General features: G+C 34.1%; 41 protein-coding genes and 1 pseudogene (2 of these 42 cut by a window edge). 29 read left to right on the forward strand and 13 right to left on the reverse strand.

Annotation, left to right across the window (positions count from 1 at the left end; genetic code table 11):
• From BW936_RS11310 to BW936_RS11330, 5 genes are all read right to left on the reverse strand, one after another.
• A protein-coding gene (locus BW936_RS11310) for a sulfatase family protein (protein ID WP_076548512.1) crosses the window boundary here: on the reverse strand, nt 1-616 show its 5' end (the start). It extends 932 nt beyond the left edge of the window; only the first 616 of its 1548 coding nucleotides appear in the window; the start codon lies at nt 614-616; its stop codon lies beyond the left edge, outside the window.
• A gap of 26 nt (nt 617-642) precedes the next feature.
• Nucleotides 643-2328 (reverse strand): FAD-dependent oxidoreductase, encoded by a 1686-nt coding sequence (locus tag BW936_RS11315; RefSeq protein ID WP_076548513.1) that lies wholly within the window; start codon nt 2326-2328, stop codon nt 643-645.
• Between the two features lie 247 nt (nt 2329-2575).
• On the reverse strand, nt 2576-4027 hold the full coding sequence (locus tag BW936_RS11320; protein WP_076548514.1) for a RagB/SusD family nutrient uptake outer membrane protein: 1452 nt from the start codon (nt 4025-4027) through the stop codon (nt 2576-2578).
• A gap of 19 nt (nt 4028-4046) precedes the next feature.
• Complete coding sequence (locus BW936_RS11325) at nt 4047-7334, reverse strand: TonB-dependent receptor (protein ID WP_159439017.1); 3288 nt, start codon at nt 7332-7334, stop codon at nt 4047-4049.
• A 214-nt stretch (nt 7335-7548) separates the two neighbouring features.
• Entirely contained in the window at nt 7549-8703 is a 1155-nt protein-coding gene (locus BW936_RS11330) for a FecR family protein (RefSeq protein WP_084182052.1), read from the reverse strand.
• Nucleotides 8704-8817: 114 nt separating this feature from the next.
• Here BW936_RS11330 and BW936_RS11335 point away from each other — a divergent pair, with 114 nt between their 5' ends.
• Nucleotides 8818-9399 carry an RNA polymerase sigma factor gene (locus BW936_RS11335; RefSeq protein WP_076548515.1) on the forward strand — a complete coding sequence of 194 codons (582 nt, stop codon included), beginning with the start codon at nt 8818-8820 and terminating at the stop codon, nt 9397-9399.
• A gap of 4 nt (nt 9400-9403) precedes the next feature.
• Here the strand turns inward: BW936_RS11335 and BW936_RS11340 are convergent, their stop codons facing one another.
• On the reverse strand, nt 9404-10159 hold the full coding sequence (locus BW936_RS11340) for a DeoR/GlpR family DNA-binding transcription regulator (RefSeq protein ID WP_076548516.1): 756 nt from the start codon (nt 10157-10159) through the stop codon (nt 9404-9406).
• 201 nt (nt 10160-10360) lie between these two features.
• Between BW936_RS11340 and BW936_RS11345 the strand changes: the two genes are divergently transcribed.
• Genes BW936_RS11345 through murQ form a run of 4 tightly spaced genes read left to right on the forward strand, consistent with a single transcriptional unit; the run spans nt 10361 to nt 17108 of the window.
• Entirely contained in the window at nt 10361-13450 is a 3090-nt protein-coding gene (locus BW936_RS11345) for a SusC/RagA family TonB-linked outer membrane protein (protein WP_076548517.1), read from the forward strand.
• Nucleotides 13451-13460: 10 nt separating this feature from the next.
• Nucleotides 13461-14765: a RagB/SusD family nutrient uptake outer membrane protein gene (locus BW936_RS11350; RefSeq protein ID WP_076548518.1), complete on the forward strand. Its 1305-nt coding sequence runs from the start codon at nt 13461-13463 to the stop codon at nt 14763-14765.
• Nucleotides 14766-14800: 35 nt separating this feature from the next.
• Nucleotides 14801-16288: a sodium:solute symporter gene (locus BW936_RS11355; protein WP_317042889.1), complete on the forward strand. Its 1488-nt coding sequence runs from the start codon at nt 14801-14803 to the stop codon at nt 16286-16288.
• 4 nt (nt 16289-16292) lie between these two features.
• The gene (murQ, locus tag BW936_RS11360; RefSeq protein ID WP_076548520.1) at nt 16293-17108 is read left to right on the forward strand and encodes an N-acetylmuramic acid 6-phosphate etherase; all 816 of its coding nucleotides are present in this window, start codon (nt 16293-16295) and stop codon (nt 17106-17108) included.
• 194 nt (nt 17109-17302) lie between these two features.
• Here murQ and miaE read toward each other — a convergent pair.
• Nucleotides 17303-17873, reverse strand: a pseudogene (gene miaE, locus BW936_RS11365) (tRNA isopentenyl-2-thiomethyl-A-37 hydroxylase MiaE).
• Nucleotides 17874-18039: 166 nt separating this feature from the next.
• Entirely contained in the window at nt 18040-21417 is a 3378-nt protein-coding gene (locus tag BW936_RS11370; RefSeq protein WP_076548521.1) for a methylmalonyl-CoA mutase family protein, read from the reverse strand.
• Nucleotides 21418-21739: 322 nt separating this feature from the next.
• Between BW936_RS11370 and BW936_RS11375 the strand changes: the two genes are divergently transcribed.
• Nucleotides 21740-22483 (forward strand): helical backbone metal receptor, encoded by a 744-nt coding sequence (locus BW936_RS11375; RefSeq protein ID WP_076548522.1) that lies wholly within the window; start codon nt 21740-21742, stop codon nt 22481-22483.
• 199 nt (nt 22484-22682) lie between these two features.
• On the forward strand, nt 22683-23423 hold the full coding sequence (locus tag BW936_RS11380; protein ID WP_076548523.1) for a tyrosine-protein phosphatase: 741 nt from the start codon (nt 22683-22685) through the stop codon (nt 23421-23423).
• A gap of 6 nt (nt 23424-23429) precedes the next feature.
• On the opposite strand, the gene BW936_RS11385 is transcribed toward BW936_RS11380, so the two are convergent.
• Genes BW936_RS11385 through BW936_RS11400 form a run of 4 tightly spaced genes read right to left on the reverse strand, consistent with a single transcriptional unit; the run spans nt 23430 to nt 29676 of the window.
• Nucleotides 23430-25796, reverse strand: a complete 2367-nt coding sequence (locus tag BW936_RS11385) for a GumC family protein (RefSeq protein WP_076548524.1) — start codon at nt 25794-25796, stop codon at nt 23430-23432.
• A 32-nt stretch (nt 25797-25828) separates the two neighbouring features.
• Entirely contained in the window at nt 25829-26611 is a 783-nt protein-coding gene (locus BW936_RS11390) for a polysaccharide biosynthesis/export family protein (RefSeq protein ID WP_076548525.1), read from the reverse strand.
• 42 nt (nt 26612-26653) lie between these two features.
• Complete coding sequence (locus BW936_RS11395) at nt 26654-28591, reverse strand: polysaccharide biosynthesis protein (protein ID WP_076548526.1); 1938 nt, start codon at nt 28589-28591, stop codon at nt 26654-26656.
• Nucleotides 28588-29676: a DegT/DnrJ/EryC1/StrS family aminotransferase gene (locus BW936_RS11400; RefSeq protein ID WP_076548676.1), complete on the reverse strand. Its 1089-nt coding sequence runs from the start codon at nt 29674-29676 to the stop codon at nt 28588-28590. Before BW936_RS11400 ends, BW936_RS11395 begins: the two co-directional genes overlap by 4 nt.
• Nucleotides 29677-29964: 288 nt before the next feature.
• On the opposite strand from BW936_RS11400, the gene BW936_RS11405 reads away from it, so the two are divergent.
• From BW936_RS11405 to BW936_RS11510, 22 genes are all read left to right on the forward strand, one after another.
• Nucleotides 29965-31362, forward strand: coding sequence for a nucleotide sugar dehydrogenase (locus BW936_RS11405; RefSeq protein ID WP_076548527.1), 1398 nt, complete (start codon nt 29965-29967; stop codon nt 31360-31362).
• Nucleotides 31359-32384: an NAD-dependent epimerase gene (locus BW936_RS11410; RefSeq protein ID WP_076548528.1), complete on the forward strand. Its 1026-nt coding sequence runs from the start codon at nt 31359-31361 to the stop codon at nt 32382-32384. Before BW936_RS11405 ends, BW936_RS11410 begins: the two co-directional genes overlap by 4 nt.
• Nucleotides 32385-32473: 89 nt before the next feature.
• The gene (locus tag BW936_RS11415) at nt 32474-33907 is read left to right on the forward strand and encodes an MBOAT family O-acyltransferase (RefSeq protein WP_076548529.1); all 1434 of its coding nucleotides are present in this window, start codon (nt 32474-32476) and stop codon (nt 33905-33907) included.
• A gap of 3 nt (nt 33908-33910) precedes the next feature.
• Nucleotides 33911-34828, forward strand: coding sequence for a hypothetical protein (locus BW936_RS11420; RefSeq protein WP_076548530.1), 918 nt, complete (start codon nt 33911-33913; stop codon nt 34826-34828).
• A gap of 151 nt (nt 34829-34979) precedes the next feature.
• On the forward strand, nt 34980-35972 hold the full coding sequence (locus tag BW936_RS11425; RefSeq protein WP_076548531.1) for an SDR family oxidoreductase: 993 nt from the start codon (nt 34980-34982) through the stop codon (nt 35970-35972).
• 98 nt (nt 35973-36070) lie between these two features.
• Complete coding sequence (locus tag BW936_RS11430; RefSeq protein ID WP_076548532.1) at nt 36071-37351, forward strand: nucleotide sugar dehydrogenase; 1281 nt, start codon at nt 36071-36073, stop codon at nt 37349-37351.
• A 196-nt stretch (nt 37352-37547) separates the two neighbouring features.
• Nucleotides 37548-39083 (forward strand): lipopolysaccharide biosynthesis protein, encoded by a 1536-nt coding sequence (locus BW936_RS11435; protein WP_076548533.1) that lies wholly within the window; start codon nt 37548-37550, stop codon nt 39081-39083.
• A gap of 3 nt (nt 39084-39086) precedes the next feature.
• Nucleotides 39087-39989: a glycosyltransferase family A protein gene (locus BW936_RS11440; protein WP_076548534.1), complete on the forward strand. Its 903-nt coding sequence runs from the start codon at nt 39087-39089 to the stop codon at nt 39987-39989.
• 294 nt (nt 39990-40283) lie between these two features.
• Nucleotides 40284-40616: a hypothetical protein gene (locus tag BW936_RS11445; RefSeq protein ID WP_076548535.1), complete on the forward strand. Its 333-nt coding sequence runs from the start codon at nt 40284-40286 to the stop codon at nt 40614-40616.
• 132 nt (nt 40617-40748) lie between these two features.
• On the forward strand, nt 40749-41132 hold the full coding sequence (locus tag BW936_RS11450) for a hypothetical protein (RefSeq protein WP_076548536.1): 384 nt from the start codon (nt 40749-40751) through the stop codon (nt 41130-41132).
• Nucleotides 41133-41672: 540 nt separating this feature from the next.
• Nucleotides 41673-43412 carry an Ig-like domain-containing protein gene (locus BW936_RS11455; RefSeq protein WP_076548537.1) on the forward strand — a complete coding sequence of 580 codons (1740 nt, stop codon included), beginning with the start codon at nt 41673-41675 and terminating at the stop codon, nt 43410-43412.
• A 146-nt stretch (nt 43413-43558) separates the two neighbouring features.
• Nucleotides 43559-44728 carry an O-antigen ligase family protein gene (locus BW936_RS11460; protein WP_143744131.1) on the forward strand — a complete coding sequence of 390 codons (1170 nt, stop codon included), beginning with the start codon at nt 43559-43561 and terminating at the stop codon, nt 44726-44728.
• Between the two features lie 122 nt (nt 44729-44850).
• Nucleotides 44851-45957 (forward strand): glycosyltransferase family 4 protein, encoded by a 1107-nt coding sequence (locus BW936_RS11465; protein WP_076548539.1) that lies wholly within the window; start codon nt 44851-44853, stop codon nt 45955-45957.
• 102 nt (nt 45958-46059) lie between these two features.
• Nucleotides 46060-47910, forward strand: coding sequence for an asparagine synthase (glutamine-hydrolyzing) (gene asnB, locus BW936_RS11470; protein ID WP_076548540.1), 1851 nt, complete (start codon nt 46060-46062; stop codon nt 47908-47910).
• Between the two features lie 55 nt (nt 47911-47965).
• Entirely contained in the window at nt 47966-49045 is a 1080-nt protein-coding gene (locus BW936_RS11475; RefSeq protein WP_076548541.1) for a glycosyltransferase, read from the forward strand.
• 6 nt (nt 49046-49051) lie between these two features.
• Complete coding sequence (locus BW936_RS11480; protein WP_076548542.1) at nt 49052-50209, forward strand: glycosyltransferase; 1158 nt, start codon at nt 49052-49054, stop codon at nt 50207-50209.
• A gap of 7 nt (nt 50210-50216) precedes the next feature.
• A complete protein-coding gene (locus BW936_RS11485; protein WP_076548543.1) occupies nt 50217-51416 on the forward strand; it encodes a glycosyltransferase family 4 protein in 1200 nt (399 codons plus the stop codon).
• 1 nt (nt 51417) lies between these two features.
• Nucleotides 51418-52866, forward strand: coding sequence for an MBOAT family O-acyltransferase (locus tag BW936_RS11490; protein WP_076548544.1), 1449 nt, complete (start codon nt 51418-51420; stop codon nt 52864-52866).
• Between the two features lie 9 nt (nt 52867-52875).
• Nucleotides 52876-53832 (forward strand): hypothetical protein, encoded by a 957-nt coding sequence (locus tag BW936_RS11495; RefSeq protein ID WP_076548545.1) that lies wholly within the window; start codon nt 52876-52878, stop codon nt 53830-53832.
• 121 nt (nt 53833-53953) lie between these two features.
• Nucleotides 53954-55036 carry a hypothetical protein gene (locus BW936_RS11500; RefSeq protein ID WP_076548546.1) on the forward strand — a complete coding sequence of 361 codons (1083 nt, stop codon included), beginning with the start codon at nt 53954-53956 and terminating at the stop codon, nt 55034-55036.
• A 108-nt stretch (nt 55037-55144) separates the two neighbouring features.
• Complete coding sequence (locus BW936_RS11505) at nt 55145-55795, forward strand: sugar transferase (RefSeq protein WP_317042890.1); 651 nt, start codon at nt 55145-55147, stop codon at nt 55793-55795.
• Between the two features lie 2 nt (nt 55796-55797).
• Nucleotides 55798-56931 (forward strand): glycosyltransferase family 4 protein, encoded by a 1134-nt coding sequence (locus tag BW936_RS11510; RefSeq protein WP_076548547.1) that lies wholly within the window; start codon nt 55798-55800, stop codon nt 56929-56931.
• A 27-nt stretch (nt 56932-56958) separates the two neighbouring features.
• On the opposite strand, the gene BW936_RS11515 is transcribed toward BW936_RS11510, so the two are convergent.
• Nucleotides 56959-57671: the 3' portion of a GNAT family N-acetyltransferase gene (locus tag BW936_RS11515; protein ID WP_076548548.1), read on the reverse strand. 382 nt of this gene lie beyond the right edge of the window; the window shows 713 of its 1095 coding nt (coding positions 383-1095); its start codon lies off the right edge, out of view; the stop codon is at nt 56959-56961.

Consider the following 57671-nt stretch of genomic DNA (forward strand, 5'->3'; position numbering starts at 1 on the left):
CGCTTGCACAACTAAATCCATACCAATTTTCAAACCCTTTATCTACAGGACCGTTTTCAATTGGCTTGCTTAAATCGATATTTTCACCATTATTTTCTGATTTAAACTGACCGTAGCCTGCTGGTTTAAGTCCGTCTAATGTTGGAAAAGTTGCTCCTAAATGCCATTTTCCAAAACCTGCCGTAGTATAACCAGCTTCTTGTAACATTTTAGGAAGTGTTAATTGATCATCGCTGATCATGGAAGGTTCATAATTTGCAAGTACACCAGATTTCTTCCAACTTCTAAAAGGATAAGTACCGGTCATCAACGCATATCTTGATGGTGTGCAAACCGAGACAGGACAATACGCATTTGTAAAACTGATACCTTCAGAAGCCAATTTATCCAAATTAGGCGTAGGCACTAAAGATTGATCATTATATGAACCCAAATCTCCATAACCAAGATCATCGGCTAGTATTAAGATAATATTCGGCAAAGTATTTGACTCCTCTTTTTTCTCTGTACAAGACGTAAAAATTAATATACATAAAGCTATAACACTACTAAAGCAATATTTCCTTAACCAAAATTTGGCAGCTTTTTCATTAGCAATTTCTTTTAATGCCTTCATAATTAAAACAATTATAATTTGAGTAATTATTTAAGATGTTGACCATTTTTCAGTAGAATGGATTTTAAACTTTCATAGGGTACATCCTGAACTGAATTATTTGTATCAATTGCCAACGATGCAGCAGTAGCCGCTGATTCACCCAAAACCATAAATACCGGTTCCATTCTTATAGATCCAAAAGCAATATGTGTAGAGCTCAGACAGACCGGTACAATTAGGTTTTTACATTCTTCCTTTTTTGGTGTCAAAGATTTGTAGCTTATAGGGTAAGGATCAAAACCATGCGCTTCAACGTTACCTTCATTTTGAACAAAACCGTTAGCGTCTATGTAGCGTTGTACATTATGCGAATCCATTGTATATGCGGCTAATCCAATAACATCCTCTACCACTTCAAGCCCTTCACAATTACGCTGCGTCATAACATAATCGCTTACCATACGTCTAGCTTCACGTATATATAATTGCTGCTGCCAACCATCTTCTCTCTCAAACTCATCTTTTGTTGTTCCCCATTTTGAAGCTTCATCACGAACCTCTTTAGGAATCCTGGGGTGATTGGCCAATGTCCACATTAAGCCCATTTGATAATTACGGTGATCTTCGATGATTTTTTCCCTTTCGGCATAGGAAGCTTCTGGGTAATCATAATTTTTACCAATATAATCTGTAGAAAAACCAAATCTGTTATTTGAATCGGTCTTACGATTTGGCATACTAGAATTTATTAATGGCAATAGAGGTCCACCTTTATAGTACATATCTGGTACTGATCCTTCTCTAGCTTCATAATTACGAAATAATAATTCATAGTTTAACTCATTATAATTATCTGGCTTTTTAAAAGAAATTCTATTCTCAGGGTGGTCGGTCAAACACATTCTAAAACAATAAGCTTGCACCTTATCATCTCCATTTCCCTCAACCCCGGGCTTTTCATTTATATTAGGTAAAAGTCCGCTCTTAGGATCCCCTTCAATAATATAGGGGTCTACTTTTGGTATAAAATTATGATTAGCTGCATTTTTAGAAACTAATTTGGTCAATGAAACATTGTAATTATTAGCCTGAACACCGTTCAAAGTTTCACCGTATTCCTCATTACTCTCACGACCAACAGTATAGCTAACACCAGCGGTAGCCATTAAATCCCCTTCATAAGTAGCATCAAGAAACACTTTACCAACGAATTTCTTTCCACTTTCCATTGTGATAGAAATGATTTTGCCATTTTCCTTTTCTACACCAGAATCTCTATTTAACCTTTCGTTATATATAAGTTTTACTTTTTCCTTTTTTAGCATTTGAACGTAAACCGATAATGCTGCTGATGGCTCAAAAGTCCACATGGTGGGCTCTCCTTCTTGCGTTCGTGTTTGTCCGCCATCTTTGTAATCAGATTTATCTTCCCATTTCCAATTACTTGAATCGTCATAGTACTTTTTAATGTTTTCGTAAAATTCTCTGGAAATTCCTCCTATTGCCTGTTTATTGCCTATATCCGTTTGCCCTAAACCTCCGGTCGTCAAACCTCCAATTCGGCTAGTTGGCTCTATAAGCACTACTGATTTATTCATTCTACTTGATTGAATTGCGGCAGCAATACCAGCAGAAGTACCCCCATAAATTACTATATCATATTTTTTTGTTTGTGCGTTCAAGCCTTGAAACATTAATATGAGTGTGAAAAATTGAATTAGTTTGGTCATATTCTTTATTAATTAGTAGTATTTTTTATGCTATTTTCAAAAATCTTATTCGATTAGAAATTTTGGTTTTATTTTAAGCGCAGTGCACTCTTTTAGAGTCCAGCCTTTCAATCACCCAATTAATAATTGACTAAAAAGCGGATTAATAACTTTAAGTGACCTTTCAGATTTAAAAATCTATTTAACCAATTAGAGGTAAAGAATACAAGCCGGATTAGAGACCTGTATTCTTAACTCTATTTAAATATTAGTACCCTGGGTTTTGATCAGCTTGATTAATTGCCGGATTATTATTGATTTCATTTTCAGGAATAGGCCATAAAAAGCGCTCATCAATTATATTCTTGCCAGCGGCTGTAAAAGCTTCCTTAACTGTTCCAGTTCGTTTTAAATCAAACCAACGTCTGCGTTCCAATAAAAACTCATAAGCACGTTCTTGTAAGACCGCATTTCTAAAATCAGTGGAACCCATACCAGAAGTGTAATCTTCTGAGGAAACGGTGTTCAGATCCAAACCATAGGCTCGTCTTTTTATAATATTCAATCTCTCTGTAGCAAGCGCTGTTGGACCTCCATTGGCATTATTTGCCGCTTCTGCATAAATTAAATAAGCTTCTGCAAACCTATAAATAGGCACACTATATACATTTTGTCCAGAAGAATTAGAAATAAATTTCTTGAAGAGTACCGGTAAAGTTTCAGGTAAAGAAACCCATGACCCATCAAAATTTTGATACTCTGTATATAAATTAAAATCCTTTCGTAAATCGTTATCGTCCCAACTATCACCAATAAATGAATTTGTATCTGGAAGCCATGCAAAGTAACCTGTAGATGAATAATTATATGGCAATGCCTGACCTCTATGTATATAAGTTGGAATACCAGAAGTTTTTGTTTCAGAATGATGTACTGACATTATATCTTCTGTACTAGAATCTACAGCAAATACCTTATAAAAATCATCTGGACTTTCAACTTCAACAAGACTAAAAGGACCATTGACAATAACATCATCAGCTTTTTCAGCTGCTGCTTCCCAATTTTCCATAGTTAAATAAACGTGAGCTAATAACATTTTTGCCGCCCATTTAGATGCTCTACCTGTTTGTGATCCTATTTCACCAAGGCTGTTTTCAGCAGCCAAAGCATCAGCTACAATTAATTCATACACCTTACTTTCAGGCTCCCTTGCAGCTTCTACAGTACTTAAGTCTACACTTTCACTGGTCTTAATCGGTACTGCCCCCCAACCACGAACCAGTTCAAAATAACTTAAAGCTCTTAAAAAATGTGCTTCTCCAAGAATCTGTTCTTTTACTTCTGGGTCTATATCTTCTATTTGAGATACATTATCTAAAACCGCATTCGCACGATTGATCGTAGTATAAAGAGATGACCAATTTGAGGCACACCTTCCAATACTTGTTTGATCTAATATTTGGTCCCAAATAGTAATTGGTGCTTGTGACCCTCTACCCAAAATAAAATCACCGTGTAGCTCAGTCATCAAATAATGATTCATGCCATAAAAATCGCTTTGCAATCCAGCGTAAACACCAACAATGGCAGCTTGCGCATCTTCTTCGGTATTATAGAAGTTTGCCTTGGAAACAAAATCCTTTGGAACTTCTTCCAATGTTTTCTCACAGGCGGAGAGGCTCATTATTATTAATAATCCTAAAACTATATTTTTCATAATGTTATGTCTTTATAAATTAAAATCTAAATTTTAGACCAATCGCATAAATTTTGGCACTAGGATAACTACTTTGGTCATGACCAAATCGTAATCGATCCCCAATATTACTTGAATCAGTACCTTGAGAATTAGCCTCTGGATCAATACCTGAATAGTTTGTAAAAGTGAATAGATTGGTTCCAGATATATATAATTGAAGCATATCAAAATCACTTAGACCAATTTCAGATACAGGAAAATTATAGGCCAACCTCATTGATTTTACTCGTAGATAACTAGCATCTTCTATAAATCTGTCTGAAACCGTTATTTGGGTAGCACTACTTATTTTAGGATACTTTGCATTAGGGTCAGGATTTTCTGCTGTCCAATAATTACCAATGATATCTCTAAATTGGTTGTTACCTCGCTGAAAGGAATTTAAATGTGTTCCATTAGTTGCATTAAATAATTCGTTTCCTTGAACTCCCTCCAACATCACATTTAATTCAATCCCTTTATAACTAAAATTAGATGTTAGCCCATATATAAAATCTGGATGATAACTACCCAAAATCACACGGTCTAACGTATTTATTAATCCGTCAGGAACACCGTCAGGTCCACTCAAATCTTGATATTTTATAAAACCATTCTCATCTAAACCATCTTCAAGAAGTCCGTAAAAGACTCCTAAAGGTTCCCCTTCACGCGCAATGTTTGCGCTTGGCCAAACCGCAGCTTGAGCCGATCCAAAAATATCACTATCCCCAGCTAGCTCAATTACTTTATTTCTATTAGCAGAAATTTGAGCCGAGACATCCCATTTAAAATCGTTTCTTAGAATATCGGCATCAACACTAAATTCAATTCCAGAATTTTGTATTTCCCCAAGATTTCTAAGAATTGAGCTAAACCCTACACTTGAAGGAAGGGGTACTGATGCAAGCAAGTCTTTAGTATTCTTTTTGTAATAATCAAATACAAACCGTAATCGATTATTAAAAAGATTTAAATCAAACCCAACATCTAGTTGCCCTGTAGTTTCCCATTTCAATTCACTATTGGAAATACCTGCAGGATAAAATCCAATTACGTCTGCTTGATTTTCAAAAATAAATTTAGCCGAGTTAAGTCTATCTAGTGATTGATAAGGACTTAGAGCAGTGTTACCTGTAATACCGTAACTAGCTCTTAATTTTAAGTTTGAAATGGTTGAGCTATTTTCAAGAAAGGCTTCATCAGAAACACGCCATGCTAAAGCAGCTGATGGAAAATATCCCCATTTATTATTTGCACCAAACCTAGAGGAACCGTCAGCCCTAATACTAGCTGTCAACATATATTTTCCATCATAAGAGTAATTTACCCTAGATAGAAACGAAGCTAAAGTCCAATCAAAGTACCCAGACCAAGGATTTCCAATAGTTTCGGCTGCAGCCAAATTATAATTCTCGGTAATATTATTAGAAAAACCGCTTACATAAATACCAGAGTATCTATTCATTTGTGTCTGATAGGTAGCACCACCTATTACGTTTACACTATGTTTTTCATTAAATGTCTTTGAATACGTCAAGACATTTTCAGTTAAAAAAGAATTGAAGTAATTATTACCTTCTTGAGCAGAACCTCTATCATTTTCATACACAGTTGGTGTAAACAACTCACTTCGCGAATTTCTATATTGTAAGCCTAATAAAGTCTTAAATGAAAGGCTAGGTGTAATTTGAAAATCGAAAGTAGCGTTTGCTAATACACTATTAGCGAAACTTAGATTCTTGTTAAGTGTAGATAATAAAGGGTTTCTCATATCAGCAGATCCAAAATTATAAATCTGACCAATTTGAGTAGGAAGTCCATCTTCATCATACAGAGGTAATGTAGGTGGTGCCGAAGCTGCCGCAGAAAGCATAGATGTACCTCGGTAGCCATTGTCTACATTAACTGATTGAGTCTCACTTCTTGACAACTGAAGGTTTATACCCATTTTTAACCAGCTTTTCAATTCTTGATCTAAATTAACTCTAACAGAACCTCTAGTAACTCCTGAATTTTCTATGATTCCTTCTTGATCATAATAATTACCGGAAATAGAATATCTGCCTTTATCCGAACTACCAGAAAAGGTTATTGTATGGTTCTGTACAGGTGATGTTCTAAAAATGGCATCTAACCAATCAGTTCCTGGGTTTTGAATTTCATCAATATTAAAATTTGGTTCTAAGCCTTCATTTTTCAACCATTCATTTGCTATAACGGCATATTCCTTTGCATTGAGTACATCATATTGATTTATGGTTTGTTGCATACCAAAGTAATTATTTACTTCAATTTTACTTTCTTGATTTTTTACACCTCTTTTAGAAGTAATTATTACTACACCATTAGCGCCACGTGAACCATAAATTGCGGTAGCAGATGCATCCTTTAAGATATCAACCGATTCTATATCTGCTGGATTCAAATAATCTATACCACTGGTAACAGGAAATCCATCAACTACATATAAAGGTTGATTATTACCTATTAGAGAATTTCCTCCTCTGATACGTACCTCTATTCTAGAACCGGGAGTACCTGAGTTTTGAGTAACCCTAACCCCTGACGCGCCAACTTTAAGTGCCTGAGCCATATTGAAAACAGGAACCGATTCAAGAGTTTCGCTTTTAACTTGAGAAACCGATCCAGTTAAATCTGCCTTTTTCATTGTACCATAACCTACTACAACGACCTCTTCTAAACCTGCTGCACTTTCTTGCAATACAATATCAACATTACTTTTTCCTTCTAATAATACTTCCCTAGTTGCATAGCCTAAATATGAAAATATAAGAGTTGCATTTTGATCAGAAACTAATATGGAAAAATTACCATCAAAATCTGCAGTGACTCCATTGGTTGTTCCTTTCTCTACAATGTTAGCACCCGGTAAGGGAACACCTTCAGAATCTACAATGGTACCCGTAACTGTTTTTTGATAGGCATCAACTTTTTTATCTTGATCCCTAGCTCTATTTTGTTGCGAATCGTTTCTTAAAAATATTTTACGATCTTTTATTTCATAAGAAACATTTTGACTATCAAAAAGACTCTTAAGAATGTTATCAACTGGTACACGTTTAAAATTTAACGTTACTTTTCTATTTAAATCAACGGTATTTGTTTTAAACAAAAATTTAAACTCACTAAGGCTTTCTATTTCATCCAAGACCTCTTGGACTGTAGAATTTTCTTTCGCTATAGAAATTTTTGTTTTTTGAGAGTAGCTATTAGCTTGCATCAAAAAACTAATAGTTAAGAAAAAAAGAAGTGATAACTTCATTTTTAGGTCATGGTTAAACTGCCAAAAGTTAAAACCCTTCGACATTGGTGGTTTTTTCATAATTTTGAGTGTTTATTTGTGATTACGCTTTAAGTATGATCATTTTTATAATCGGGAAATGTTCCAGCATTTTCCGATTTTTTTATTTTCGTCATCTCGAAATATTAAAATGATCAAATGAGATTTGTCAATTTTAGTTTATCATATTTAAGTTTTAGTTTATAATTATTTTATTTTCTACAATTTGATATTCAATTTGGTATACTTTATTGAAATAGCTAAATACCTCTTCTATTGTCTCGTGTTTGGTTTCAATTGTAGCATTAAATTTTTCGTTCGCTAAATCTATGTTGTTATTGATTATGACTACATTATAATGGCGCTCCAATTTTTGAATAATACTTGCAAAAGAAACGTTTCTAAAAACAAGATTCCCCTTCAGCCAAGACGTATAGAGCGCTGTATTAACCTTTTTATTATTTAAGCTCTTATCATACTTATTGTAAACCCCCATATAACCAGGCTCTAAGAACATTTCTTTTACATCTCTTTTACTTTCCGTGGAAGATAAACCTACGGAACCTTCCACGAGAACAACTTCTGTCTGCTTATCCTCATAGTAATCTGTCACATTAAATTTGGTACCATAAACTTTTACATCTAAATTTTGGACGTTAACTATGAACTGTCTATTTTTTTCGTGTTTTACTTCAAAAAAGGCTTCTCCTGTTAAAACAACACGCCTACTAGCATCTGTAAAAACAGTTGGGTATGTTAATGTGCTACCTGCATTCAAATGAACCTTAGTTCCATCAGATAAAACAATTCCAAATTGTTTGCCATTAGGTATACTTAATGTGTTGTATTCAGGTATTAGATTCCCCTGTTCTTCATAAATTAATTGATCATCTTGCTTATTACCAATCACCTTTCCTGATGTTCCTACAATTTTTAAGGAACCACTCTCTTTTATAATTTGCTGTTCCCCATTACCCAACTCAAGTACTATCGAGTCTTCTCTTGGCACAACAATATCAGCCGCCCCATTATCCAGCAAATTATTTTTCATTACAAATCCAATACCTAAAAATACAATTGCAATAGCTGCATATTTTAAAACTGATAAAAATCTAACCTTGGCATTATACTCCTTATCCTTTTTAATTTCCTTTAAAAGTTTTTCTTTAACCTTTTCAAAATCAGAATTGTTCATAGTTAGGTTTATTGCGAAATGGATTTTTACATATGATTTAAAAATCTTTTGATTCTTAACATCTAACAACCAATTATTCAGAATATCTAGGTCTTCAGTATCAGCAGACTGAGTAAAATATTTTATAATCCGATTTTCGATATCTTTAGAAATCATTGATGGTTCCTCTTTTAATTAATACAAGTGAAATTTGCAATACCCTAACTTTTTTTAATTATTTTTTCATAATCATATAATTTTTACCGTTTATTTGTTAAATAATCATTTATTATGGATGCTGAAGAAAATAGAAGATTAATCGAAAAACTAATTTCTGGGGAAGAAAAAGCCTACATTTTGCTTTTAGAAAAATATCATAAACAGTTAAATGCATATGCGGTCACTTTAACTCATGACCAATCGATAGCTCAAGATATCGTGCAAAATGTTTTTCTAAAGACTTGGAAGTCAAGAAAAAAACTTAACCCAGAATTCTCCATCCGTAATTTTCTTTACAAATGCGTTTATAATGAATTTCTAAATTCTTATCAGAAAAATAAGAGCGTTGTTTTATTAAATCAAAAGTATATTGAATACTCTCATGAAGTTGCCATTGAAATGGATGACAACATGATGAGTAGAATGATGGAAATTGTAAATAGAGAAATAAAAAAGTTACCACCTAAATGCCAAAAAGTATTTATTCTGAGTAAAAAAGAGGGTCTCACTAATAGTGAAATTGCAGAATATTTAGACGTTTCTATTAAAACAGTAGAAGCACAAATAACAAAGGCATTTAGAATATTAAAGAATAAATTGGGCGACAAATATGAAACTATTTTGATGATTATTTTTAACAAGAGAATAGTTTAGAATACTATACCAAATTTACCCCATTACTTTTGTAAGGTTTTAAGATTTCCGCATCTGGATCTAGCTCAGTCACCAAGTCGGTCAATGTATTAATCTCACAAATTTTATAACGATTTACTGTATTTAATTTTTTACTAATTGTTAAAGCAATTAATCGTTTAGATGAATTTATCATAGCTTTTTTCATCTGTGCGATTTCCCAATCAGTCTCAGTTATCCCTTTTTCATAATCTAAATATCCAGTACCTAAAAAACAGATATCTACAGTAATATCCGTTAAGCTATTTATAGAAACCCCACCAGTTACCAACTGAGACTCCTTTGACAACTTACCTCCTATTAAATAAACTTCGTGGTGATTTGACATATTGTTCAAAAGTTCAACTGCCATGGGTAAACTAGGAGTGAAAAAAGTTAAATCCATTTTTCTTGGAATAAGTTTTGCAAGCTCAAGATTAGTTGAACCACCACTAATCATCACTACATCACCATTTTGAAGAAGTGAAACTCCCTTTCTGGCAATTTTTACTTTGCTATCTTGTTCAAATATCTCCTTTGATCGATCTGAGTAGGTATTGAATCCATTAGAAATAGCACCTCCATGTACTTTACGTAATTTGCTTAATTCATCAAGTTCTTTAATATCTCTTCTAACTGTATCCATAGATACAGTTAAGATGTTTGCTAAATCTGTTAGCAATACCCTATTATGTAATTGAACTTCCTCTAAAATTATTTGGTGCCTATCACTTTTTTGCAAAATATTTTTCTTTAAAACTATTACAAGGATATCAAATTAATAATAAACAACTAGCATTTGCAACAAAATACTGCAAATCATATACTTGATTTTAGAATACAATAAATATTTCGAGAATACATTGCTTAATTGCTATAAAATATTGCAAAACATGAAATATTCTGCTACGTTTGTTAGCACAACAAGCTAAAACTTTTTATTATGACGAAAACCTATCATGTTCTCTCGGTGCTGTTGCTGACACTATTTTCCCTCGGCACATATGCACAATCCTCAACAGTATCAGGTACTATTATTGCCGAAGACGGTCTACCCTTACCAGGTGCTACAATTCTATTGAAAGGAACTTCTACCGGAGCTTCTACCGATTTCGATGGTAATTTCAGCATCCAATTAACTGATGCTACAAACCAGACTTTAGTAATTAGCTACATCGGATACAAAACTGAAGAAGTAATTTTAACTGATATGAACCAAGTTATCAACGTAACTTTATTAGAAGATTCAAATGCTTTAGATGAAGTTGTACTTGTGGGATCTTCTGTCACCCAATCAAGGAAAAAACTTGGTAACGCAATAACTACTGTTAAGTCGGTAGAATTGGTTAAAGCTGCACCTGTCAATATTACTAGTTCTCTACAAGGTAAAGTACCTGGCGCCCAAATAACACAAAACTCCGGTGATCCAGCAGGTGGCTTTTCCATAAGGTTAAGAGGTCCTAGTACAATTAAAGGTTCGTCAGAACCACTTTATGTAGTTGATGGTGTTATCACCAGTAACCTTACAACCAACGTAACCAACCTAAATGTTGATGCCGGTGATGCATCACCAGGTCAAAACAGAATGGTTGATATCAATCCTAATGATATTGAAAACGTGAATATCCTTAATGGTGCCGCTGCAGCAGCAATTTATGGTTCTCGAGCATCTAACGGTGTTGTTGTTATTACAACCAAAAAAGGCGGAATTTATGAAGATGGACCTGAATTTAATTTCAAATCTACTTTTAGTGTTAATACGATACGTAAGAAATTGGATTTAAACCTTATTGGTGAAGAATTTGAAACTGTACCTAATAGCGCATTATCTGGTAGACTATGGCCAATTTTCGGTTTCGACGCTAATGACAATAATGTCTTAACAACATATAGAAATTTATCTACGGACAAGTTCGAAACTACCAGATACGATTATCAAGATGAAATATTTCAAACTGGATTTGGCAGCGACAATTATTTCTCTGCAAAAGGTGGAAATGAAAAAATGGGCTATATGGCTTCTATTGGTTATTTAAGCAATGAAGGTATTATTAAGAATACTAAGTTTGATAGATTTTCTGCAAGAGTTAATTTCAATCATAGAGTAACAGATTGGATGTCATATGACCTTGGTCTATATTATGCCAACAGTAAATCTGATGAAAAACCAGATGGCAATGTTTTTTGGAGTCCGATAAACTCAATTAACATAACCAACAATACTTTTGACATTACCCAAAGAGATACGAATGGCAATTTAATGGCGGTTGAAGATACAAGAGTAAATCCGTTAACAATCATTGAAAGTTTCGATATTACACAGGATGTTCACCACTTTATTCCAAATCTACATTTGAAAATAAAACCGTTGGAGAAACTGACAATTGATCAAATTATCGGTGTTGATACTTATAACCAAAAAGGACATATAAGCATACCTGTTTATCCATATGAAAATGTAAACCCTGCATATTATAATGATGGTTATTTAGGAGATGCTGAAGCAAAAGTGTTTAATTGGAACTATGATATCAATATGGCATATAATACTGATATTACCGATAAATTAAACTCTGTAACGACTGCAGGTTATAGCTTTCAGTCTAGTGAATTATCCTTTGAGGGAACACAAGGTAGAGGCTTAGATGACAATAATCAACCTACTATTCCATTACAAACACAACCTATTGATACAAATTTGGACATCTACGGATTCTTCCTTCAAGAAACGCTATCATATGATAATAAACTATTCTTAACCTTAGCCGGAAGAATTGATGGTGCCACAAATTTTGATGTTGATGAAAGGTCTAATTTTTATCCTAAAATTTCAGGGTCTTATGTACTTTCAAACGAGCCATTTTTTAATACAGAGAGCTTTTTAAATTCTGCTAGATTAAGAGCTTCTTATGGTGAAGCAGGTAACTTAACGGCAATTAGCCCTTATGAAAGATTTGGCAGCTACACCTCTAATGATTATTTAGGTTCATCCACCTTACAACAAAATACAAGATTAGGAAATGAAGGTTTAACTCCTGAACGTACAAAGGAATTTGAAATAGGAACCGATTTAAGCTTCTTTAATAACAGAGCATCAGTATTATTCACTTATTATCGTCAAAACATAGAAGATTTAATAGTAAGTCGTGTCCTTGCCCCTTCTCTTGGTGGATCTTCAAGAACTGAAAATGTTGGTACAATGCGTAACAATGGTATTGAAATCTACGCGAAAGTTGCCCCAATAAAAACTGATGACCTTACATGGAATTTAAATTTCAATTTTAGTAGTAATAGAAATAAAGTTCTAAGTACTGTTGGTGGTGATATTACTATTGAAAGTGTAACTGGTGCCCCACCTATTGTAAAAGAAGGGGAAGCTTTAGGTGTATTCTACGGAACGTATTATGCTACAGATGATAACGGTGATTTACTTTTAACCGGAGCTTCTACAGATGGTAGTCCAGTTGGAGTTCCACAACAAGAAAGAGGTAATTTAGAAACAGGAACACCAATGCGTGATGCAGATGGTCAACCTACAGGTGATATTTTAAGAAAAGTTATTGGTGATCCTAATCCAGATTACATCCTAGGTGTTGGTACAGATTTGGCATACAAAAATTTCAATTTTAGTATGCTTTGGGAAGCTGTGCAAGGTTTTGATGTTTTTGATGCTGACAAGAGAACTAGACAAGGTGTAGGCGTTGGTCAATTGGCCGCCCAAGAGCTTACTGGTGACCTTGCCAGAGGTTACATTGCCGGTATTTACCCTATTGAAGAATTCAGAATAGAAGACGGTTCATTCGTTAAGCTTCGTGAAGTTTCTTTAGGCTATGAGTTTCCTTCATTGTTCAATTCTAGTCTAGAAAATGTAAAATTATCATTGATTGGCCGTAACCTTGTTTCATTTGATAAATTCTTTAGCTACGACCCAGAAACAAATGCTGGTGGGCAATCCAACTTATTGCGTTCGGTAAACTTCGGAAATGTTCCTATTCCTATGACAATTTCTTTATCATTAAGCGCTAACTTCTAAAAAGACAGATATGAAAAATGTAATAAAAACAATAGCGATCGCATTGCTTATAACCACATCGTCTTGTGATACGGAATATTTAGATCCTAACTCCACATTAGAGCCAGATGTAGTTGAAAATGTAGACAACTTGGTTCGTTTAATTAATGGTGTTCAACAGAGATGGAGCACAGAAAGAACGGGTCTCATATACACCACTACTCAGATTTCAGGTTTAAATACCGATGAACTAAGGTTGTTAAATCCTGGAAATTTAGGCGAAAACGAAATCCTGCTTGGAGGCGACAATGTTAGTGGTAGTAATGAACTATTAATCAATACATGGACAAATGCTTTATTAACCCGAAAGGAAGCCACGACAGTGATAGATGCCTCTGATAATGTAAGTGACAATGCTTCTGTTTCGGGTTCTTTAAAAGCATATGCACTATTTTATAGAGCATTAGCTCATGGTACTTTAATTCAATACTTTGAAAGTATACCTTTAGAAATTGTTGAAAACGCACCATTTATAGAACGTTCTGCTGTTTTAGAAGATGTCATAGCAGACTTGAACGAAGCTAAAGGATATATAAATGCTGGCTTGGATACATCGGTTACATCAGAAATTTTCACTTCAGTAGAAATTGAAAACTCAGTCAATGCATTATTAGCACGATTTAACTTAATGGCAGGTAATTACGACGCCGCAATTACCGCTGCAAATAGTGTTGACCTTTCTGTAAAATCTACATGGGAATATGATGCATCAATCCCTAATCCGCTAGCCTTCTGGTTTGGTTCTCAAAATGTTACCCAAGCCAAAGATGTAACTTTTGGTTTACCAGCCGAATTATTGCCTGATGAAAACGATGAACGAATTCCATTTTATATAACGGCTGAAGATTTGGAAGCAGAAAATCCAAATTATCAAGTAGTAGGGTTTTGGAGTGATAACTTAAATGAAATTCCAGTTTACTTACCTGGCGAAATCATTTTAATAAAAGCTGAAGCTTATGCGCGATCTAACCAATTGACCGATGCCGTTTCTGAACTTAATACCGTGCTAACCAAAAATACTGATACCGATATTTATGGAATTGGTGCCAATTTGCCCGCATATGAGGGTACAATTGAACAATCAGCGATACTAGACGAAATATACAAGAACAGAAGGGTAGAATTATACTTAACCGGACTTTCATTAGAGGATAGTAGAAGGTTTGAAAGACCAGGTGCATTTGAAGCAGATGCTGAAAGAAACCGTGACTATTACCCTTATCCAAATTCTGAAAGAGATAATAACACCAGTACCCCTGCAAATCCAACTTCTTAGTAAGTTTAAATTATTTATAAATTAAAATTGGGACAGTGATTATACTGTCCCAATTTATTAAATCGCATTACGTATTGAACCCTACATCAATAATTATTATAATCGCTCTTTATTTTGGTTTATTAATGGTGATATCTTTTTTCACATCCAAAAAAAATAGCGACGATACATTTTTCACTGGTGACAGAAAATCTCCTTGGTACTTAGTTGCTTTCGGTATGGTAGGCGCAGGACTGTCCGGAGTTACTTTTGTTTCCTTACCTGGCATGGTAGCCAACAACAACTTTTATTTTTATCAATTTATACTCGGTAATATTGTTGGTTATTTTTTTATCGCTTTCGTACTTACACCATTATACTACAAACTTCAACTTGTATCCATTTACACCTTTCTCAAAGTAAGGTTTGGTCATCACACTTACAAAACTGGCTCCTTATTTTTTCTAGTATCACAATCTTTTGGAGCTGCTTTAAGACTAATGCTTGCTGCAAAAATTCTTCAATATGCGGTATTCGACTACTTCAATGTGCCTTTCTACTTAACTATTATTATCATTTTAATCCTTGTTTGGCTATACACCAATAAATCAGGCATAAAAACTATTGTATGGACAGATACCATGCAAACCATTTTCTTAATACTTGGCGCTTCTATCACAATATATGTAATAACCGATACTTTAAATTTCAGTTTTTCTGAATCGATCCAAAATATTATCGATCACGAATATTTTAAGGTATTTAATTGGGAAGCTACTTCTGGCAATAACTTTTACAAACAATTTATCGCAGGTATTTTAGTTGCCATTGCAATGATTGGTCTGGACCAAAATATGATGCAAAAAACGCTTACCTGTAAGAATGTTTGGGATGCTCAAAAAAATACATTGACGTACAGTATTATTTTAGCATTGACCCAATTTTTATTTATGGGCCTAGGTGTTCTTATGTATATATATGCAAATGAAATGGGTATTAAGTTGCAAATAGCCGAGAACGGCACATTTTTAAATACAGATAACCTCTTCCCTAACTTAGCTTTAAACCACTTAGGAACCTTGGCTGGGATATTCTTTATACTTGGAATAATAGCAGCATCTTTTTCAAGTGTAGATTCTGCATTAACAGCCTTAACAACATCGTTTACGTATGACTTTCTTGATATCAGCAATAAATCAAGCAAAACGAAAAAGAAACTAAAAAACCTGGTTATTATAATGTTCTCCGTTACAATTTTCGTGATAATACTTGCCTTCTCTCACAGTAAAGGAGATGTAATATCATTGATTTTTAAAGTAGCAGGTTATACCTATGGTCCCTTATTAGGCTTATATCTATTAGGGATGTTTTCTAAAATAAAATTAAAGGATAAATGCGTTCCTGTAATTTGTTTATCCACACCTATTATCACCTACTTTTTAGGTCAATTTTCCATATCTGCTTTCAATTTTGATTTCGGATTCATAAATATTGCCATAAATGCAAGCCTTACGGTAGTCGGCTTAATACTTATAAAAAAATAACACCATGAACGCATATAAACCAACAACCGAACAGTCATCTCGTTATGATAACCTGGAACAAATGAATGTTAACCAATTGTTGGTTAACATGAATAAAGAAGACAAATTGGTTCCCTTGGCTTTAGAAAAAGCCATCCCTTCAATTCAGAATTTTGTTGAGCAAACATTAATTAGAATGAAAAAAGGTGGAAGACTGTTTTACATTGGAGCTGGTACTAGCGGCAGACTTGGGGTTTTAGATGCTTCTGAATGCCCGCCAACTTTTGGAGTATCCGACGATTGGATTATAGGCTTAATCGCCGGTGGGGACATAGCATTAAGAAAAGCAGTTGAAAACGCAGAGGACAACGAAAATATGGCTTGGAAAGACCTTGAACAGTTTAAAATTAATGAAAATGATGTGCTTCTTGGGGTAGCAGCTTCAGGCACTACCCCATATGTACTAGGAGGATTAAAATGTGCTAATGAAAACAACATCCTTACCGGAAGCATTTCGTGCAATGAAAATTCGTTAATATCAAAAGAAGCTGTTTGTGCAATTGAATTAATCGTAGGTCCAGAATTTGTTACTGGCAGCACTAGAATGAAAGCGGGCACAGCTCAAAAATTAGCTTTGAATATGATTTCCACATCCATAATGATCCACCTGGGCAGAGTTAAAGGAAATAAGATGGTAGATATGCAACTATCCAATAAAAAGCTAGTAGACCGTGGTACTAAAATGATAATGGAAACACTAGAAATATCGGAAAATCTTGCCAAATCATTATTGCTTAAACATGGTAGTGTTAGAAAATCTATTGAGTACTATAATCAATAAATCAAGTACTCAAAAGAATTAAAATAGACCAAAAATTCCATACTTAGGCACATTAAAGGCGAATATTAAATTTTTACTTAACCTTACTGCAATTATAGAAATGTCGGGGCTTATTGCCCCTCAAAGCTTAGGTCCCTTTTTAAAATATAGGTTCTACACTTACGATATCAAAAATAGACACCGGCAACAAGTCATCAACCATGTATCGTCTCCTCTTTACCATAATTCTGAATCACCTCCGCTTCAAATTCAACTAACTCTTTCCAGCGTTTGTCGACATCAACATCTTGCCCATATTTACGGGCAAAGCCAATAAATGTGGTATAATGACCAGCTTCACTAATCATTAAATCACGATAAAACTTAGCTAATTCCGGATCTTGAATTTCTTCTGAAAGTAATTTAAATCGCTCACAACTACGTGCCTCGATCATGGCAGAAAATAAAAGCCGGTCTACCATTGACTGTAGCCGGTTGCCTCCTTTATTCATAAACTTATACAACTCATTTACATAACTGTCCTTACGTTCTCTTCCCAGTGTGTAACCGCGTTCTTTTATAATATCATGCACCATTTGAAAATGCACTAATTCTTCTTGCGCTAAAAGAAGCAAATCGGTCACCAAATCTGGGTATTCAGAATTTAAGGTGATTATGGTTATGGCATTAGTTGCCGCTTTCTGTTCGCACCATGCGTGATCCGTTAGAATCTCCTCTAGATTTTTCTCCACAATGTGGATCAGTAGCTAATTTTAGATGTAGCATGATATTCGTTTTTTGTAAAAGTAGGTGTCAGTTCTAAAAATACAACCATTAAAGTCTCATATAATTTTTAAATATGAAGCGTAAGCATACTATTAAATCCTAAAATCGACTATAACAAAAAGCTAAACTGCGTTAATAGTATATTAATCATTTACACACTATACAACTACATATTTCTTCTGTACTGCCCTCCCACTTCAAACATAGCATGTGTAATTTGACCTAAAGAACAATATTTAGTGGTTTCCATCAATTGTTGAAACGTATTCTCATTTTTCAAGGCGATATCTTGTAATGCTTTTAAGGACTCTTCAGCAACAATAGCATTTCTAAGCTGTAAATCTTCAAGATTGTTTATTTGTACCTTCTTTTCATCTTCTGTTGCACGAATAACTTCATCTGGTATTACAGTGGGCGAACCTTTTGAGGACAAAAAGGTGTTCACTCCTATGATCGGCAGTTCTCCCGTATGTTTCTTCGTTTCATAATACAGGCTTTCTTCTTGAATTTTGCTACGCTGGTACATGCTTTCCATAGCTCCAAGCACTCCGCCACGATCGGTAATTCTATCAAACTCTACCATAACAGCTTCTTCCACCAAATGGGTTAGTTCTTCGGTTATAAAAGACCCTTGCATAGGGTTCTCATTTTTAGCCAACCCTAGCTCTTTATTGATGATCAATTGTATTGCCATAGCTCTTCTTACGGAATGTTCTGTTGGCGTGGTAATTGCTTCGTCATATGCATTGGTATGTAATGAATTGCAATTATCATAAATAGCGTAAAGCGCTTGTAGTGTTGTTCTAATATCATTAAAATCGATTTCCTGCGCATGTAAAGAACGACCCGATGTTTGTATATGATATTTCAGCTTTTGTGAACGTTCATTCCCCCCATATTTCAATTTCATGGCTTTTGCCCAAATTCTTCTTGCCACCCTACCAATCACGGCATATTCAGGGTCAAGTCCGTTACTAAAGAAAAAGGAAAGGTTAGGCGCAAATTCATCAATATGCATACCTCTAGAAAGGTAATATTCTACAAAAGTAAAGCCATTGGCAAGTGTAAATGCTAGTTGACTTATAGGGTTTGCACCTGCTTCGGCAATATGGTACCCAGATATGGAAACCGAATAAAAATTACGAACCTTCTGATCTATAAAATACTGTTGCACATCACCCATTAAACGCAGTGAAAATTCCGTAGAAAAAATACAAGTATTCTGTGCCTGATCTTCTTTTAAAATATCTGCTTGTACCGTGCCTCTAACTTTAGACAAAGCATCTGACTTAAGTTCAGCATATACATCTGCCTTTAAAACCTGATCACCGGTTACCCCTAACAGAAATAATCCAAGACCATCATTACCCTCTGGCAATTCGCCTGCATATGTTGGGCGCTTGGCACCTAACTTCTTATAGATGGCGTCAATTTTTTTATTTATTTCACCTTCTAATCCGTTGGCTTTAATATATTTTTCACATTGCTGATCTATAGCGGCGTTCATAAAAAATGCGGCAATAGTAGCTGCGGGACCGTTAATGGTCATGGAAACCGATGTCGTTGGCGCACATAAATCGAACCCAGAATATAGTTTCTTTGCATCATCTAAACAGCAAATACTTACTCCGGAGTTTCCAATTTTTCCATAAATATCCGGTCGGTCATCCGGGTCTTCTCCATATAATGTTACCGAATCAAAAGCCGTAGATAAGCGCGCTGCCGGCAATCCTTTTGAAACATAATGAAAACGCTTATTCGTTCTTTCAGGTCCGCCCTCGCCCGCAAACATTCTGGTTGGATCCTCCCCTTGTCTTTTAAACGGAAATACACCAGCCGTAAAAGGAAATTCCCCCGGTACATTTTCTTGTAAAGACCATTTTAAAATATCTCCCCAACCCTCATACTTAGGTAAAATTACCTTAGGAATTGCTGTCTGCGATAACGATTTGGTCGTTGTTTCTACCGTCACTTCTTTACCTCTAATTACATAGGTAAAAAAATTACCCTCGTAATTTGCCTTCTTTTCATTCCACTCATCAATTATCTTTTGATTATGCGGATCAAGGTCTAATCGCAATTCTTCCTTCGCGGCTTCAATAGCTTTTAATACATCTTCCTCGTCTTTTAGTATTTCAGCTGATTCGTTAAGGCTAAAAAGTTTTTGGGCAACTGTTTTTTGATGTTCAGTCCTTTCGTTGTAATCGCGAATAATATCTGATATTTCAGAAAGATATCTAGTTCGTTTTGGTGGGATGATGTAAATCTTCTCAGACATTTCTCTAGAACTTTCAAAACTTGACTTTAAGCCCTCTGCACCGGTCTTTTCTACCAAAGCATCTATAACTGCCCGGTATAACTGATTCATTCCTTGATCATTAAATTGGGAAGCAATAGTCCCATAAGCCGGAAGCTCTTCTGCTGGAGTATTCCACAATAGATGATTACGCTGGTACTGTTTTTTTACATCTCGCAATGCATCTAATGCACCGCGTTTATCAAACTTGTTAAGTGCAATTAAATCGGCAAAATCAAGCATGTCAATTTTTTCTAATTGCGTAGCCGCTCCATATTCCGGCGTCATCACATATAACGACACATCTGAATGTTCGGTAATCTCAGTGTCTGACTGCCCAATACCCGAGGTTTCCAAAATAATTAAATCAAAACCAGCAGCCTTGGTAATATCTACGGCATCTTTTACGTATTTTGACAAGGCCAAATTAGACTGGCGTGTTGCCAATGAACGCATATATACCCTATCGTTAAAAATAGCGTTCATACGTATTCGATCACCTAATAATGCTCCACCAGTTTTTCGTTTAGATGGGTCCACGGAAATAACCGCAATCTTTTTATCTTCAAAATCGGTAAGAAAACGACGTACCAATTCATCTACCAATGATGATTTACCAGAGCCACCTGTCCCCGTAATACCTAGTACAGGAGCAACCGTTTTTGTTTCCACCTTTTTTCTAATGCTGTTTAAAACCGCTTCATGTTCTTTTGGAAAGTTCTCCGCAGACGAAATCAATCTTGCAATATCTGTATAACCAAGCTTCTCAAGATTATAGAATTCACTATTCAGCTGTGCTCCTACCGGAAAATCGCTTTTCTGTATCAGGTCATTGATCATACCTTGCAGTCCCATTTCACGACCATCATCTGGAGAATAAATGCTCTCAATACCATAGGCATGTAATTCAGCTATCTCTTCTGGAAGAATGGTACCACCACCACCGCCAAACAACTTAATTTGAGATGCTCCTCTATCTTGCAACAAATCATACATGTATTTAAAATACTCTACATGTCCGCCTTGGTAAGAGGTAATAGCAATTGCCTGCACATCTTCCTGAATAGCACAATCTACAATTTCCTGTACAGAACGGTTATGACCTAAATGAATAACCTCACAACCCGTAGATTGTATAATTCTACGCATAATATTTATAGCGGCATCGTGTCCATCAAAAAGGGAAGCCGCGGTAACAATACGTATATGGTTTACCGGTCTATATGGAGTTTGTATGCTATCGTTCATTTCTCTACTCATTTATATTTTTAATAACCTGTATTTTTTCTTGCATGATGTATAAATCATGCTTCCATAAATCCTACTTCAATACAGTACAGCTTTTATAAATATTGATGTTGCAACAACAATTTTTAGCTGATACGAAAATAGCCATTTTAATTAGCACTATTTAAGTTTTCTTCAATAAGACACTGAAAATCTGGATTATTCATAAAATTTAATCTAAAATTTATCGAATTGATATTTTTAAACTCATGTCTTCTTTTCCCATACTCATTACTTCACATAAAAAAGGTTAGATTTACGCCGCTATTTCATTGCTATACTCATGATTTATACCGATCAATTAGGAAATAAAGTTGCAATTCATCGCAGGCCTAGTAGAATAGTTTCTGTTGTTCCTTCCATCACAGAATTATTGTTCGATTTAGGGTTGGGCGATAAAGTAGTGGGGTGTACCAAGTTCTGCGTACACCCTAATAAACCCTATCTCTTAAAAAATATGATTGGTGGCACAAAGGATTTGAATTTAGATAAAATTCTACAATTAAATCCTGATTTAATCCTAGCTAATAAAGAGGAAAACATCAAAGAGCAAATAGAATATTTAAATACATCTGCTCCCGTATGGATAAGTGATGTCAAAACATTTGATGATAGTCTAAAAATGATTGCCCAAATTGGTTCAATTACAGCTAGTAGTTTTCAAGCAAAAGAAATTATCGATCAATTAAACCTAATCTTAAAGCCTAAAGCACCGACAAAAACAGTTGTGTATCTTATTTGGAAAGACCCGTATATGACCGTTGGTGGCGACACCTATATCAATGACATTCTAAACCGATGTGGATATATAAATGTATTTGCAGACCAAAACCGCTACCCTATAGTAAGCTTACAAGAAATTGAAGCTATTGATCCAGATGTGGTATTACTATCATCTGAGCCCTATCCATTTAAAGAAGAGCATCTACAGACCATTCAGCGTACTCTAAAAAACACAAAAATAGAATTAGTGGACGGAGAATTCTTTTCTTGGTATGGCTCCAGAAAATTACATATTGCCCTCTAAAACACCTAAACTATAGTTTTTACTGATACAGCTAAAATAATAGAGGTTATTTATAGTTATCCACTTTAAAGTACCGTATTATACAGGTAATAAAAAATAGCCATTCTACATTGTAGCTTTCGTAAAAACTTATGATGGTAATTTATGGTAACTTTGGTACACAATAAATCTTCAGATAACTAAAATAGCATTTTAATTTATGTTCAGCTTTTTCTCTAAAAAACATTTCTTAATTGACCATTTAGATGGCTTTATAGATATTCATAATCACATTTTACCAGGTATAGATGATGGAGCAAAGACTGTTGAAGATGCTATTGACCTTATAAAAGGATTTAACGAATTTGGAGTAACCCATTTTATCTGTACTCCACATATTATGGAGAATTATTATCCTAATGATCCCACTACAATTGCTAGTTCGTTATTGCTACTTAATAATGCTTTAAAAATGAGCAATTTAGAGCATATAAACGTAGCAGCTGCAGCGGAACATATGATTGATTCTGGTTTTGAAAAAATCCTTAATGACAAACAAATTATGCCATTGGCTAAAAATTACCTGTTAATAGAAATGTCTTATTTACAGGCATCTATTAATTTTGATAGTTCGGTCAATAAAATCAAGAGCACGGGTTTATTTCCAATTTTTGCACACCCGGAAAGGTATGCGTACCTACATAAAAACCTAAAGGCATATGCAAAATATAAGAACGATGGACTGTTATTCCAGATGAATATGTTATCTATTGGTGACTATTACGGTAAAGAAGTGAAACAAACTGCTTTATACCTGCTAAAGAACAACCTCATAGATTTTATTGCTAGTGACGTACATAGAATATCACAACTGAATTACCTCAAAAAAATAAGCATCAATGAAAAAACATTGATGCTTATTAAGCCTATTATTGAAAAGACTATATATAATTTTAAATAAGAAAATTTAAAATTTCCACCACTTTTTACTTGTTTTACTGTATCCGTAACCGTACTTACCTCCATACCCCAATTCATCTAAGGTAACATCGTTCACCACAAAAGAAACTCCTTTTAATTTACCTTCATCACGAAGGTTCAAAGGAAACTTCACTGCAGTTTCGTCCGTTACTCCGGCTCTTGTTACATAAATGATATGATTGGCAAAAGGTGCGATCAATAACGTATCACTAACTACCATCATTGGTGCTGTATCTACAATAACATAATCGTACATATCAGAAACTTCAGCCAATAAATCTTCTATTTTAGAACTCATTAAAAGCTCAGCAGGGTTTGGTGGTATCTTTCCTGAATAAATGACATCTATGGTATTATGATGCACTAACATGGGTCTAATGATATCTTTAACTTGGATAGTATCATCTAACAAGAATTCTGTTAACCCGGCGTCTTTATTTCTAGAAGGTGTTTTTAGTTTATCTACAGAATCACCTGAAAAGAACGAGTATAATTTGGGGTTTCTAATATCTGCACCTACCAACAAAACCTTTTTATCGGTACTGGCCAATATCATGGAAAGATTAGAAGAAACAAAGGTTTTTCCTTCCCCGGGTGTACTAGAGGTAACATAAACAACATTGTTCTTATTTCTATCGGTAGCGTGTTTTGTTTTAATCAGAAAATCTAAGTTTGTTCGTATTATTCGTAAAGCTTCTGCTAAAACAGATCGGTCATCATTTATAATAATCTTACTATCTTTTTTTGAGAGCCTTGGCAATTCGCCCAAAACAGGAACATCTTGTGTTAAAGACTCTAAACTATGCTTGTTATGAATCTTAGTATCTAATTGATCCTTTGCAAAAATAACTCCAAATGGCAATAACAAACCTAGCATTAAAGCTGCCAGATAGGTAATAGCTTTTTTAGGTTTCACGGGAGTAGGACTTGAAATAAAAGCTTTATCTATAATATTTGATTTAGGTGCCGCAGAAGCAAAGGCAATCTGTGACTCCTCTCTTTTTTGTAATAAATACAGATAGAGTGATTCTGTAGTTTCTTGTTTTCGGGTAATATTCCTTAGTTCTCGTTGATTTTCTGGAGCAGAATAAATAGTTCCCTGTATACGGCCTAGTTGATTTTGTAGCGTACTAACGTTCATACCCACATTACGTTCCATAGTACTTAAACTTGATTGCATGGTACTTCTAATACCATCTAATTGTTCATCAAGGTTAACGATCATCGGGTTTCTTTCATCTGCACTTTTTAATAAACGTTTTCGTTCAGCAACAAGTGTATTGTACTGTACCGTAGCCTGACTTAAAGCACCGCTCCCTACATCAACTACGGGCATTTCATCATAACCGGTTTCATTATTTACATATTCTTTTAGACCGCTTACCATTTGTAATTGCACTTTGGCATTTTCAAGATTCTGACGACTGCCTGCACTTACTTGAACTGCCGCTCCTACTTCTAAACCTGAACCGGTCATTCCTTTTTGGGTAAGTAATTCTTGGGCGTCTTGATCTACATCGGAAAGCGTTCCAGAAATCAATTGAATTCGGTTATTAATAAAATCAGAGGTGGTGTCTGCAATACGTCGTTTCTCGTCTACCGCATTTCTATTGTACACTTCAATTAATTTATCAATGATATCCCTTGCCTTTTCTGGTATGGCACTCACCATAGACACATCTAAAATATTAGAATATTCTTCGGTGACCGAAATTGAAACGGCAGCTTTTAAGGCTCTGGCCACATTTTCTACAGAATTAATAGATACATGATAATCCTTTCCTATTAAAGCTTTGACATCTTTTACGTTTGGTGTTATTACCATATCGCCTATAGGAGTGTTAATACCATTTCCAAAAGAATATACTTTTGCCGGATCCCCTTCATTCTCCGTAAAACTGAACGTTGTTGGCGATGAAAACGTAATAAAGAAACTGTATTTTGAATTATGAACAATAGAATCTGCAGCAATAAAATTAATTTTTATTGGCGGGTTTCCATATACTTCAGAATTTATGACATTTCCTAAGGCACTGATCTGGATGTTGGTTTCTAATTCTTTGACTACTTCAATAAAATTAGACCGGGAACCCAGAATCTCAATTTCGTCTTCTACCTGCTTGGAGGTACCTCCCATAATATCCAAATCTTGAAAAACACCAAGTTCACTACCTGCATTTTTTTCTTGAACAATTTGAATCTGAGATTGTACATTATATTCAGGAATGGTATACCTTATATTAAAATAAGCAAAAATAAGGGCCAGCACACCACATATTATAAACCACTTCCAATGTTTGGCATACGTGGCAATAACATTTTTTATATCTTCTTTCTTTTCGGAAAAACTCATAGTAAATTATAGAATTGGGTAAGTAATCAAATCTAGTTTCTTGTAAGAATAATTACAGCTGTGGTAATAATTAAAGAGGCAATAGATACCGTTAAACCTGCCCTACCATCTAATGTAGACTGGGTTACCGCAGATTTATTTGGCTCAACATAAACCACATCATTTTGTGTTAAATAATACTCTGGTGAGTTTAACGCCTCTTTACTAGTCAGATCAATTCGGGTATATACCTTGGTACCGTTAAAATCCCTAATAACCAAAACATTATCACGTCTACCTTTTATACCTAGGTCATTAGCAAGGCCAATAGCTTCTAATACTGTTATTTGCTCGCCATTAACCTGATAGGTTCCTGGTTGATTTACCTCTCCTAAAACCGTAACCGTAAAATTTCTTAAACGTAAATTTATAATGGGATTCTTTAAATAAGGCTGTAATTTTTCTTTTAACAACTCTTTGGTTTCCTCTGGTGTAAGGCCTACTATTTTTATAGCCCCTAGAACAGGAAAATCAATTTCACCATTTTTATCCACAATATAATCCAATTCTCTTGGCTGACTATAACCGCCTTCACCTCCAGCACTAGAAAACAAATTAAAAGGAATACTTGCAGCTGGATCTAATGTAGACACATTAATACCAATAACATCATCTACTTTAAATGTATTGGTATGAGAATTATCACTGACTATGGTTTCATAATTAGATGCATCTTGAAAATAAACAACATCTTTTGGAGAAGCACAAGAAATAACAAATGCTCCAATTACAAAACAGGATACTAATTTACCAACAGTAGTTCTCAATGTATTCATTTTTTTTATAGTGTTTATATACTTCAATTTATATGAAGTGGATTAGGGTTGAACAATTTTTAACTTAGAAATAGTGTGGTCGTTAGACTTGGCATCAGGTTTATCCAGTTCACAAAGATCAGAATTTTTAGAAACATATTCAGGAACTATATCCTTCATTAATTTAACGGTGTTCCCACTAAAAAACATATTTGTAATACATAGCTCATCAATTTTAGAACGGACTTTAGCATAATCTACATCACGCACCTTACTGATTTTTATTTTTTGATGGTAGGTAGGCAATGTATTCTCCCCATTGGCCAACAACTCCTCATATAATTTCTCTCCTGGTCGTAGACCGGTAATTTTTATATCAATATCTTCTGGGTAGCGAAGTCCAGATAGCTTAATCATATTCTTAGCTAAGTCATAAATTTTAACAGACTCTCCCATATCAAATATGAATATTTCACCGCCTTCTCCCATAGCTCCAGCCTCCAAAACCAATTGTGAAGCTTCTGGTATGGTCATAAAATAACGTGTAATATCTTTATGAGTCAATGTTAACGGTCCTCCTTTTTCAATTTGCTTTCTAAATAAGGGGATAACCGACCCATTAGAACCTAATACATTTCCAAAACGAGTAGTAATAAATTTTGTTTTATTCTCTTTCTGCATACAGCTAATATACATTTCTGCTATACGCTTGGTGGCTCCCATAACATTGGTAGGGTTCACAGCTTTATCGGTAGAAACAAAGACAAATTTCTCAACACCATGTATCAAAGACAGGTCTGCTACATTTTTTGTCCCTCCAATATTAATTTTAATGGCTTCATAGGAGTTGTATTCCATTAAAGGAACATGTTTATAGGCAGCTGCATGAAAAACTACATTAGGCCTGTGCTCACTAAACAAAGCGTTCATTCTATTCTTATCACGAATATCGGATACAATTGGAATAAAATTATGGAATCCGTTTTGTTTTAATTCTTGCTGAAGATCATACAATGCCGATTCCGCCGAGTCTATAACGATCAATGAATTATAGGAGTAATTACAGATCTGCCTAACAATTTCACTACCTATAGACCCTGCACCACCTGTTACCATAATGGTTTTGTTCATCAGCTCCATAGCAATTTTACTGTTTTTTATAGAAATAGGTGCCCTATCCAGTAAGTCTTCGATCTGTACTTGCTTTATTTGCGATACTTTTAATTCCCCATTGATCCAATCTTCAATAGGCGGCACTATTTTAACGACAATAGGCAAGTCCACCAATCCCTCAACGGTTTTTCTTAATTTAACCGAATTGATATTCTGTATAGAGAAAATGATTTCAGAAATATTGTTCTTCACTATAAAAGCTTCTGTCAAAGTCTTTCTTGCAAATACGGGTATTCCGTTGATATTTTTTCCTATTTTCTTGGCATCACGATCTATATACCCAATTACCTTGTACCTACTCTTTGTATTATTATTGATTGCACTGTGCGTAAGAACACCTGAATCTCCTGCTCCGTAGATCAAAATATTTTTGGTAACCTTAATAGAGCTATTCATTTTGTTGTAGAATGATTTAAAAACAAAACGTGAAGCGGCAAGACCTATAAAAGTAATCAAACTATTGATGATGATGATTGACAATGGAATAGTAAACTGGCTTAGTATATCTAATTGCCTATTGACCAGTACTACAAAAATAACCAGTATACTAAAAAAGCAGACCGCATTAAATATATTGTATACATCCCTTACTCCTGTATGTCTTACTACCCCTTTATAAGAACCTACTATTAAAAAAGCAATTAACGAAGCTGTGGCTATTAGCGGAACTTGAACAAAAAAATTATGAACATCAAAATCCAAGGTTAAATTGAATCGAATAAAATAAGATAGCATAAAAGAAAAAACTACCGTGATCAAGTCTATACACAACACAAGCCATTTAGAGGCATAGCGTTGCGCACTATAATTTAGGTATTTCTGTATCATGATAAAACGGTTTTGATGGTTATTACAACACGTTCCAAATCTTCATTAGATAAATTGGAGCCACTAGGCAAACACAGACCTCTTTCAAATAATGATGCTGAGGTGCCGTCTACAAAATGCTTAGCAGTACTAAATATGGGTTGTAAGTGCAATGGTTTCCATAACGGTCTAGACTCAACATTCTCATTTAGAAGGGCTAACCTAAGTTTTTCTCTTATTTCAAAAGATGGTGTTAAGATACAACTTAACCATCTATTGGAGAAATAACCGTTTGGCTCATTTAAAAATTCAATTTCTTCAAATTGACCTAATTGTTCTTTATAATAGTGATGGTTACTTCTACGTGCCTTCACCCGGTCGTCCAAAACTTCCATTTGTCCGCGACCTATACCTGCAAGCACATTGCTCATTCTATAATTATATCCAATATTAGAATGTTGGTAATGCGGGGCTTCATCTCTGGCCTGTGTTGCTAAAAACACCGCTTTTTCAGCATAGGTTCTGTTTTTGGAAACCAAGGCACCACCACCAGAGGTGGTAATAATTTTATTGCCATTAAATGACAATATACCTATATCGCCAAAAGTTCCACAGGGCATTTCATGATAAGAGCTTCCTAAAGCTTCGGCACTATCTTCTAATACAGGTATTTGAAATTCATCTGCAATAGCTTTAATTTCAGTAACCTTATACGGCATACCATACAGGTGTACGGCAATAATCGCTTTTGGTTTCTTTCCTTCTTTGATTCCACTTTCAATGGCTTTTCTCAATAATTCAGGAGACATATTCCAAGTATCCAATTCACTATCAACAAATACCGGCTGTGCTCCTAAATATGAAATGGGATTTGCAGATGCAGAGAATGTAAAGCTCTGACAAATAACATCGTCTCCTTTCCCTACTCCCAATAACTCCAGTCCCAAATGTATGGCTGCCGTACCAGAACTCAAAGCGGCTACATGAACCGTATTCCCCAACTCCTCTTTTATGGCCTGTTCAAAAGCATTAACGTTTGGCCCTAGCGGGGCGATCCAATTAGTATCAAAAGCTTCTTTTACGTAGTCTTGTTCTGTGCCTCCCATATGCGGAGAGGAAAGCCATATTTTAGTAGGTGTAGAAACGGTTTTCAATAGTTGTCAATTTAGGATTACAAATATAAAGTTCAAAATTAACTATACATTTCTTCATTGCTCTGATTTAATAGTATATTTCGTTTAATCCTTACAAATTATCGGTTAAATGATATGCTATTCCCCATTTAACCTATCTACCCGCTTTTTCACCGTGTATTTCACGAGTTCATCTAAAATATATTTCCTAATGGACCGTTATTTTCTAATCTTTGTCTTTTTAATTCCTAAAAATTAGTAATGAAAAGTATTACAAAAATTTGTTGCATCGGTGCTGGTTATGTTGGTGGCCCTACCATGTCGGTTATTGCCAAACAATGTCCGGAAATACAGGTTACTGTGGTTGACATCAATAAAGACCGTATTGACCAATGGAATACCAATGACCTAGATACACTACCTATATATGAACCTGGACTAAAAGAAATTGTAGCCGAACGGCGCGGTAAAAACCTATTTTTCTCCACTGAGGTAGATAAAGCGATCGACGAAGCTCAAATGATATTTATCTCTGTAAACACCCCAACCAAAACCTACGGTAAAGGAAAAGGGCAAGCTGCAGATTTAAAATTTATAGAACTTTGTGCGCGTAACATTGCCAAAGTAGCCAAAGATGACAAGATAGTTGTTGAAAAATCAACGCTTCCTGTAAGAACTGCACAAGCCATTCAAAATATATTGGACAACACCGGTAATTCGGTAAACTTCGAGATTTTATCAAACCCGGAGTTTTTAGCGGAAGGTACTGCTATTGAAGACCTAATACATGCAGACCGCGTGCTCATTGGTGGTAATGACACCCCAAGTGGCCAAGCTGCAAAAGACGCACTTAGCGCTGTTTATGAACATTGGCTACCAAAGGAACGTATTTTACAGACCAATGTGTGGTCATCGGAATTATCTAAATTGGTTGCCAATGCATTTTTGGCACAACGTGTTTCTTCCATAAACACCATATCTGCATTATGTGAAAAAACAGACGCCAATATCCAAGAAATTTCCAGGGCAATAGGTTTTGATAGTCGCATTGGCCCTAAATTTTTAAATGCATCTGTTGGTTTTGGGGGATCATGCTTTCAAAAAGACATCTTAAACCTGGTTTATATTGCCCGCTCATATGGGTTAAATGAAGTTGCAGATTACTGGGAGCAGGTCATTATCGCCAACGACTATCAAAAAAGCCGCTTTGCGGAGAATATTATCTCTAGTCTGTACAACACTATTTCGGGCAAAAAGATCATTATATATGGCTGGGCGTTCAAAAAAGACACGAATGACACCAGAGAATCTGCTGCCATTGCCGTTGCAGATGCCTTATTGGAAGAACGGGCAGAAATTATAGTCTATGACCCTAAAGTTTCAGAAGAACGTATTTACGCAGATTTAGATTACCTAAATACCAGGTCTCCAGAAGAAAACAGAAGATTATTAAAAGTAACCAATACCCCTATTGAGGTTACTAAAGAAGCTCATGCCATTGCTATTTTAACCGAATGGGACGAATTTAAAACCTACGATTGGAAAACCATTTATGAGCAAATGCTAAAACCCGCTTTTGTATTTGATGGCAGACGTCTTTTAGATAGCGCTACTATGGAAACCATTGGCTTTAACTATTATAAAATAGGACAATCATGAAAATTTTAGTAACCGGTGCTGCCGGTTTTATTGGGTTTTTTGTTGCTAAAAGTTTAGTAAACAAAGGCCATGAAGTAGTAGGTTTGGACAATATTAATGACTACTACGATGTTAACCTTAAATACGCAAGGTTAAACGAACTAGGCATTCAAAGGGAAGGTGCCCAAGCATTTAACCAATTAACCGAAAGCACCACCCATTCCGCTTTTTCATTCATAAGATTGGGTCTTGAAGACCGTGAACACCTACCAAAACTGTTTACAGCACAAAAGTTTGATGTGGTCTGTAATCTAGCGGCTCAGGCCGGTGTTCGCTATAGCTTAGAGAATCCTGAAGCCTATGTGGATAGCAATGTAGTGGGTTTTCTAAATATTTTAGAATGCTGCCGTAACTACAAGATCAAGCATTTGGTTTATGCCAGTAGCTCTAGTGTATATGGATTGAACGAAAAAATACCGTTTGAAACTACGGATGCCGTTGATCACCCGGTAAGTTTATATGCGGCCACCAAGAAGAGTAACGAATTAATGGCACATTCCTATAGCCATTTATACGGATTTAAAACTACCGGATTACGATTCTTTACGGTCTATGGCCCTTGGGGCAGACCAGATATGGCCATGTTTTTATTTACAGATGCCATTGTTAACGACAAACCTATAAAGGTGTTTAATAACGGAAAGCTTGAACGCGATTTCACTTATATAGATGATATTACGGAAGGCGTAGTGCGTATTATACAAAAACCGGTCACGGAACAGCTTAAAGAGAAAGGTGATTTTAAAATCTATAATATTGGTAATAGCAAATCTGTAAAATTAATGGATTTCATAACCGCTATAGAAGAAAGTTTAGACACTGTAGCTAAAAAAGACATGTACCCTATGCAACCTGGTGATGTTGAAAAAACTTGGGCCAATGTAGATGACCTAATAGCAGATTATGATTACCGCCCCAATACCCCTATTAAAGAAGGTGTGCAACAATTTGTGGAGTGGTATAAAGCTTTTTACAAATCATAAATATATAATACACATAAGGAACCCCCGCATAATTTATTTTACAACTTGAAATAAATTTTGTTTCACTGTATAACATGAATTAACTCCAAATGCTTTTCAATTCCTTAGATTTTGCAATTTTCCTACCGGTGACTTTTATGTTATACTGGTTTATTGTTCAGAAGAACTTAAAACTTCAGAATGTATTAATTGTTTGTGCCAGTTATCTATTTTACGGCTGGTGGGATTGGCGATTTTTATCATTAATTATATTTAGCACTTTTGTAGATTATACGATTGGCTATTTACTAAAGCAAGAACAAAATTCCATAAAACGGAAGATTTATTTATGGATTAGCATCACAATTAATTTAGGCTTTTTAGGTTTTTTTAAATATTATAACTTTTTTATTGAAAGTTTTACAGAAGCATTCATATTTTTTGGAAAAGAAATACAACCCAACACTTTAGATATAATTCTTCCTGTAGGCATTAGTTTTTATACATTTCAAACGCTCAGTTACACTATTGACGTCTACAAAAGGAAACTTGAACCTACCACTGATTTTATAGCTTTTGCGGCATTTGTCAGCTTCTTTCCTCAGTTAGTCGCCGGTCCAATAGAAAGAGCTACCAATCTTTTACCTCAATTTTACCAAAAACGTAATTTCAATTATCCTTTGGCAGTTTTAGGTTTAAGGCAAATTCTGTGGGGCTTATTTAAGAAAGTAGTTATCGCAGATAATTGCGCAAAATATGCCAATATCATATTTAATGATTACGCCAGTTACGACACAAGCTCATTAATTTTAGGGGCTCTATTTTTTACTTTTCAAATTTATGGAGATTTCAGCGGTTATTCAGATATAGCCATAGGTACATCGCGCTTATTTGGATTTAATCTCATGCAAAATTTTGCATTCCCATATTTTTCAAGGGATATTGCAGAATTTTGGAGAAGGTGGCATATCTCACTTTCTACTTGGTTTAGAGATTATTTATACATCCCTTTAGGAGGTAGCAAAGGTGGTACGAAAATGAAAATTCGGAACACCTTTATTATATTTTTAGTCAGCGGTTTTTGGCATGGAGCAAACTGGACATTTATATTTTGGGGATTTTTAAATGCACTATATTTTCTACCCTTACTATTACGCAATAAAAATCGAAAAAACACAAATGATGTTGCAGAAGGAAGATGGCTCCCTAATTTCAAAGAAATTATTCAAATATTTTTTACTTTTTGGTTAACTGTTTTTGCATGGATTTTCTTTAGAGCAGATTCTATATCACATGCTTTTAATTATATCTCTAAGCTTTTAACAAGTGATAACTATGCAAAAAATTTATCCATTCCTTCAGAACTATATTATTTAATTCTTTTTTTCTTAAGTATAGAATGGCTTGGAAGATCATCAAAATTTGCAATAGAAAGGTTACAATTTATGCATAAAACTTTCAGGTGGGTATTTTATTTAAGCATAATCCTTCTCTTATTTAAGTTTGCAGGTCAAGAACAAGAGTTTATTTATTTTCAATTTTAAAAAATGAAATTATTTCTTAAAAACATATTTTTATTTTGTCTTGTTAGTTTGCTTTTTGGTGAAATAGTATGTCGTTTTTCATATGTTACCTCTGACATTCCTAGCAGGATTATAGATAAAAACAATATTCAAAAATATAACCCTAATCAAACTGGAAAATGGATTGGCAACAGTCATAGTTGGCACATAAATAAAGATGGATGGCCGGGATCATTACCAAAATCAAGAAAAAACCTAATCACCATTATAGGAGATTCTTATGTAGAAAATTTCATGAATCCAGATTCCTGTCGCCAATCGGTATTTTTAAAAAAGATGCTACCTACTTACAATTTCTATGAGGCATCCCGGTCTGGAGTTTCATTTATTGAAGCAATGAGCATAGCATCAGTTTTAGACTCACTGCAGCCACTACAACAATTAATATACATACACGATGCCGACTTATTAGAAAGTGTGGTTCAGATAAAAAAAATGCCGGATATTACACAATATGACAGTGAAAACATAAAGATTATTCCAGGTATTCTAAAATCCCCAGGTTTAAAAAAGATTTTATATAATTGGAAGCTTATCTATTACTTATACACCAATTATTCTTTTGGTATAAAACACAAAAATGATGCAAAGCCAAAAAAGGAGAATATAAAAAACAAATCTTTAACCTTAAAAGATAGAGAAGAGCTTAAAAAGCTATTATCCTATGTAAACAGAACTTTTAACAAAAGCAATATTTCACTAGTATACAGACCTAATGGTAATCCTGAAATTTTAAAATTACTGACTAATTTTGATTTTAAAATAATTTTGCTAGTTGATCATAAAGAAAAAGAGTGGTCCTTTGAACATGACCCGCATTGGACATGTACCGGACACGAAGAAGCGGCAGAGCAAGTATCTTTAAAATTATCTCGAAAGTAAAAAAGAGTTTCAACCTTAAATCATTTTTATTAATATATATCTAAAATAATAAAAAGCTAAATTACACTTCTCGAAAATTCTGGTGTATTTACATAATAACAAAACAAATTTTCAGTTTAATTATACCTATATGCAATCTCAAAACACATAAATGAATCTATACAATCTCAATTCAAACTTTCATATTCTAGTCACTGGTGGTGCCGGCTTTATAGGATCCAACCTTTGTAACGCTTTATTACAAAATGGCAACCAAGTTACCTGTTTAGATAACTTTGCCACTGGTAAACGCGAAAATATTGCGCCTTTGGTAGAAAATCCAAAATTCACTTTAATAGAAGGTGATATAAGAAATTTAGCCGACTGCCAAAAAGCGTGCGAGGGTGTAGATTATATTTTGCATCAAGCCGCCTTAGGATCTGTACCAAGATCTATTAACGACCCCATTACCAGCAATGACGTTAATGTTTCCGGATTTTTAAATATATTGGTCGCCGCACGAGACGCCAAAGCAAAACGCTTTATTTATGCCGCAAGTTCATCTACTTATGGCGATTCTACCAACATGCCCAAAGTAGAGGATATAATTGGTAAACCCCTCTCCCCTTACGCCATTACAAAATATGTTAATGAGTTATATGCAGATGTGTTCAGTAAAACCTATGGCATAGAAACTATCGGTTTACGTTATTTTAATGTTTTTGGCCGTAAACAAGATCCAAACGGTGCCTATGCGGCCGTTATTCCAAAATTTGTGATGCAGTTAATGCAACACCAATCTCCGGTAATTAATGGCGATGGATCTTTTTCAAGAGATTTCACCTATATTGATAACGTTATTCAAATGAACGTGCGTGCTATGGTTACCGACAACCAAAATGCATTGAATACCGTATATAATACCGCCTTTGGGGAACGTACCAATTTAAAGGAACTAACCGCACTGCTAAAGGAATATTTAGGGGCATACGACCCTAAAATTAAAGAAGTAGAAAACGTGTACGGTCCTACCAGAGCTGGCGATGTACCACATTCCCTAGCATCGGTTGACAAGGCAAAGGAACTACTAGGTTACGATCCTAAATATGACATTAAAACCGGACTTAAAGAAGCGGTGAAATGGTATTGGGAGCATTTGAAGTAAATTTTAGGAGTTAGGAGTTAAAAAAACAATATAAAAAGTTGCTTAACGCAAAGATTTAATAATTTAAGGTTATGTACCATAACCGAAGTAACAAGAGTATGAAAGACATAAAAATTGCCATTATTGGTTTAGGTTACGTAGGCCTACCTTTAGCCCGTTTATTTGCCACCAAATACCCTGTAATTGGTTTTGATATTAATCAAGGCCGTATAGATGAACTTCGTAAAGGTCATGACAGCACCTTAGAAGTTGAAGATGCTATTCTTCAAAATGTACTACAAGAATCTCCAAAAATGGAAACGGGTCTTTACTGCTCCAATCAATTGGAAGATATTGCTGATTGTAATTATTATATTGTAACGGTACCAACACCTGTAGACAGTACCAACAGACCTATATTAACACCACTTTATAAAGCAAGCGAAACCGTTGGGCAAGTACTAAAGAAAGGAGATACGGTCGTTTATGAATCTACGGTATACCCAGGTGTTACCGAAGATGAATGTATACCGGTTTTAGAAAAAATAAGTAGCCTGGTATTTAATGAAGATTTCTTTGCCGGGTATTCTCCAGAACGTATTAACCCGGGTGACAAAGAGCATACGGTAGAAAAGATCCTAAAAGTTACTTCTGGTTCAACACCAGAGGTGGGCAAAAAAGTAGATGCGCTTTATGCCTCTGTTATTACAGCAGGTACGCACCTAGCCCCTACTATTAAAGTAGCCGAGGCTGCCAAGGTCATTGAAAATTCGCAACGCGATATTAATATTGCCTTTGTCAATGAATTGGCAAAAATTTTCAATCTTATGGGCATTGACACCCACCAAGTATTGGAAGCCGCAGGTACCAAATGGAACTTTCTCCCTTTTAAACCCGGTTTGGTTGGCGGGCATTGTATAGGTGTAGATCCGTATTATTTAGCACAAAAAGCCCAAGAATTTGGCTACCACCCAGAAATTATCTTGGCCGGTAGACGTATGAACGATACCATGGGTAAATATGTATCCTCAGAAGTGGTAAAACTTATGGTACAAAAAGACATTAAAATAAAAGGCAGTAATATCTTGGTCTTAGGGATCACCTTTAAAGAAAATTGCCCCGATGTTAGAAATACCAAAGCGGTTGATGTCATTAACAATTTGGCAAGTTATGGATCTCATGTTACCGTATATGACCCTTGGGCATCTCCTAAAGAAGTGGCGCATGAATACAACCTAAAGGTAACCAATGAATTACCACAACAAAAATTTGATGCTATTGTTTTAACCGTGGCACATAAAGAATTTCTAACCTTAAAGCTACAAAGTTTATTAGCTGGAACAGGAGTCATTTATGATGTTAAAGGTATTTTGACCGAAGGCGTTGATGGTAGATTATAAGCCAAATAGCTTGTTCTAGTGCAATTGCCTTTAACTATTGTCATAGTATTACACTTGTTTTGACAAAAACTAAACCTGACCAACGTATTATTGGTCAGGTTTTAACTTCCAATCAAAATGAAAAGACTTATACTAGTATTTTATTTTAAAAAGAGGACCATGATTTCAAAATAATGAATTCCATCAATTACGTATCATGTCACGTCTAGCAAAAACCATTAAAAACGCCAAAGTAGGGCTGTTTTTCCATGTACTGTTTATCGCATCACAATTTATTTCAAGAAAAATTTTCTTAGATGGATTGGGAGATGAATTTATGGGTATTGTTTCTACCCTTGGCAGTTTCTTAACTTTTATCAATTTGGCTGACCTTGGCATAGGAACCGCCATAGGATATACCTTATACAAACCTTTACATAAAAATGACCATAAAGAAATAAACCACATTATTCAATTTTTTGGTCACATTTATAAGAAAATAGGTTTTTTCATACTTACCGGGAGCATACTTCTTTCATTATTTTTCCCTTTCATTTTCAACGATGTTACTATTAATTTATGGCTCGTTTATCTAACGTTTTTTGGATTATTAACGGCCTCCTTACTTGGCTACTTCTTCAATTACCATATGATCCTTCTTCAAGCGGATCAGAAGGACTATATCGTTGCCAAGTACTATCAATCTTTTAATATTTCTAAGATTTTACTACAAGCCATATCAGTATACTATTTACAAAGTTTTGTATTGTGGATATCCTTAGAGGTGTTAACTGGCTTAATTTATACGGTATTCATACGAAAAAAAATAGCCAAAGAGTATCCATGGCTTGTACTGTCTACCACAGTTACCAAAGGTGAGCGTAAATTTGAAAGCTATACCTCTTTAGTCACTAAGATTAAGCAGATCAGTATTCACAAAATAGGGGAATTTTTAGCTAGTGGCTTAGATAACATCTTAATTTTCTTTTTTTTGAGTGCAGAACTGGTGGCTTATTTTGCCAATTATCAATTGGTATTGGTCAATTTAGGCACATTGGTTACTAAGGTCTTTGCCGGATCTAAAGCCAGCGTTGGTAATTTAGTAGCCGAAAATAATCCCCAAAGCATAAAACAGGTATTTTGGGAAATGATGGTGTTACGCTACTTCATTGGTGGGTTTGGCGCCATTAACATTTTTTATCTAATTAATCCGTTTATAGGCCTTTGGTTAGGCGAAAAATATACGCTCTCTGAAAATACCATCATCATCTTTGCTGCCATTTTTTTTCTTAGACAAATTGTGCAGCCTACAGAGGTTTTTAAACAAGCGTATGGACTTTATGACGATGTTTGGGCGCCTATAGTAAAAAGCGGAATCAATCTTACCTTATCTATTATATTGGTTCAACAGTTAGGCATTTCAGGCTTATTAATAGGCACCTTTATAAGCGTTTTAAGTATAGAGGGCATTTGGCGGCCCTATTACGTTTATAAACGTGGATTTAAAAATAGCCATAAGCAATACCTTAGTGGTGTCATAAAACTACTCTTAACATTTGCATTAAACGTTATAATTACAATTTATATATTATCTCTAATTAATTTGGAACCAATTAGCTTTATGCAATGGTCATTAAACGCTTTAGTGGTAAGCTTAGTTAGTGGTATTGGATTTGGGTTTTTACTTTATATCAGTAATTCTTATTGTAGAGATGTTATACAAAGATTAAGATTATCCATCCTAAAAAAATAAATTATGTTCAGCATACTAACTACTACTTATAACTCCGAAGAGTTGATTCATCGTGTTTATGAGTCTTTACTTTCACAAACTTATAAAGAATTCGAATGGATTATTTCTGACGACGGAAGCACTGATAATACAGAACAACTTGTTGAAAAATGGCAACAAACCAGTCAATTTCCTATTATTTACCATAAAATGGAAAAAAATCAAGGCAAAGCATATGCCATAAATAGCGGAATTACGCTTTGTACACAACCTATCACTATTAATGCTGACGCTGATGACACCTTCGTCTCCAATACCCTATACGATTTAAAATTAATTTGGGACACGATTAATAATAGTACAAATCCAAATAAAATTGGAGCAGTATGGACACTAGTACAAGATGAAAGCGGTAAACTAATTGGGGAAAAATGGCCTAAAAATTTCTGGCAGGTGAGTTTTCAAGAACGGGTATTAGATCGAAAAGAAAATATAGCTGGTGAAAAATGGCACAGCTGGCGTACAGAAGTATTATTAAAACACAAAAAATACACCAACACCAATTCTCGGATAAGTCCGAGTATTAGCTGGAATAGAATCAATAAACATTATGATTTCCTTTGCGTGAATCTTATTCATCGCACCTATTTCTCTAATCCAACTGGAATTACTCAACAAAAAAAAACCAAATTAAAAGTGCTAAAAAGAATATATTACAGTGCATATTATGAATTAGCCACTCCCACTATAAGTCAAATTTTACGATCAAATTACTATCGCAATATGAGTTATTCTTATTTTAGAGCTCGTTTAAAATATAAAGACGAAGACGCAAAACTATCTGGTACAAAGCTTTTTTCTGTTACTTTAATTTTTCTTTTTAAACTTCCTTTAAAGATACTTGAGAAAGCCCGTTCATCATCTTAATTAAATCTGTTTTTTTTAATTAAGATGATGAACAAAAGAGAAGTATTGAGATTAAGTTTTATCATTATTTTATTGGTTGCAACTACGTTTTATGGTATAATGATAGGTAAATATCAAGTATTCCCATACCAAGTATTAAAGCACCTATAGGATAATACAGTATTTAAACCAGACAATCCATTAGAAAATGTTCACTATGTCGAATCTGAATTAAATGAATTGGAAACGACAACTTCTACAAAAAATGATTCCTTAGGCGGCGCATTCAAAGAGTTATTATTTAAAAATTAAATATTGGAAGAATTGGTACCCAATTCCATCGATACGGTAAATGACAAGAATTTTATTGAGTTGCACAATTTAAAAAAATTAGAACAATTTAACATAATTCAAAAGCATAATATCAATTCAACAGGCTACAAATTTCATCTCACAAAATCTAATAACCGTTTAGTGTTATATCATCAGGGACATAGTGGGGATTTCTTGATTGGAAAAAAAACTATCGCTTATTTTTTAAATAAAGGATTTACTATTTATTCATTTGCAATGCCCTTAAAAGAAAGAAACAATAGACCTATCATTGAAATACCAAAAATTGGAAAAATACATCTATTAAATTGTTAAGAATTTGAATATTTAGCGAACCCGTTACACTATTTTATAGTTCCTGTAATTACCATGTTAAACTATGCTGAAACCAAAAAATTCAATGATATTTCAATAATAGGTGTAAGTGGCGGTGGCTGAACAACCACTTTGGCGGCAGCTTTAGATTTGAGAATTGATAACAGCTATCCTGTTGCAGGCAGTTTTCCTATGTTTGTTAGATACCAAGAAAGTTCTCATAACTATGGATATTTTGAGCAAATTTATTCTGAACTTTATACGAAAATAAACTATTTAGACCTCTACATCCTAGGTTCAACTAGACCTAACCGATCACAAACACAAATAACCAATACATATGACCCTTGCTGTTATGGTGGCAATGGTTATTTACAATATGATGAATTTATTAAGAAAAAGGTGGAAACGTTTAACAATGGTCGTTTCAATATTTTATCTGATTCTACGCATACCAAACATGAATTATCTCCGTGGGCTTTAGTACAGATTTGGAAGCGTTTAGATTCCAAATAAAACAAAAAACAGATCTTAGATAAATAAGTGGTAAAACTATACGTTTTAAAAGGTCACCTGTACATATAAACTGAAATTCCTTCAAGAAAAAAGGACTCAATAAATTTTTCTCTTAAATTATTGTCTTATAGCGGATACCATCAAAATCTCTGAGAAATTATTTTTATAGCGTCAACTTAAGAATCTATAGCATCATAATTATTGGTAAACTCAAAAAAAATGTTAACGAAATAAGTATTTCATCGAGTTTTCAAGGAAATAGATGCAGTTCATCGATTAAAAACATCCGATCAACAGATAAGTAACGTAACCAAAGGGTTATTTATAACAATCTAATTTTTTACAATCAATAATTACCTTTAATCGATCAATGCGTTTCTAAGAAATAATTCATGATTTACAACGTTAAACACCTAGTACCCAAATCATATAACACATTTCAACGAATAAAATTAACATTACATCGACTATTTAAAATATTAGATTATTATTGTAACCCAAAGTGCAATAATTTTAATTCAAAAAGAAAATTACCTACTTATGTCAAAGTTTTTTAGTTTCACCGTTAAACTGACCCTGTCAAGTTTTGCCCTTTCCCTACTCTTCTCTTGCAGTAAAGATGCCGACCTTTTATCTGAATACGTTATTACTAAAGAGGACAACTTACAAAGTATAGCCTTATTGGCAGATGATAGCTTTTATATGGCACCTGGCCAAAACTCCATCTTAATGGATGTTTTAAATAATGACAGTTTTAGCAACCCTGCCAATGTAACTATTGTAGAGACCTCAACACCTAGTAATGGCAACGTAACTATTAATAACGACAACACCCTTACCTATACACCGGTAAGTGAACCTACTTCAGAAGAAACATCTGCAGAGGAAACTCCCTCACCGGAAGCCACCCCTGTAGCTGAGGACACCTTTACCTATACTGCTGAAGTGGTCGATGGAGAATCGGGTACCACCACCAAAGAAGAAGCAACCGTGACCATTACTTCTAGTGATATGGGCGAACTTTTGGCTTTTCCTGGGGCAGAGGGTTTTGGGAAATACACCACTGGGGGCCGCGGTGGCAAGGTTATTCATGTCAGCAATCTAAATGATGATGGACCTGGAAGTTTACGCGAAGCGTTAGATGTCAATGGTCCTAGAATAATAGTTTTTGACGTTGGTGGTATTATACAATTAAATGATGAAAAAAGTCTTCAGATTGGTAGCACTGATTATACAAAAAACGTTGCGGAGGAAAATATAACTATTGCAGGAGAAACTGCACCTTTCCCTGGAATTACTATTACAGGGGGAGGTATTGAAATATACACATCAAATGTTATTATAAGTTATATTACTATAAGACCTGATATAGCAACAATAGAAGCTAATGATGCTATTAGAATACGGAATTGGGGAGTCGGGGGTTATGACCAAAGGGACATAATAATTGACCATGTTTCAATGTCTCATGGTTCAGACGAGAATTTTAATCCAGATGGTCAAAATATGGATAATACTTTAGAAAGGGTTACACTTCAAAATTGTTTAATTGGAGAAAACACACAGCAAGGTAAAGCTATTTTAAGAGGTTCTTTTGTTTTTGATTTATCCATGCTGAACAATTATATTACCGAATGTGATACTAGGAATCCTTTAGTAGGGTATGGTGCAAATGGCGAAAACCTAGAATTTATAAATAATATCATTTATGGTTATGAATCAGGAGCGGAATTAAGTAGAGGAAACCATGTAGATTTGATTTCAAATGTATATGAATCATTTAATAGCGACCCTAGTCGATACAATGTAATTACATGGGATAGTCAGGGATACGGCAATCCTGAAGGTAGTGGTGCGCTTTTTGTTAATGGAAACTTTATTAGTGGTCCAAAAGAACAGGGGGCTAATGATTATAATTCTCAACTTCAAAAATTTAACGCAAGTAATAGGGTAATTACTAATAGCCTTATTACATCTTGGGAGACTGAGAAAAAAAGTATCGAAAATAAAGTATTATCAACTGTTGGAAACAGTATATTTCGAGATGAATTAGATCGTCATTGGATAGATACATATTACAAAAAAAATGGAATTTTCGGTTATACAACTCCACCATTTAAAAGTGCATCCTTGAGATTATCAGATTACGATACAGATAGAGATGGTATGGCAGATGATTGGGAAAGAAATTATTTCGGAAATTTATCCGCTTCAGCAACCGGAGATCATAATAATGATGGGTATACAAATATAGAAATGTTTCTTTTTTCATTAAAATAACTATTATAACTTATAGTTCGCACAAAAAACCAAGATATTAAACTCTTGGTTTTTTTGTTTGTATGATTAAGCATACATTTTATCTAAAACTTAGATTAAAACACCTTTATATTCTTTAATTTCACAGCAAAGTAAAATCAGTCTTCGTGTTATTAAAAATTTTAAGGTATACGACTCTATTTTTAATTATGCTCAATGTACCTGGTTGGGTATTGGCAAAAATAAGTCCCGTATATTCTAGCTATCTTAGTTATCTCTCTTATGGTTTGATGATTTTTTATTTTTTTATTTCAAAAAAGTGGTCTGTTAATAAATGGCTATTATTACTAGGGGTACTATATTTTGGCATAAGTAGTTTATCCGGTCAACTTTATATGCCTACCGAAATAGGTTTTATTATCATAATCATTAAATATTTTGTCGTAATTATTGGTGGTTATGCCATAGTACAAGACACTTCTAAAAAAGATTTTTTTTTCTTTTTGTTATTGGGTGCATCAACGGTTTTTCTTCAAATCTTCATATTTTTTGATCCATTAAAAGATGGTGGGCGGTATAGTGGATTTTACTTAAATCCTAATGGATTGGGTTTTATATGTATGATGGGATATGGGCTAACTTATGGTCTTTGCAACAAATGGAAAACCATTGGTCAAATTACCTTTACTATTGTAGGTTTTTTAACATTTTCGAGAACATTTATTCTCGTTTGGTTATTTATGAATCTGTTTTCTATACGTTTGTCATTAAAAAATCTACGCGTTTTAGCAGTTGGCATAGGCCTATTTGTTGGTTTATTGACATTTAATGCATTTCTACCCAAATCTAATCCACGTTTAATGGCTATGAGTAATATTTTGGAAGGTAAATCTAATAAAACTAACAAATTAGAAGAGGGCGGGCGTACTGAAACTTGGGCGTTATTTTATCCTGCTTTGATGGACAAACCATTATTTGGCAATGGCTATGATGCTTTTGGTGGTGGTGGCGTTGCTGGTGCAGTTGGGGCGCATAATGCTTATTTGAAAATTATAGGGGATGCTGGAATTTTTACTCTACTAATTTTTTTAATTATGTTTTTTGATTTATTATTAAAAACTTCAAGAGTATTTCTAAAACAACCGCATCTTGCCCTTATGACGTTTGCCTTATGCTTATTTTTATTGACTAATCATAATTTTTTTGATTCTGGTTATGTTTTATTCTTCACTATGTGGTTACAGTATCAAACAACAATTGCAACAAAAGAAAGACTAAACAGCCCAAAAATGTCGTTAATAAAGAATAAGTATAAACCTGCTTCTTTAAAATCCTAAATAACACTACCCACTTATTTAATCTTAAAGTATTAGATAAAAAAGAAATGTTTAGCAATTAATAATGTTAATACAGGTTTATAAATAATGGTAAATTTAGTAGTAATCGCAAATAATTTCCAATGAAAATAGTTTTTATAATCTATGGTCTACAGGCAGGTGGGGCAGAACGAGCCGTAACCGGTTTGGCTAACTATTGGGCAGAAACACATAATGTTTCAATTATCACATTAGTAAACACTAAATCATTCTACCCTTTAAATTCTAAAATTAAAAGGTACTTTTGTTTAGAACAACCTAAAGAGAAGACAACCATACTTCAAAGTTTAAAGGATGTATTCTTACGCCTAAAAAAACTAAAGTACTTCCTTAAAAAAGAAAATCCAGATGTAGTACTAAGCTTCATGATGAAAACTAATATTTACTCAACATGGGTAGCTAAATCACTAAAAATTCCTTGTATTGTAAGTGAACGTGCGAATCACGATTTTGATAAGCTTCCTAGAATGCAGGAACGACTTAGAGATTTTAGTTATCGCTATATTTCTAAATTAGTAGTACAAACTGAAGGAAATAAAAATTACTATCAAAAAACTGTAGAATTAAGTAAAATTAAAGTTATTCCAAATGGTGTTGCCGATACTTTACAAAACCAAAGGAATACTCAAACTCTGAAAAATTGCACAAAAGAGAAGATCATCCTAAATGTAGGTGCTTTTAGAAATGGTAAAGCTCAAGATATACTTATAAAATCTTTTGCTAAAATCAAAGCCCCAGACTGGCGTTTAATTTTTTTAGGACAGGGACCCAACCTTGAAAAAATTAAAAACTTGGTAATAAAATTAGGTATATCGAATCGTGTAGAATTTGCAGGCGCAAAACAAAATGTTGCATTCTTTTACCAACAAGCATCCCTATTTGTGTTTACATCAGAACATGAAGGATTTCCAAATGCACTATTAGAAGCCTTATATTTTGGTCTTCCATGTATTTCTACAAACTGTCCACACGGTCCTGCTGACCTCATTAAAAACGGACAAAATGGATATTTAGTGCCCGTAGGAAATCAAGAACAATTAACTAGGAAGATTATAGAACTAATTGAAGATTCTGAATTAAGAAAACGTTTTAGCGCAGAAGCGATAGTCAACAGTCGAAAATATGAGATGGAAACAATTGCCAACCAATGGATGAATTTAATTAAATCAGTGGTAGTTATAGAAAGCTAATAGGTATTTAATTATATTTAAAATTACACAATCCTTCGCTATTCCTAGCGTTATGATTTCAACGAATTAAGCTTTAATAAAAAAACAGAATAAATATTGTCTATGTGCGGAATCTACGGAACAACCCTTCCTTATCATAAAGAGCAAGTACAAAAAAAATTGGAACGCACTGGCTTTAGAGGTCCTGATCAAATGGGCATATCATGCTATACAACTAGCCACAAACCTATTACCTTTGGTCATAACAGACTGTCAATCATAGATTTGGATGTTCGCTCTAACCAACCCTTTACTTATGAAAACCAGATTCATTTGGTTTTTAATGGAGAAATTTATAATTTCAAAAGTCTTCGCGAAACTTTATCCAATAAAGGTCATAATTTTCATACCAGTAGCGATACCGAAGTAATTTGTGCCGCCTACCTTGAATATGGGGAACAATGTGTAAACCATTTTAACGGCATGTTCGCGTTTGTGATTTATGATGAAACAAAGCAAATTTTGTTTGGTGCCAAAGACCGTTTAGGTCAAAAACCACTTTACTACCAGCTTAGTGAAAAAGGATTTGAATTTGCCAGTCAAATCTCTTCTATACAAATGTTTAATGAAAACTTATCCATTTCCGCTTTAGCAATTCAGAAATATCTAGCTTGGAATTCTGTACCCCATCCTTATTCTATTTTTAACGAAATCAAGAAACTAGATGATGGCCATTGTTTCACTTATGACCTTCAAGCCAAAGCATTTAACGATTGGCCCTATTGGGATATCGCTTCCCCCATCGTAGAACGCTATTCTGGCACCTTTGATGAAGCCAAGATTGATTTAGAAGAGCTCTTAACGGATGCCGTTCAACAACGAATGGTTGCCGACGTTCCGTTAGGCGTATTCCTTTCAGGTGGGGTAGACTCCTCACTCATAGCTGCATTGGCCGCAAAAGACACAGAACAGAAAGTAAAGACTTTTTCTGTAAAATTCAATGAAAAAGGTTTTGACGAAAGTATTTATGCCCAAAAAGTTGCTGACCACTTAAAGACGGAACATACTGTAATTGAATGCGATTATCGAGAAGGTATAGATTTGATTAGTAATTTTAATCATTTTTATGATGAACCCTTTGCAGATGCCTCGGCCATCCCCTCTATGCTCTTGGCTAAACACACCAAAAAAAAGGTTACTGTCGCATTGTCTGGTGATGGTGCCGATGAAGCATTTTTAGGCTATCATAGATATAATAGGATTGACAAAATGAGTAAGATTTTTAAAATCCCTTATTTTAATAGACTATTGGCAGCACAATTAATGAAACTTTCACCAATAACTAGGCATAAAACTATTGCTGAAATATTAAAGTCTAAAAACGAAGACTATGCATATTTATCCTCACTATATCGACCAAAAGAAATTTGGCTAATACCAGAGGAAAAACCATATGATTTTAAAGAACTTCACTATTTAACACATAGCAAAAAAGGGCTACACGAAAGAGCTGGAGATATTGATTTAAAGACCTATTTAAGTTGGGATATCAATACCAAGGTAGATCGAGCTACTATGGCCTTTTCCCTAGAAGCACGTTCGCCATTTCTAGATTATAGAGTTGTAGAGTTTGCTCAAAGCTTACCCTCGGATTTTAAGTATCAACCTACAAACCAAAAACGGATACTTAAAGCTTTACTATATGACCATGTACCACAAGATTATTTTGACAGACCAAAATCTGGGTTTACTATGCCGTTCGAGGTATGGTTTAGAAATGATTTAAAAGATATGATTCTTACAGAACTTGCCCCGAATGAATTAAAAAACATTCCTGGTATAATTCCAAAAGAAGTGACAAAAATGATTCATGAACATATGAACGGTACTTGGAACCACTATCCTATGATTTGGAAATTATTAGTATTAAAACAATGGTTGGTAAAAAATGGAAAAGGTATAGCACTAAGGTAAATCTATATAAAAAGTTTATTCAATTCTACAAAAGCCCTCCTAAAAACTTAAATCTTTGGCACATAAAAAAATAAAAATACTATTCATAATTCCAAACTTGAGTCCCGGAGGTGCAGAACGAATTATGTCCTATTTGGCTTCTAATATTGATGTGAATAGTTTTGATTCCGAAATGATTGTACTTTGCAAACAAAGAGGTGAAGCATTTGATCTGGAAAATCTAAAGGTTACATATTTAAAAAATGAAAGAGTACTTTATGCTATTCCAGATTTAATAAAAATAATTTACACCAAAAAACCAAACATTGTTTTTGGAACTTTATCGCATGTAAATTTAGTTTTAGGGTATATTTCTATTTTTTTTCCTAAAGTTACATTTATTGCGCGACAAACTTCTATTACTTCAGTCTATAATGCTCTAAATGTTAAGAAGAAATTTGATTTATTTTCTATTTTTTTGAAACAAGCATTTAAAAATTTAGATTTTATTGTTTGCCAATCTCAAGACATGTTAAATGATTGTATTAAACTCTTTGACCTGCAAAAACAACAACTTAAGGTATTATCTAACCCGATTACAGATAAATTTTTAGTAAAAAATGTAAAAACAAAATTTGAAAAACAAAGTAACTATCATTTCATTACTGTAGGTAGATTTGTTAACGTAAAGGGACATGAAAGAATCTTACGTATATTGTCAAAATTCAAAAAACCGTTTACTTATACTCTTGTTGGCAATGGTCCTTTAAAAGACACTTTATTTGAATTAGCTAATAATTTAGGTATATCAGAAAAGATAATCCATATTCCATATACTAAAGATGTTGCTCATTTTTTAAGCAATAGCGATTATTTCTTACAAGGCTCATTATCAGAAGGTTTTCCAAATGCTTTGCTAGAAAGCTGTGCAGTGGGCACACCTGTTTTAGCATTTGATGTTCCCGGAGGCACAAAGGAAATTGTAAAAAATGGCGTAAATGGATTTCTGGTTGATAACGAAGATGAATTTTTATATCAATTGAACAATCTCACTCCATTAAATCCAGACAAGGTTTCAAATTCTGTTTACAAAAAGTTCGATAAAGCGATAATTTTAAAAGAATATGAAACGTTTTTTAAGAACAGCCTTACATAATTGTTAATGACCAAAAGACAAACTAAAATAACAATTTTAATATATTCTTTAGCAGGTGGTGGTGCGGAACGTGTGGTTTCTTACCTACTACCCTATCTAAAAATCAAGGGTATTGAAGTACATTTGGTATTAATGAACACTACTATTAGTTATGATATACCTAAAGACATTCCCATTCACTATATTGAAACATCTCAAGGAGATGAACATGGGCTTTTTAAGCTCATAAAACTACCTTGGTTGGCGTATAAATATGCCAGGTTATTAAAGAAATTAAAAATTACACATTCTTTTGCCTTATTAACCCGTCCTAGTTATATAAATATACTCTCGCAATACTTTACCAAAAAAACATATAAAATTAGTATTAGTGAGCGCTCTTACCCTAGCATGCAGTACGGTTATAATAATGTACAGTCGAAAATCAATAATTTTTTAATCAAACGTCTCTACCCAAAAGCGGACCAGATTATTTGTAATTCTCATGGTAATGCTAATGATCTTGTTAAAAATTATGGCATAAATGCTTCAAAAATTGAGGTTGTTCATAACCCCATAAATATTGAGAATATAAATGATGTTGAACCCGATGGTGCTATCTTTAAAAAAAACAACTTCAATATTATAACGGTAGGCAGAATGGATGCTGGCAAGAATCATGAGTTACTGATAACTGCCATTGTAGATGTCCCTCAGGTTCATTTATTTATTCTTGGTGACGGAGTTTTAAAAGAACATTTAAAAATACTTGTTGCAACTAAAGGACTGAAAGAAAGGGTACACTTTTTGGGATTTGACAATAACCCTTTTCGTTTTTTAAAAAAAGCAGACCTTTTTATATTTGGTTCAAATCATGAAGGTTTTCCAAATGTGTTACTAGAGGCCATGGCATGTGGGCTACCCCTATTAACGACCAACTGCAAATCTGGACCGGACGAAATTATGAAGCTACCACAAAAAGAAGTGACCACAACGGATATTATGATTACAGATTATGGTATTCTTACCCCTGTTGGCAATAGTGATCTTTTACAAAAAGGCCTCTCCTATTGCATAGCACATCCAGAATATCTAAAAAATTGTAGAACCAAAGTAAAAGAGCGTATACAAGATTTTAAAAGAGAACCAATTTTAGAAGCGTACACCAAAGAAATACTATCGTAATAAGTATATGAAGGAAGCACAATCCCCAAAAAACAAAAAAAAGGTAATACGTACCGCCGCATTATCCGGGTCACTATATGTATTACTAGAAGACCAATTGCGTTTTTTAAACCAATACTATGATATATTGGCCATTGGCTCTGATTCAGATAACTATTTTATTGAAAGGTTAAAACAAAGAGAGGGCGTACGCAGCAAAGAAATTAATATAGAAAGAAAAATAAGCATTGTAAAAGACCTTGTTTCTTTATACCGCCTTTATATACTTTTTAGGAAAGAAAAACCATTTATGGTACATAGCATTACCCCAAAGGCAGGTTTATTGACGATGATAGCCGGGTATTTTGCAAGAGTACCAGCAAGAGTGCACACCTTTACCGGGTTAATTTTTCCTACCCAAACCGGTATGATGAAGACCATTTTAATTTTTTTCGATAAGCTAATCTGTAGGTTTGCCACCAACCTATACCCAGAAGGCAATGGGGTTAAAAATGATCTATTAGCGTATAAGATCACCAAAAAGCCCTTAAAAGTGATAGCTAATGGTAATGTTAACGGTATTGATTTAGTAAAGTTTAACAAGACCCTATTTACCACAACCGAAAATCAACTATTACGTAAGAAAATAGGCGTTTCTGAAAAAGATGTTGTTCTCCTATACATAGGTAGGTTGGTAAACGACAAAGGCGTTAACGAACTGGCCCAGGCCTTTACTAAGATTTCAGCTTCACATAACCATGTAAAACTGGTTATGGTGGGTTCTGATAAAGGTGAAACAGATTTGTTACCTGAAGATACTTGGAACATTATAAATACTAACGATGCCATACATTACGTAGGGCACCAAAATGATGTTAGACCGTATTTGGCAATGTCAGATATTTTTGTATTCCCTAGTTATAGAGAAGGATTCCCCAATGTAGTCTTAGAAGCAGGTGCCATGGGGTTACCCGCTATTGTTACCGATATCAATGGTTCTAATGAAATTATCGAAAATAATATTAATGGAATTATTATACCATCAAAAGATACCCAAGCTTTATTGAATGCAATGCAATTATGTATTAAAAATCCAGAATTTCTTATAAAACTTTCAAAATGTGCTAGAGATAAGATTACTTCACGATTTGATCGTAATTTCGTCTGGACTGAAATTCTTGACGAATATCGATTGATTGAGCGTAATTTGAGTAAAAACAATATCTAATATGCTATTTAATTCTTTAGATTTTGCGATTTTTCTTCCAATAGTGTTTCTACTTTACTGGTTTGCAGTTCAGAAGAATTTAACACTACAGAATCTTCTAATTGTGACAGCTAGCTATATATTTTATGGTTGGTGGGATTGGCGTTTTTTAAGCTTAATCCTTTTTAGCACAATAATAGATTTTTCTGTAGGTAAGGCACTTGGAAAAACCACAAAAATTAATAAAAGAAAAACACTTCTATGGATAAGTATTATAGTTAATCTAGGTTTTCTTGGTTTTTTTAAATATTACAATTTTTTTATTGAGAATTTCATAGAAGCTTTTACTTTTTTTGGTAGTGATATTAGAATTAGTTCATTAAACATTATACTACCAGTTGGAATCAGTTTTTATACTTTTCAAACTTTAAGCTATACAATAGACATATATAGGGGGAAATTAGAGCCTACTAAAGATTTCATTGCATTTACCGCCTTTGTTAGCTTTTTCCCTCAATTGGTAGCTGGACCAATAGAACGTGCAACACTTCTATTACCCCAATTCTATGTTAAGCGAAAATTTGATTACAATAAAGCAATTGATGGAATGCGCCAAATTCTTTGGGGTTTATTCAAAAAAGTTGTAATAGCAGATAATTGTGCACTATTAGCCAACGAAGTTTTCAATAATTCTCATGACCTCAATGCAAGCACCCTATTTCTAGGGGCACTTTTCTTTACCTTTCAAATTTATGGAGATTTTTCAGGATACTCCGATATAGCTATTGGTATCTCTAGATTGTTTGGATTTAACCTAATGAAGAACTTTGCTTTTCCATATTTTTCTAGGGATATTGCTGAATTTTGGAGAAGGTGGCACATATCACTTTCAACTTGGTTTAGAGATTACCTATACATTCCTCTTGGAGGAAGTCGTGGAAGTTTAGGTTCAAAGGTTAGAAATACCTTCATTATATTTATAGTAAGTGGATTTTGGCATGGCGCCAATTGGACTTTTGTCATTTGGGGTCTTTTAAATGCATTATATTTCTTGCCGTTACTACTCACGAAAAATAATAGAAATAATATAGAAATAATAGGGTTTGATCGTTCTTGGCCATCTTTTAAAGAAGTATTATCTATGTTTCTAACTTTTTTTATGACAGTTCTCGCATGGATTTTCTTTAGAGCCGAAAGTGTACGTCACGCTATGAGTTATATACTTGGTATATTTTCTGAAACTATAATAGATAAACCCATTTTTTCTAATATGATGTCTTTTTATAAAGCTATCGGTCTCCTTTTGATTTTTATAATTATAGAATGGTTTGGTAGAAGGGGAGAATATGCAATATCAGAAATGAAATGGGCCAAAACAAAAACACTTAGATGGGTATTCTATATATTCTTGATTTTATTACTTCTAGTGTTCGCTGGTAAATCTCAAGACTTTATTTACTTCCAATTTTAAAATTAGAGTATGAAAAAGTTTATAACAACAGTTATCGTCTTTGGAATTATATCATTAATAACTCTTTATACATTAGATTATTTAGTATCCACTGGTCTTCGAAAATCCAAATCTGATACGTATAATACAATTAATAAAATAGTTGATGGAACCTTAAATGCCGATATAATTATTAATGGAAGCTCAAAAGCTTTAGTGCAAGTATCTCCAAAAATTTTAGATACTATCTTAAATCAAAATTCCTACAATTTAGGAATGGACGGGAACGAATTTATACCACAACTATTACAATATGAACTGTATAAAAAGTACAACCCTAAACCTAAATTAATAATACAAATAGTAGGAAACGACTTTTTACAAAAAAAAGAAGAATTGATTGGATATATGCGTTTTGCCCCTTATTTAAAGTTAAATGGAGTTTCTGCCATGACCGAACAATATAAGGGGTTTTCGTTTATCGATTACCATCTACCATTTTATCGATATTCCGGTTATTTTGGATTAATAATGGATGGTCTTCTCAGTAACTTTGGAATTCACAGACAAATTGATTTAAAATATAAAGGCTATCAAGAAAAAGATTATATCTGGGATAATAGTTTTGATAAATTCAAAGCTTCTAACCCCAATGGAATTCAGATTAAGATGAATAATTCTTCTAAAGAAAAATTTAACCAATATATTGAGAGTTTAGTTCAAGATAATATTCATATTATTATGGTTTATCCGCCGACTTATTTACCTTCCCAAGATTTAATTCGGAATAAAAAAGAGGTAATTAATTTTTATAAAGCTGTGGCCAAGAATAATAATGTTCTTTTTTTAGATTATTCTTCTAATTTCATTTCTAATGAAAAAAAATATTTCTACAATTCACAACACCTCAATAAAAATGGTGCTGAAAGATTTACGAAACTACTAGCTGAAGATATAAAGAGTACAGACATATTGAACAAGAAGTAGTGGATCGAGCATCTTAAGTATAGCCCTTTCACAACTAACAAGATCATTTCAGTAGTTTGACTTTAAAATATGATATTCTTCGAATTCTACCTTTTTTTAAATAAGTTTTTGGTTCCTTTATATGATGCATAATACAATCATAGGCTTTGGGTCTATATTTCACAAACAAGCTATTGATGGCATAGAAAATACTTCTAATGCTCACTTCCTTGGCGCGCATGAATTATTCTATGCTGGACGCTATGCTATAAAATATGTAATTCACGGTATCCTAGAACATCAACATATCAACGCTATTTGGATACCAAATTATTATTGTCCGTTCGTTAAAAACTGGCTTGAACAAGAATTTGAGTCTATAACCTATTATGACATTGACCCGTTTGATGCCACTTCTAAAATAGATTGGTCTTTATTTACAGCAAATGATATAGTAATCGCTAATAATTATTGGGGGCTAAAAGAGCACCAAATACCTAATGGAGAACGGCCCATTGTTATTGAAGATCATTCTCATGGTTGGCTCTCTAAAGGTTGTATGGACAGCCAAGCAGATTTTTGTATAGCATCATTACGAAAAACACTACCCATACCCCTTGGCGGCATTGCCTGGAAACCGGTTAAAAGCAAATGTAGCATTCCGCTGAAACCACTAGAAAAAAACAACATAGCCATTGAAACAAACCCTATGCTACAATCATGGGCGCTGATCGATAGTGCAATGGAAACCAAAGCTACCTGTAACAAAGAAGAAGAAAAAAGCGTCTTTTTACAACAATATAGCCAGGGAGAAGTACTACTTAGAAATACCCAAGAAATAGTACCACTGTTAGCTGAACATGAAACCGTAATACGTAACGCTCTTTTTAAAGATTTTAACGCCTATAAAAAAACTCATTTAGCATATATACTACAGGCCATACACCCTTCACAAGCGTTTAAAATAATTAACGAGGAAAGTAAAACACCTTTTGGCCTTCTGTTAGCCTTTAAAGAACGGGAGTTATTTAAGGATTTTAAACAGTTTTTAATTACCCACATGATTTACCCGGCAGAACTGTGGCCACAAAATAACATAGCCCAAGACTATAAATTTTTAGTAAACATTCATATCGATTTTAGGTACAACACAAAGGATCTAGAATTTATGGCCGATACTATTAACCGTTGGACATTACAACGATCTTCATTACAAATAGAATAACAATGGTAAATTAGAAACTCTCTATTTTTAAAACATCCTTGTTTTTGTATACGTATAATAATGGTTTAAATTAGCCGTTTTTGATTAGGTACCAATACCATCCCCAAAATGATATATAAAAAATATTTTAAACGCCCTTTAGATTTTATATTAGCTCTTTTTGGTCTGCTAGTCTTTTCTCCTATTATAGTGATAACCATTATAATACTAGCTATTAGCTTTAAGGAAAATCCTATTTTCACCCAAAGAAGACCCGGTAAAAATGAGAAATTATTTTCTGTCTTTAAGTTAAAGACCATGAACAGCAAAAAAGATGCTGACGGAAACTTACTTTCAGATACAGAACGTTTAACTCCTCTAGGTATTTTTATACGCAAAACCTCAATAGATGAACTACCACAACTTGTGAATGTTCTTATTGGCGATATGAGCCTAATTGGACCAAGGCCTTTATTAATACGCTACTTACCCTACCATACAGAAAGGGAAAAAAAGCGTTTTTTAATTCGCCCGGGGATCACGGGTCTGGCACAAATATCTGGCAGGAATTTTATTAGTTGGGAAGATCGCTTTGAGAAAGATGTGCAATATTATGAAAATTTGACCTTTGCTACCGATTTAAAAATATTCTGGCAGACTTTAATGAAGGTAGTTTCGTCAGATGATATTGAAGTGAACCCCCAAGGTAACCCAGGTATGGAATTTTTAGATGTGGAGCGAAGTTCATGGGAACAGTTTAAACATCTTAAAAAAAGTTAATTATGAAGATTGTTTTTATCGTAATGCGTTTTGGTAAGGATGGATTGTCCACCAATATTTTGGAACTTACCCGAGGGCTCATAAACAAAGGCCATGATATACACATTATTACCAGTGGTTTTAAAAGTATAGGAACCACCAATACCGTTTTTTTTGAAGAATTAAAATCAGAATTCAACGCGCTAGGTGTTCATTTACATTATTTTAAGGAACCCACAGGCAATCCTCTAAAAAAAACATTGTTGTCACTTGCTAGCCTTACCAGAATAAGTAGGTTACTTATGACATTGAACGCAGATGTAATTCATTGCCATTCTCCAAACCTTACTTTTATACCTTGGATCTTAAAGCGTAAATATGTCTCTACCGTTCACGCAGATACCATTACACCAAATGCGAGATATAAGCACCCTACCCTATTAATTGCAGTAAGCCAAGGTTCTAAAGAATTTACGGAAAAAGTAATGCATTCACCACCTAAAACCATACGCATGGTTTACCATGGTATTTCTGATCGCTTTGCCCAACCAATTTCAAAAGATAGCATCAACCAATTAAAGTTAGATCATAACATACCTACCGATAAATTGATCGTTGGTTTTGTAGGTAGAATTTCAGAAATGAAAGGTACCGATGTTTTGGTGGAAGCGATTGGTTCTTTTCTTTCGCCAGAAATTAGAAGTAATATGCACCTTGTATTATTAGGTGATTATTTAAACAAAGACAAGGAGAAATGGCTTGATGATATGCTTCTAGAACAGCAACTTAAAGATAAGGTCACAATAGTTTCTTTTCAAGACCCAAAACCTTTCTATCAACTGTTCGATGTTTTTGTACTGCCATCACGTTCCGATACTTTTGGATTGGTAGCTGTAGAAGCCATGATGAGCGGTTGCTGTACCATTAGGGCCAATTCTAACGGTGCCTATGACCAAATTGATGACGGCGTAAACGGCATGATATTTAAAATGGAAGATGCTGCCGAATTAGGCCAGAAATTAGAACAAGTGCTTTTAGACGAAAACCTACGAAATACATTTGCCATAAGAGGAAAAGAAAAAGCTTTAAAGCATTTCACAAACCGCCAAATGATCGATAATACATTGACGGTTTATGAGGAACTCATGAGCTTATAACCCCTACACCTATAGCTATTTTTACTATTATTTTGGTGCTCTATAACTTGGAAAAAAACCTTCCTTAATATTTTCTAAGGCATGCTCTTTATCCATATTCAGGAGTTCTAAGAATTCTAGATATTTTGAAGGCATAACAATTTTTCTACCCGTGTAAAAATCTATATCATCATCAAAAGGGAAGTATTTTTTCTTGTACAAATAGAGGTTATCTTCTTTACCGTTAGCTAAGCCACCACCAATCATATAATATTGTAAGCCCGCTTCATTAGCCCATTTTATTGCACTAATTTTTAAATACTCATTAGGTCTTAATTTAAAGTGATCCGCGTCTGTACCGCCTAAAAAGGAATACATGGTAGCTTCAGAGATTAGAAAAAGCTCGGTCGATATTGGTAAACCATCTTTATACACCAACCCAATAGCACATTTGTCTTCATTATTCTTCCAAAAATCTAGAAAATACGACAGAGGATGGTAAAAAGAATCTACCGCATCCCTCCTATCCATAGTACCAATATAAACGTCATAAAATTCTTGAACTTGTTTTTCTGTAATATCTTTATAGAACAATTGAAACTCCAAACCAATTTTCTCAGCTTTACGAAACTGATTTCTTGTATTTGATTTTAAATTAGACCAAAAAAGTTCCCAATTGGTTATGTCTCCCTTTACATTATAAAGGGTATGCAACGCTTCTCCGGAATAGTGCCTGTAATTTTCAAAAAAATTGAATCGCA

Origin of the sequence: Maribacter ulvicola (assembly GCF_900155985.1) — a bacterium.
GTDB classification, from domain to species: Bacteria; Bacteroidota; Bacteroidia; order Flavobacteriales; family Flavobacteriaceae; genus Maribacter; species Maribacter ulvicola.

Excerpts from the sequence above, each read along its gene's own strand:
- BW936_RS11315 (WP_076548513.1), bottom strand. The coding sequence starts at position 2,328 with ATGACCAAACTAATTCAATTTTTCACACTCATATTAATGTTTCAAGGC.
- BW936_RS11320 (WP_076548514.1), bottom strand. The coding sequence starts at position 4,027 with ATGAAAAATATAGTTTTAGGATTATTAATAATAATGAGCCTCTCCGCC.
- BW936_RS11325 (WP_159439017.1), bottom strand. The coding sequence starts at position 7,334 with ATGAAGTTATCACTTCTTTTTTTCTTAACTATTAGTTTTTTGATGCAA.
- BW936_RS11330 (WP_084182052.1), bottom strand. The coding sequence starts at position 8,703 with ATGATTTCTAAAGATATCGAAAATCGGATTATAAAATATTTTACTCAG.
- BW936_RS11335 (WP_076548515.1), top strand. The coding sequence starts at position 8,818 with ATGGATGCTGAAGAAAATAGAAGATTAATCGAAAAACTAATTTCTGGG.
- BW936_RS11345 (WP_076548517.1), top strand. The coding sequence starts at position 10,361 with ATGACGAAAACCTATCATGTTCTCTCGGTGCTGTTGCTGACACTATTT.
- BW936_RS11350 (WP_076548518.1), top strand. The coding sequence starts at position 13,461 with ATGAAAAATGTAATAAAAACAATAGCGATCGCATTGCTTATAACCACA.
- murQ (WP_076548520.1), top strand. The coding sequence starts at position 16,293 with ATGAACGCATATAAACCAACAACCGAACAGTCATCTCGTTATGATAAC.
- BW936_RS11370 (WP_076548521.1), bottom strand. The coding sequence starts at position 21,417 with ATGAACGATAGCATACAAACTCCATATAGACCGGTAAACCATATACGT.
- BW936_RS11375 (WP_076548522.1), top strand. The coding sequence starts at position 21,740 with ATGATTTATACCGATCAATTAGGAAATAAAGTTGCAATTCATCGCAGG.
- BW936_RS11380 (WP_076548523.1), top strand. The coding sequence starts at position 22,683 with ATGTTCAGCTTTTTCTCTAAAAAACATTTCTTAATTGACCATTTAGAT.
- BW936_RS11385 (WP_076548524.1), bottom strand. The coding sequence starts at position 25,796 with ATGAGTTTTTCCGAAAAGAAAGAAGATATAAAAAATGTTATTGCCACG.
- BW936_RS11390 (WP_076548525.1), bottom strand. The coding sequence starts at position 26,611 with ATGAATACATTGAGAACTACTGTTGGTAAATTAGTATCCTGTTTTGTA.
- BW936_RS11395 (WP_076548526.1), bottom strand. The coding sequence starts at position 28,591 with ATGATACAGAAATACCTAAATTATAGTGCGCAACGCTATGCCTCTAAA.
- BW936_RS11400 (WP_076548676.1), bottom strand. The coding sequence starts at position 29,676 with ATGGGAGGCACAGAACAAGACTACGTAAAAGAAGCTTTTGATACTAAT.
- BW936_RS11405 (WP_076548527.1), top strand. The coding sequence starts at position 29,965 with ATGAAAAGTATTACAAAAATTTGTTGCATCGGTGCTGGTTATGTTGGT.
- BW936_RS11410 (WP_076548528.1), top strand. The coding sequence starts at position 31,359 with ATGAAAATTTTAGTAACCGGTGCTGCCGGTTTTATTGGGTTTTTTGTT.
- BW936_RS11415 (WP_076548529.1), top strand. The coding sequence starts at position 32,474 with ATGCTTTTCAATTCCTTAGATTTTGCAATTTTCCTACCGGTGACTTTT.
- BW936_RS11420 (WP_076548530.1), top strand. The coding sequence starts at position 33,911 with ATGAAATTATTTCTTAAAAACATATTTTTATTTTGTCTTGTTAGTTTG.
- BW936_RS11425 (WP_076548531.1), top strand. The coding sequence starts at position 34,980 with ATGAATCTATACAATCTCAATTCAAACTTTCATATTCTAGTCACTGGT.
- BW936_RS11430 (WP_076548532.1), top strand. The coding sequence starts at position 36,071 with ATGAAAGACATAAAAATTGCCATTATTGGTTTAGGTTACGTAGGCCTA.
- BW936_RS11435 (WP_076548533.1), top strand. The coding sequence starts at position 37,548 with ATGTCACGTCTAGCAAAAACCATTAAAAACGCCAAAGTAGGGCTGTTT.
- BW936_RS11440 (WP_076548534.1), top strand. The coding sequence starts at position 39,087 with ATGTTCAGCATACTAACTACTACTTATAACTCCGAAGAGTTGATTCAT.
- BW936_RS11455 (WP_076548537.1), top strand. The coding sequence starts at position 41,673 with ATGTCAAAGTTTTTTAGTTTCACCGTTAAACTGACCCTGTCAAGTTTT.
- BW936_RS11465 (WP_076548539.1), top strand. The coding sequence starts at position 44,851 with ATGAAAATAGTTTTTATAATCTATGGTCTACAGGCAGGTGGGGCAGAA.
- asnB (WP_076548540.1), top strand. The coding sequence starts at position 46,060 with ATGTGCGGAATCTACGGAACAACCCTTCCTTATCATAAAGAGCAAGTA.
- BW936_RS11480 (WP_076548542.1), top strand. The coding sequence starts at position 49,052 with ATGACCAAAAGACAAACTAAAATAACAATTTTAATATATTCTTTAGCA.
- BW936_RS11485 (WP_076548543.1), top strand. The coding sequence starts at position 50,217 with ATGAAGGAAGCACAATCCCCAAAAAACAAAAAAAAGGTAATACGTACC.
- BW936_RS11490 (WP_076548544.1), top strand. The coding sequence starts at position 51,418 with ATGCTATTTAATTCTTTAGATTTTGCGATTTTTCTTCCAATAGTGTTT.
- BW936_RS11495 (WP_076548545.1), top strand. The coding sequence starts at position 52,876 with ATGAAAAAGTTTATAACAACAGTTATCGTCTTTGGAATTATATCATTA.
- BW936_RS11500 (WP_076548546.1), top strand. The coding sequence starts at position 53,954 with ATGATGCATAATACAATCATAGGCTTTGGGTCTATATTTCACAAACAA.
- BW936_RS11505 (WP_317042890.1), top strand. The coding sequence starts at position 55,145 with ATGATATATAAAAAATATTTTAAACGCCCTTTAGATTTTATATTAGCT.
- BW936_RS11510 (WP_076548547.1), top strand. The coding sequence starts at position 55,798 with ATGAAGATTGTTTTTATCGTAATGCGTTTTGGTAAGGATGGATTGTCC.